Here is a 57,671-nt window from a genome sequence, read left to right on the forward strand (position 1 = left end):
TATAACAGGTGGTGTTTCAAACGACACCTTAACCTGCGCCTATAATGATTTAACAGCTGTTGAATCACTGGTAGCTGCACATAAAAATGAAATAGCTGCTATCATTATTGAACCCGTAGCTGGTAATATGGGCTGTATCTTACCGCAGCCTGGTTTTATAGAAGGCATCCGTAAAATTTGTAATGAGGAAGGTATTGTTTTCATTTTTGATGAGGTAATGACAGGTTTTCGTTTGGCAGCAGGAGGGGCACAGGAAGTATTACAGGTTGATGCCGATCTGGTAACTTATGGAAAAGTAATTGGTGCAGGTATGCCTGTAGGTGCATTTGGTGGTAAGCGTGCCATTATGGAAAAAATTGCTCCGCTGGGTAATGTGTACCAGGCTGGAACATTAAGCGGCAACCCGATTGCCATGATCGCTGGTTACACCCTACTCAATGAACTGAAAAATAATCCCTCTCTCTATCAGGAATTAAACGATAAAACAGCTTATCTGCATGAAGGACTGAATCAAGTACTGGCAGCATCAGAAATACCATATGTAATAAACAGGAAGGGATCCATGATCAGTATCCATTTCAGCGAACAACCCGTAACCGATTTTGCTTCTGCAGCAGCAGCCAATAACAGCTTATTCAACAAATATTTTCATGCCATGCTGAAACGTGGTATTTACTTGCCGCCATCTGCATTCGAAAGCTGGTTCCTGAACAATGCCCTTAGCTATGCCGATCTGGATGCCACTATTCAGGCTACAGCAGAGAGCCTTGCGGAAGTGGTGGGGTGATTCGGGATTAGTGCATGGTCAATGGTGAGTAGTAAGTAGTCAGTAGTGAGTATGGATAAAATTTGCGGGAAATACGTAGGTTGAAGCGATGTAATGTGTTTACTTTTCGGAAAGTACACAGTTATGTTTTTACAACTCGCCCATACCCGATTGATTGTTTTTGCCAGATCCAGAGACTTAATTCTTGAATCATACAGCCTAACAAGATATTTTCCTGAATCTGAGAATTTTGGTCTGACACAACAAATCCGAAGAGCGGCTTGTTCTATCCATTTAAATCTGGCTGAAGGCTGTTCAAGAAAATCTACAGCTGAGAGAAATAGATTTTTTGAAATTGCCAGAGGGTCTCTAATAGAAGTTGATACTGCTGTGGGGATTGCAATTGCATTAAAATACATACCCGATGAGCAATTAGAGAATATTAAAGTATTAATCATTGAGAATTTCAAACTATTGTCCGCAATGATTCATTAATCTTACTCACTACTGACTACTCACTACTCACTATATTTACATTATGAAACTCACCTTCTTCTCATCACAACCTTATGATCGTATTTTCTTTGAAAGATACAATGACAGTTTGGGGTTTGAGTTGAGCTTTCTCGATGTGGCATTGGATGAAACCACCGCATCGCTGGCAAAAGGATCCGATGCTGTTTGTGTATTTGTAAACGATAAGGTAACAGCCCCTGTCATTGCTTCATTAAAAGATAATGGCACTAAGGTAATTGCCCTGCGTTGTGCCGGGTTCAATAATGTGGATATAGAAGCCTGCCGTCAAAATGAAATACACGTTTGCAGAGTACCCGCTTATTCACCTGAAGCTGTTGCAGAGCATGCAGTGGCCATGATATTAACCCTGAACAGGAAAACCCATAAAGCCTATAACCGTGTAAGAGAACAGAATTTTTCTTTGAATGGACTACTTGGTTTTAACCTGCATGGTAAAACCGTAGGTGTTATCGGTACCGGTAATATAGGTAAGGCTTTTTGCCGGATCATGCTGGGATTTGGTTGTACCGTGAAAGCTTTTGATCTGGTTGCCAATAAAGAAATGGAAGCCATCGGGGTTACCTATCATCCTTTGATGGAGGTTTTACAGTCGGACATTATTTCATTACACTGCCCATTAAATGAACAAACCCGACACCTGATTGGACCGGAAACCATCGGTTATGTAAAAAAGGGGGCCATGCTGATCAATACCGGTCGTGGGGCACTGATAGATACCAAAACCATGATTGAAGCATTGAAGAAAGGATATATCAGCGCACTGGGGCTGGATGTATATGAACAGGAAGAGAAGCTGTTCTTCAGGGATTTGTCTACGAAAATCATTCAGGACGACGATATTCAGCGCCTGATGAGCTTCCCGAATGTCCTGATCACCGCTCACCAGGCCTTTTTCACCGATGAGGCCCTCTCCCAGATTGCTATGACTACGTTAAATAATGTGTCGCAATTGCTAAAAAATAGTAATTTGAAGGATCAGGCTGCGTTATTGGTCTGATTTTAGTCTATAAAGTGTATACCAAAGAAAAGGCATTATGAATAAGTTCACTTCGAGATGGGTACTGTTACTAGCAGCAGTTTTGGTATTCTGGGCCTGCCAGAAAGAAGTCAGCAAAGAAGGTACCGGACTTGGCGGTATCGCACAGGGTTCATTAACCGATAGTTCCGGTTCCTGTAAGGATGCTATTGTAAAAGGTGATTATGTAATTGACCAGGCGCTTACAGATAGTAACTATGTTATCATCAAAGTTAATTTCACCCTGCAGGGTAAATACAAAATATATACAGATACCCTGAATGGTATGTGGTTTATTGATTCCGGTTTTGCACTCACTACCGGACCAGCCACCATCAAATTAAAAGGATATGGCAAGCCTATCCTTCCCAACCGTGCTGACTTTGTACTTACATTCAACAGTAGCTTTTGCGCGTTTTCAGTAGTAGCCACTACTACCGGCGGATCGTCGGGTGGTGGAACCGGTACCGATTATTTCCCCAATACGTTAAACTCTAACTGGACGTATGAATACCTGCCTAAACTTGGCACCCTTGATACTTTCAGGGCCACGGTAACCAGTCAGACTGTTCTGTTTGATAATAAAGTCTTCAAACAATACGATACCAATCCACTGGGGGAAGCTTATTATTTTTCAAAAGACAATGCTGGTAACTATTATGCACTGAGCACAACAGATTTTGATTACCTGTTTATCTGGGACTCTATCCCAAGTTCTTTTATATCATACCCTTTCCTTAAAGATAATGTAGCAGTGGGTACTACCTGGGAAAGTGCTGAGTATGGCAAGGTAAAATTTGGTACGGAAGTAGGTGTGAGTAAAGCTGTTTTTACCATCATGGGTAAAGGCATTACCTATTCGGTACTGGGTACTACCTATTCTGATGTAATCAGTGTGAAAAGAGAAATCAGGTTTAAACCCGATGGCGGTAGTTACAGATCGCTGATAGAAGGCACTTCTTACTATGCCAAAGGGGTAGGTATGGTAGATCAGGTAATTCCTGCTGCCAACCAATCGGTTTCTTTGAAGAAGAAGCAGATATTTTAATACATAGATAAGTAACTGCATAAAAAAGCCGCTGTTGAAAATCAACAGCGGCTTTTTATTAGGTCCATTATTTTAGAATATCTGCGTCTTATCATCTACCACAGACTTGGTTTCTACTGTTGAATGTTTTTCTTCTTTCACCTGTTTGAAAAACTTATTCTGAAAAATCAGGATCGCAATCACACCGGCTGAAATAGCAGCATCTGCCAGGTTGAATACAGGGCGGAAGAACTCAAAATCATCTCCTCCAAAGAAAGGTACCCAGGAAGGATATTTTGCATCGGTAATGATGGGGAAGTAAAACATATCTACCACTTTACCATGCAACAAGCCTGCATATCCACCACCAGAAGGAAACAAAGTGGCTACATTCTGTGTAAAGGGATTGCTTTGTTCGAAAATCAGTCCGTAGAATAAGCTATCAATCAGGTTACCCAGTGCACCGGCATAAATAAGACCTGCACAGATCATGAAACCTTTGTGGTAATTTTTCCTGATAAAATCACGTAAAAGAAAAGTACCCCATACCACTGCTACCAATCTGAAAAGGGTGAGTGCGATTTTACCAAAACCACCACCGAATTTCCAGCCCCAGGCCATGCCTTCATTCTCTACAAAATGCAGTCTGAACCAGCTACCCAGTACTTTATGCTCTTCTCCGGCATAATAATTCAGTTTAATATAGAATTTCAATGCCTGGTCGGCCACAATGATGATGAGAATCAATAAAAACAGATGTTTTCCTTTCACTTCCTGATAGTTTATACTGGGCAAAGATAGGGGCTGAACCAACAACTATGGTACTCTGGTAGCCAGATGGCTATGTTAAAAGAGAGGCTTATTCTTCTACATAGATTCTTTTCACCCGCTGGCTGATGCCCGTCATGATTTCGTAGGCAATGGTACCGGTGGCTTTGGCCAGTTCCTGTACAGGTATATGTTTACCGAATACTTCCACTTCATCTCCCTCTTTTGCCTCCGGAATATCGGTAACATCTACCATCGTCATATCCATGCACACATTGCCAATTACCGGGGCCTTTCTTCCCCTTACCCACATATAGCCATTCCGGTTGCCCAGCGAACGACTAAAGCCATCTGCATAACCTATGCGAACCGTGGCAATGCGGCTATCCCTTTCTAGTACGCCTTTCCGGTTATAGCCCACCGTTTCATGTTGGGACACATTTCTGATCTGGGCAATAGTTGACTTCAGGGTCACCACTGTTTGTAAAGCAAGCTGGTTTTCATGGGCACTGTCTACACCATACAATCCAATACCCAATCTAACCATATCAAACTGGTATTCGGGATGGCGGAATATCCCGGCTGAATTGGCTATATGTTTGATAAATGGATAACCCAGTAATTGCTGCATAGTAGCTGCAGCCCTTTCAAAACGACTCACTTGTTCTGCAGTAAATTCATCGAGGGAAATGGTTTCACTTGCCACCAGATGGCTGAGTAATGATTTTACGACCATGGTACCCTGCTGATTGATCAGCGAAGCCAATTCATCTGCTTCACTTATTTCAAATCCCAGCCTGTTCATACCTGTATTGAATTTGATATGCACAGGATATTGTCTGATCGCCTGTTTATCGAGGAACTGATGAAACTGTCGGTAAATTCCAAAAGAATAAATCTCAGGTTCCAGGTTATATTGAATCATGGCATCAAAACCTGCTTCATCAACATTCATCACCATGATAGGTAAACTAATGCCTGCTTTACGCAGCTCAACACCTTCGTCGGCATAGGCTACTGCGAGGTAATCTATTTTTTGAAACTGCAGTAAGCGGGCCACTTCAGCAGAACCACTTCCATAGCTAAATGCTTTTACCATGGCCATCAGCTTTGTACTGGGTCGCAAATGCTGCTGATAGGCTTTCAGGTTATGCGCCATGGCCGTGAGGTTTACTTCCATTACGGTTTGATGGACTTTCTGTTCCAGCCACTGACTGATTCTTTCAAAAGAAAAAATACGTGCCCCTTTCAATAAAATATATTCATCCCTGAACTGATTCAGGGAAGCATGTTGCAGAAAAAAGGCCGTTGATTCATAGCATTCTACCAGCATTCCTGCTGCCTTCTTCTGCAATAGTGATTGCTGCGATACCAGTGTTGTACCAATTCCAATCAGCCTGCTTATACCTCTTGTTGCAGCCTGTTTTACAATACCCGCGTATAACTCATCAGCATGCTGACCACTTTGCAATACATCTGAAAGTATCAATGTTGTTTTGTTCTTACCAGCCTGTTGTACCAGAAAATCAAGTGCAAGCTCCAACGATGCTGTATCATTACTATAACTGTCGTTGAGCAGGTAGCAGTTATTCACTGCCTTTTTCAGTTGCATACGCATATCTACTGCTTCGAGTAATAGCATGCGTTGCTGTATCCAATCCTTACTGAATCTTTTTAATAATAAAACACACCAGCAGGTAATCGCATTATCAACCGATATACGATCTGTAAAGGGGATGGCAACCTGTAACTGTTTTCCCTCATATAAGGCGGTTACCCATGTTTGCTGTGTATTCTGTTCTTCAGAGAGTATCTGCAATTCAGCCTTACCCGTTCTGCTCCAGGAAAAAAGATGAACATCTTTCTTAAGCATTGTATGACCGGCATTGGCAGGATCAAAAGAATTAATAATAGAATCTTTACAATAAACCAGACTCTCGACTGCTGAAAAAAGGTTTGCCTTTTCAGCGGCTTTTTCCGCATCACTTAAAAATCCTTCTGCATGTGCCGCCCCGATATTGGTCCATATGCCAATGGTAGGTTGAATGATTTTTTGTAGTGCTGTCATTTCTCCTTTCTGAGAAATACCGGCTTCAAATATTCCAAGTGTGTGTGTATGGTTCAACTGCCATACACTTAATGGCACGCCGATTTGCGAATTATAACTGCGCGGACTACGAACAATTTGCTCCTCCGTATGCAATAACTGATATAGCCATTCTTTTACGATGGTTTTACCATTACTACCTGTAATACCTATTACCGGAATATTAAATTGTGTTCTGTGGTAGGCTGCCAGCTTTTGTAAGGCTGCCAACACATGACTTACTTCCAGAAATACCGCTTCGGGAAACAGAGCAGACGACAGTTTCCCTTTCTGAACTACAAAAAAACGAAGTCCCCGATCATATAATTCACCAATAAAATCATGCCCATCTCTTCTCGGCCCTTCTATAGCAAAGAATAAAGTACTTTCTGCAAAAATCAGTTTCCGACTATCCGTTAACAGTTGCGAGATAACCGCTTCACCCGACGGAATCCTGTCAGCTTCAATAATGCCGGCTATATGTTTCAGCGAATAAGACAAATCGACAAAAGATCATTTATAGTTAAATAGAACCGTCGTGTACATCTTCCGGTGCTCCTTTTTTACTCGCAAACATGGAGTAAAAGATAGAACCTGAAATACAAAGAACAATGAGTCCGAGTGAAATAAACACCTGCGTACTTTTATCAATCCACATATTGATATAGTGTTCACCCAACATTTTGATACCGATGATGACCAGAACAATGGCTATTCCCTGTTGCAGGTAATCGAATTTGGAAACAGCTCCTCTCAACAGGAAAAACAGTGAACGGAGACCAAGTACCGCAAAAATATTAGACGTATAAATTACCAGTTTATCTCTTGATATGCCCATTACCGCCGGAATAGAATCAAGTGCGAAAACAAGATCAATAGAGGCGAGTAATACTACTACCACAAAAAGTGTTGTGTATAGTGGTTTACCATTTTCTCTTACCACATATTTACCATCTCCATCATGCGGTGCAAGGGGCAGGTATTTTTTCAGGAAGCGGTAGATTTTTGTATCGTGTGGTTCAAATTCTTTATCCTCATTGGCGGTGAACATGGTGTATCCTGTATATACCAGAAACACACCAAATATGTATAATACCCAATGAAACTGTTCTACCAGCGCCACGCCTATAGTAATAAACAATACCCTGAATACAATTGCCATCAGAATACCAATCAATAGTACCCTTGAGTAATATTTCTCTTTTACTTTAAAGGAATTGAAGATGAGAATGAATACAAAAATATTATCTATGCTGAGGCTCCATTCCATCAGATAAGCACTGAGGTATTCGAGGGCCAGTTTCTGCCCCTCCTCTACCCACATAAAAACAAAAAAACCGAGTGCCAGTGTTACCCAGAAAAAGGTTTGCTTGAGTGCCTGTTTAATCGTAATCTGAGCATTTTTTTTGCTCAGTAAGCCGAGGTCAAAAACAAGTGCCAGTACCAGTACAATGCCAAAAACCAGGTAAACAATCTGATGGGTTGTCATGCATATTAATTATGGCATAAAGATAGCGCTCTGCTCAATGGCAGGCACTCAAATACCATATTTCTTTTTTCGCCGCCATTGCAATATGGCTCCTGCTACTGCCAGGAATAAAAGTGGACCAGCAATATTGATGATTTGCCAGCTGCTTTTCTGTGTGGCAATTTTTTCTTTATCCAGCAACCTTAATACAATTGTTTTGTTTCTGCTTTCAAATAAGCCATTATTGCTTACCAGATAATCTACACAGTTCAGGAAGAATTCCCTGTTGGCAAAACGATAACCCTCAAAAGGCAGCTCACCCATCGGCAAAGGGCCGGTTGTATTACTAATGGCATTGGTTACGATATCAGCATCTGATACCACAATCTGTTTACCCGGTTTAGCAGCCTGTTTCAAAAAAGGGCGGCCAGTTGCTCTTTGCACCGAGTCGATTACCGTTGCACTGACCCTGTTGGCAAACAATGAATGAAAAGCCCCTTCCAATAAAACGGCTACCGGCACAAAACTGCTGGTAAAACTGCGAAGGTCCTCTTCATTTTTTACGCTGTTGATCGATACAATAGCAGGTGACGCAATACGACGGCTATTGGTATCGGAAGCCAGCAATATGGTTTTTTGTATACCCGGTGCTTTTACCGTATCGATACTGGATGGAAAAACAGGTAATACCCTGTCTATATTTTTTGAAATGGGATTCTCTGCGTGAGAAGAAAGAAATGGATAATAAGGCCAGGGTACTCTCTGCATATTGGGAGAGCCATCGGGGTTTCTACCCACTACTATGGGTATTTTAGAACAATTCAGATCCTGCACCAGATCGCCATTAATACGAACACCATATTTAAACAGGAGGTCATCTATATCCAGTCCGCGGTCAAAGGCAGTGTATTCAGCCTGGCTCCGCATCAGACTATCCAGTTCTGCATGCAGTTTATCAATAAACCAAAGTAGTTTACCTCCATTCATTACGTACTGATCCAGTTTCAGTTTGTCTTCTTCCGTAAATGTCTGTGTAGGTTTTACAATAATCATGGCATCGATTACTGCGGGATCAGGATATCCTTGTTTGAGATCGAAAACAGCCAACCTGTATTCATTACGCAGGCTTTCTCCCAAATCATTCACTTTTAAATCAACAGGCTCTCCGTTTCCTACGAGGTAGGCAATAGTGGGTATGGTTTTCCGGGTAAGCTTTTCAATAGCATTGGCAAATTTGTATTCCAGTAATGCTTCTGCTGCATTTCGGGTGGCTTCTTTATCTTCCTGGGGCTCTACATCGTTCATTACATTGTACTGCCGGAATATTTTCCTGCTACTTCGCAAATCAACAGCAAGCGGTTTTCTGTTTCCATATACCACCAAGGCAGATGGCACAATCAGTTGTGCGGTTGACTTATCAGTACTGGTAACTTCACTGCGTTCAAATACCACACCCAGTCGCGCGAGGCTGTCGTATAAAATGGCTTTTGCCGTATCGTTCACAATATCCTCACCGGGCTTTTCAAATGATACACGAACAAGATTGCCTGATATGGAGGTAAACTCGTCCAGCAGTTCTGCAGTTGCCACAGATAGTTTCTTATAATCGGCAGGCAGTTCACCCGTAAGAAATACTTTTATTTCAATAACCGAATCGAGGTTAGTAAGGAGTTGTTTGGTAGGATTGGTAAGACTGTATCTTTTATCGGCAGTAAGATCGGCCCTGAAGCCAATATCTGCTGAAAGAAATATCACCACTAATAATAAAGTGAGTAAACCTAACCAGCCATATTTATGCTGCAATAATTTCTGCATGGTTTATCGTTTCAACAGGTTTCTTTGGGTAAGAAATAAGAAGAAGCTGATCAGTCCTCCAAAATATACCAGATCACTGATGCGTATTACACCTCTGCTGATGCTGCGGTAATGAAAATTAATACCCATCATTTCAAGGTAATAATCTACTCCGCCACTGAAAAAGGATAGCTTACTTATCGCATCAAAACCATTGTACAAAAGAAAGCAAACAAATGCGCCGGCTATAAATGCAACTACCGTATTATTGGTATAGCTGCTGGCACAAATGCCGATGGCAGTAAAAACAGCGCCTAATAACAGTAATCCGATATAGCTGCCAATAGTGGCGCCAATATCAATACCACCTGTTACACTAAGCGCCTGAACCGAAAAAGCATAGATAACTGTTGGTAGTATGGCACAGAAAACAATGATAAGGCAGCCGAGAAACTTACCCGAAACAAGCTGTGCAGGTGTAAGCGGCAGTGTTCTCAATATTTCAAAATTACCCAGTCTGTATTCGTCGGCAAAGCTCCTCATGGTAATGGTGGGTACAATGAATAAAAGTATCCATGGTGTAAGGCTAAAAAAACCACCAAGGCTGGCATAGCCAAACTCGAGTATGCTGGTATCGGGGAAAACAAATAACATGAGTCCGTTGATCAGCAGAAATACTGCCAGAGCAATATAACCTGTAAGGCTGCTGAAAAACTGTTGCCATTCTTTTTTACAGATGATCCACATAAGTATCAAAACTAAATGTTCTGGGCCATACGATTACCGTTCCTGTATATTTTATGTGTTCTTTATGGAATCATCCGCCGGATGCATCCTATTAAAAACAGCTGTATGAAATTAAAATTAACACTCCTGCTCATATGCTTATTAGGTGTAGGCTTATTAACAAGGGCGCAGAAGAAACCGGCAAAGCCAAATAGTACCGAAAAAGTAATGGTAGCAGAGGGCAAGGATGCTATCCCTGTTACGGTAAAAAGTAATAAAAAATCTAAAGTACCACCACCTCCCCCACCGCCGAAGGTTCAGGAACCGCCAGTTGTTGTTCATAAGCCGGAACAACCTGCGCCACCGCCACCCCCGGAAAAAATGAAAATTAAAGTGAATAAATATATTCCGCCACCACCCCCACCGCCAGCAAAACCAAGGGTACCGGCCAAAGCAACTGTACCGGATGCACCAGCTGTACCCGACAGCGTTTAGGCATTTGTTTCTACAAGTGCTGTTGGTTTTTGGAAAAAAGCCCGGATGGACCGGGCTTTTTTGATGCCTATTAAGTCCCTTCCAGGCGAAAAAGCATGCCTGATAATTTTTGATACTCCTGTTCAAAAGATTGATCCGCATGGTGTGCTTCCTGATTAGCGATATACCGTTTCAAACTTTCCACTGCCGATTTACCAACCGAGGCCACAAAATAATCCGACTGCCAAACAAGGTATACATACTTGTATTTTAGGTTAAACCATCGTGCCGATTCACCTTTAATCAATTTAATCACTCCATCTATCGTTTGTCCTGCTCTCAGCTTCACCAGGCAATGCAAATGATCCATATGCCCATCAATACAGACTATATGAATATTTTGACTGTATGCATAATGTCTGATATGATTGATCAATGACTGTTTAACAGGTGGTGTTAATATGGGATTTCTGTATTTGGTACTCCACACATAATGCAGGAAAACAATTGAATAAGGCATGGCAAAAATTTGCCAACAAAATCGGGGTTTCTGGCTAAGTATTTCTACGGAATCTTGTGGCGGTGTGCTTGATTCGCTTTGTGTTCTGAAGAATGAATATGCTTAAGAGTTTCATACATATCATAAAACACTCTTGCCAATGGGTCGCCGGACTGAAGTCCGGCGCTGGGTTTCTTTCTCCTGATTTCCAACAGCTCCCATTTTATCCGACTACCGAAAACATAAAACATAAATTCCTTGCTCCGGACTTTAGTCCGGAGAATAAAAAGCAATCCGACACCTTATTTCTTTTCGCCGGACTGAAGTCCGGCGCTGGGTTTCTTTTCCTGATTTCCAACAGCTCCCATTTTATCCGACTACCGAAAACATAAAACATAAATTCCTTGCTCCGGACTTCAGTCCGGAGAATAAAAAGCCGGAGCCTGCATTCTACTAATACACGCTATAAATAAAGAAAGCCCGGTATTATTCCCGGGCTTTCTGCATATAATCTGTTTTATCAGCAAAAATTCTATACCGCAAAACTCTCCCCACATCCGCAACTTCTGCTGGCATTAGGGTTATTGAAATAAAACCCTTTACCATTCAATCCATCGGAGAAATCGAGTTCCGTATTAACCAGGTATAAAAAGCTTTTCAGATCGGTTACCACTTTTACTCCATTGTCTTCAAAAACCTGATCCATGGGTTTGATTTCATTATCGAAATCAAGCTTATAGCTTAATCCGGAACAACCTCCTCCTACAACACCTACACGTAGAAAATAAGAAGTATCTCCTGATACGCCTGCTTCCTCCATCAGTTGCTGCACTTTCTTCTTAGCCTTGTCGCTTACGTATATGCTGTTCTCTGTTGCTACCATTTCGCTAATAGTTAATGGTTTATCACTAATGGAAATACCATTCGTTTTTTAAATACTAGTGTACTCCCTTCTCTTCAAAAACCAACTCTTCCAATCCGTTCTTTTTACGGTAGTCGTTGATAGCGGCTTTGATAGCATCTTCAGCCAATACAGAGCAGTGAATTTTCACCGGTGGAAGATTCAGTTCTTCCACCAGATCCATATTGTCAATCTGTACAGCCTGATCAACAGTCTTACCTTTCAGCCATTCTGTTGCCAGTGATGATGATGCGATTGCTGAACCGCAACCAAAGGTTTTGAATTTAGCATCGGTAATAACACCGGTAGCATCGTCTACCTCAATCTGAAGACGCATAACGTCTCCACACTCAGGTGCACCTACGAGACCAGTGCCTACATTTGTTTTTGCCTTATCGAGCGTACCCACATTCTTGGGGTTATTGTAATGATCGATTACTTTTTCTGAATATGCCATGGTTGAATTAATTTGGAAATTTGTGAATTTGGAAATTTGGAAATGGTAGAATCTTATAATCAGAAAGACCACTTTAGTATTTGGTCACTCTCATTTTCAAATTTCCAAATTTTCAAATTGTTTAATTATTAATGGTGTGCCCACTCTATACTGTTCAGGTCTATACCTTCTTTGAACATTTCCCAGAGCGGACTCATTTCTCTTAGTTTTAAAACAGTTTCACTTACCGCTTTAATGGTATAGTCAATCTGTTCTTCGGTAGTAAACCTGCCCAATCCGAAACGCAGCGAACTGTGTGCCAGATCATCACCCAGACCCAATGCTTTTAACACATAGCTGGGTTCGAGTGAAGCAGATGTACAGGCTGATCCTGATGAAAGTGCGATGCTTTTATTAAAGCCCATCATCAATCCCTCACCTTCCACATATTTAAAAGAAATATTGCTTACATGTGGTAAACGGTGCTCACGGCTTCCGTTTACATAGGCTTCTTCCAGCTGTAACAGTGCCGTTTCCAGCTTGTCGCGGAGCTTGCTGAGTCTGGCAGCATCATCAGCCATTTCCAGTCTTGCCAGTTCACAGGCTTTACCAAAACCAACAATACCCGGTACATTCAAAGTACCACTACGCATACCTCTTTCATGTCCGCCACCGTCCATCTGCGCAGTTACTTTTACCCTCGGATTTTTTCTGCGTACATATAATGCACCTACGCCTTTGGGACCGTACATTTTGTGTCCGGTAAATGCCATGATATCGATACCATCTTTATTAACGTCTACAGGTATTTTACCTACTGCCTGTGTACCATCTGTAAAGAACAGTACACCATGCTTGCGGGCAATGGCACTGATTTCTTTTACCGGTTGCACAACCCCTATTTCATTATTGGCATACATGATGGCAATCAGAATGGTGGTTGGCTTAATGGCAGCTTCGAGTTCTTTCAGGTCAATCAGACCTTCCGGATTTACTTCCAGGTAAGTTACCTCACCACCCAGGCGCTCAATATGTTTACAGGTATCCAGTACTGCTTTATGTTCTGTAGTACAGGTAATGATATGGTTACCTTTGCTGGCATACATTTCATACACACCTTTAATACCCAGGTTATCCCCTTCTGTAGCACCTGAGGTAAAGATGATTTCCTTAGGATCGGCGCCAATCAGTTTGGCTACCTGCTCACGTGCATAATCAACGGCTTCTTCCGCCTGCCATCCAAAAGGGTGGTTACGGCTTGCGGCATTGCCAAAATGCTCGGTAAAATAAGGTATCATCGCTTCCAGCACACGGGGATCCATGGGTGTGGTGGCATTGTTGTCGAGGTAAATTGGTAATTTCAACATAGTGCACAGAAATTTGCTTGCTTCTAAATACAAAAATACGTTAATCGGTTTATACTTGCGGAACCGAAAACCGCTTCCGACGGCTTTTTTTCACAAATCGAAAGCCTGAATATTAAACAAAGAATTATGCTAAAAGTTGAACATATTGGTCTGGCCGTTAAAAATTTTGCAGACGCCATCCCCTTATATGAGAAATTATTGTCAACCACCTGCTATAAAACCGAAATGGTAGCCTCAGAAAAGGTGAATACTGCCTTTTTTCAGGTGGGGGAAACCAAAATTGAATTGCTCGAAAGCACTGATTCTGATGGCGTTATCGCCAAATTTATTGAGAAAAAGGGCGAAGGCATGCACCATATTGCCTTCGAAGTAGCTGATATTGAAGCTGAAATGGCCCGTTTAAAAGCAGAAGGCTTCCAATTACTCAACGAAACCCCCAAAAAAGGAGCCGATAACAAACTGGTCTGCTTTCTCCACCCCAAAGGAACCGGTGGGGTGTTGATTGAACTTTGTCAGGAAGCAATAGAAACAGAGAAATAAGGAATAAGGAACATGAAATAAGAAAGTAATTATCCTTCCTGATTTCTTATTTCATGTTCCTTATTTCTCTGTTTCTATTGCAGCCCCAGCTTTTCTACCGCGGCCTGTGCGGCTACCTGGGAAGCGTCTTTTTTGTTGTAGCCTTTGCCGATAGACAGTAGCTGTCCGTCGAGCATAATGTGGATGGTGAAGAGACGGCGTGAGCCCTCCATTTTTTCATCAGCGAGATCAAAGGAAAGTGTACGGCCATTTTTACTGGCCCAGCCAATCAGTTTGTTTTTCAGGTTAATATCAATGGCTTCCAGATCGTCCACAAACATATGTGGTATCACAATCTGCTTCAGTACCCAGTGTTGGGTTTTGGCATAACCTTTATCAAGATAAACAGCACCTACTACAGCTTCCAGTGTATTTCCAAAAATCTGGCTGCCTTTGAGTGAACTGTCGAATTTGTTGTAAAAAGTAAGTTTACGCAAACCCATTTTCAGGGCTATATCATTGAGTTGCTGGCGGTTTACCATCTTACTGCGCATTTCGGTAAGAAAGCCTTCGCCTTTGTAGGGGTAGCGTTTAAAAAGATAGTCGGCCACTACCGCACTCAATACGGCATCGCCCAGGTATTCGAGGCGCTCATTGTTTTCTTCGGGTGTATCTTTTACAGAGCGGTGGCTGAGGGCTGTTCGGTAGATAAGCAGGTTGCCGGGTTTTAAACCCAGTACATTTTTCAACTGTGCCTCAAAAGAAGCATCGGGTGATTTAGATGAAAAAAGTCGCTTTAAAAACTGCACAAGCTTAGGCTGAATATTTTTTCACAATAACGCAGGCATTATGTCCGCCGAAACCGAATGTATTGCTCAAAGCAGCACGTACGGTTCTTTTCTGTGCCTTGTTAAAAGTGAAGTTTAATTTGGGATCCAGTTCAGGATCATCGGTGAAATGGTTAATGGTGGGCGGCACAATATCATGTATCACGCTCTGTATACAAGCGATGGCCTCAATAACACCGGCAGCACCCAGACAGTGACCTGTCATAGACTTGGTAGCACTGATATTAAGGTTGTAGGCATGCTCACCAAATACTTCTGTAATGGCTTTGGCTTCTGCGCCATCGCCCAGTGGTGTTGAGGTTCCGTGGGTATTGATATAATCAATTTCATCCGGACGCATACCTGCATCTTTCAATGCGGCCAGCATTACATTACGGGCACCCAACCCTTCGGGATGGGGGGCCGTAAGATGATAAGCATCGGCAGTAGCACCGCCACCTGCTATCTCACAATAAATTTTGGCACCACGCTTAATAGCATGTTCATATTCTTCCAGTACCAGTACACCGGCAGCTTCTCCCATTACAAAACCATCACGGTCTTTATCGTAAGGGCGGCTGGCGGTTTTAGGATCGTCGTTGCGTTCGCTCATGGCTTTCATGGCATTGAAACCACCCAGGCCAGCTTCGCTGATAACGGCTTCTGATCCACCGGATAAAACGATATCGGCCTTACCTAAACGGATGGTGTCCAGTGCACTGATAATACCATTGGTACTCGATGCGCAGGCACTTACCACTGCGTAGTTAGGACCGCGGAAACCATGACGCATCGATATCTGACCTGCGGCGATATCGAGGATCATTTTGGGAATAAAGAAGGGATTGAAACGGGGCGTACCGTCACCTTTTGCAAAGTTGATCACTTCCTCCTGAAAAGTGGTAAGTCCACCAATACCACTGGCGAAGATGACCCCTACACGGTCAATGTCTACGTTTTCTTTGGAGATGCCTGCGTCGGCCACGGCCATATCACTGGCTACGAGGGCCAGCTGCGCAAAGCGGTCCATTTTACGGGCTTCTTTGCGGTCCATAAACTGGGTAGGATCGAATCCTTTGATTTCGCAGGCAAAACGGGTTTTGAATTTAGAGGCATCAAATAAAGTAATGTTATCTGCGCCGGATACACCATTGAGTAACGCCGTCCAGTAGTCTTCTAAATTATTACCTAACGGAGTGAGGGTGCCAATGCCGGTTACAACAACGCGCTTTAATTCCATGTTCAAAACCTGTTTAAGTGAGCATCCGCCTTTTGTGGCCGAAGCCGCAGAAAGGCGGATGCATAAATTATTCCTTCAATAAAATTAATTCTTACTTGGCATGTTCTTCCAGGTAAGCAACAGCCTGACCAACTGTAGTGATGGTTTCTGCCTGCTCATCAGGAATAGAGATGTTGAATTCTTTTTCGAATTCCATAATCAACTCAACGGTATCCAGTGAATCGGCACCGAGGTCGTTAGTGAAAGAAGCCTCATTGGTAACCTCAGCTTCATCTACCCCTAACTTGTCAACTATGATTTTCTTAACTCTTGTTGCGATGTCTGACATTGTAAAAAGTTTTTGTTACAGCCGCAAAAATATACTTTTTGTTAAATAAGCAATCTTTTCGGCCATATTTGTTTCCACAGGCTACAATAGGCCAATGATGCCCAAAGCAGATAGGCTCAGGAAGTGCGGAAGACGGGAAGTCAGAAAGTCCGGAAGTATTGTTATGGAAAGTGGATTTTTCCTGTTTTCAGGCTATGAAAAGTACTTTTTCATCTTCCGGACTTCGGACTATCCGACTTCCGGACTTAAGGCCAAATATTAAAAATGATTCCTATCTTGTACGTCCTATTCCCCCGACTATGGCATTAAAACTCATCGACCACGGATCCAAAGAGTACCAGCAGATGGTAGAATTGCGCTATCAGATACTCCGTAAACCCCTCGGACTCAGTTTTACCATGGAGGAACTGGAAAAAGAGAAAAATGATATCCTGATCGGCTGTTTTGATGAGGAAAAGCTGGAAGGCTGCTGTATGCTGATGGAAGAAGGAGAAAAAACCGTTCGTCTGAGGCAAATGGCCGTTTTATCGGGTTTGCAGGGAAAAGGTATTGGCCGGGTATTGATGATGTTTGCCGAAAATATTGCCCGTGACCGTGGTTACAAGCGCCTCACCATGCACGCCCGCGGCACCGCCGTTGGCTTCTACGAAAAACAGGGCTATAATATCTGCAGCGAAGAATTCTTCGAAGTAACCATACCGCATTATGTAATGGAGAAACAGCTTTGAGAACAGAGGAATAAGGAATATGAAATATGAAATCAGGAAGTAAACTCCCTTTCTTATTCCCTTTCTCATTCCTTATTTCTTATTCCTTATTTCTTATTCCTTATTTTTCATCGGTCTCCAATCTTCTTCCTCAACAACCCCCGCAGATCGTGGCGGAATTCGTCGCCCATGTTTTCTTTGGGTACAAGGAAGAAGGATTTACTGTCGAAATAGAGATGGAAAAAATGCGGGCTCTCAAAAAAGCGGGAAAATTTGTTCCAGTCCCAGTCTACATAACCCCGTTCATTTTCAAGGCGTATGGCCGATTCATTAAAATCGATGATAAAACTGTCTTGAAAAGTGGCCGCTTTACGGTAAATATTATTGGGAAGAAAATACCAGAAAGATGCCATCAGCATGATCCAGATAAAAGAGCCCAGCAAAAAAGGTTCTGGCCGGATCTTCTTCATATAAAAAAGTACAGCCGCCGCAATGGCAAATACATTTACCAGCACCATTAATACCCTGATCTCAGGTTTCTGTACAAAGTGATACCGAAGTGCCTGAATGACTTTCTTTTTATCGTAGGAAAAACTGACTTGCATGGAACAAAGATAGGAAGCAATAGCTGATGTCAGATGGCTGATGTCTGATTTGATCAAGTCGACCCTGGATGAAAATCAGGTATAAATACGGTAAAAAAAGTCGGTTTGAATTTGCATCTTGCCTGATTGATTTTTTAATCAGGTTTATGGTTTTATACCGTGCTGTTTCCACTGCTGAAAAAGATGATATACAAATCCATAAACAATTCCGCACCCAAATCAATACGCTTGAGGCAAAGCAATTCTTTAGCAGTGAAGTAGCTGTATCAGAGTACGTTGCAGCTTCTGTTAAGCGCAATTTCATCCCTCCTTATACATATATACTCACTGTATCGATTAACGAGCAGTGTTTTCTGCACGTAACACATAACCGACAGGAATTAGACGGCCATGATGCCATTAGCATTGACCAGCAACATTTATCCCTTTTCAACAAATTTGTTATCTTTATAGAACCAAATGTTATCGAAGACAGCCTATAATATCAAAGCAAAAATTTCTCTTTTGCCTACCCGTCTGGGCGGAAGACAAAATCCTGTTGCTACAGGTTACAGACCTGCTTTGGCATTTAATACAGCGCAACATTATTCTGGCGAGATAGAATTACTTGACCAGCCACAATTAAAACCCGGAGATTCGGGTACTGTATTTATTCGTCTAATTCCAGCCAAACATATTCGCAAAAACCTGAAATCCAATGATGCCTTTACTTTACATGAAGGAAGCAAAGCCATTGGATCGGGTATAATTGTGAGCGCGGAGATAGTGAGTAGTGAGTAGTGAGTAAGCATGTTTCAATTCATCATTATTCGCCGTAGATCAAACGCCCCCATTGATTAAGCGGTATTATGTAAAATATTTCCATGACTTCCGAAGAGAGAAAAACAGCCCTTGAGAAGGAATACAATATTGTACAGGCTACCCTTACTTACCTCATAGGTTTGCATGGCCGTACTATTGTGTATGATGGTGATGATATGATTGGACATTATTACCGGCAGGAAAAACAAAAAGCGGAGAAATATTACCAGGAACGTAAACGCAGCAGGTTGCAGGTACAACTGAAAAAACTCACAAAATCATTGGAATCTTCCATGGATTTCAACTACGCCATTTTTATTAAAGAACAAACCGGTTACGCCATTGATATATTCGAAGAACTTACAAAAGATATTCAGCAGCTAATCAGTCAGGATGAAATACTGAGCCGTGAACAATGGCGCAAAGCGGGTAGTATGCTGGAGTTTTGCAAAAGAACCCATGCAGACAACACTACCATAGAAAAAATCAGCCAACTCCTGCAGGCTTATACACAAAAACACCTGGAAGAACTTACCTCTAAAACAAAAAATCAACGAACAGAAGTCATCAACCGATCATCGCTAAGCGAGAATATTGAATTATTTGAAGTTCGGATATCCACCGGACCAAAACCAAAGCATGATAAAGAATGGGTAATACCATCGCCGGATCAAACACTCAAAATCCATATCAACCAACTGGCTTATGGTAAGTCTGCCAACACTTATGTAAATATTCGTTTTCCGAAAGCAGACGGAACCTTGTACGCCACCAGGGGTATTCATGAAATTGAAGCCTACTGGAAAGACAATACAACGGTTGTAATCCGTACCACCTCGAACCATGAAACCTTATACGCCTACAAAAAAGTAGAAAGCTTCGACAACATCATTCACATCGAATACCACCCTCTTAACCCTATTCACCATTGACCATTCACCATTGACCATTCACTACTCCCTACACTTTCACCATCTCCCTTCTCTTCCCAATCAGGAAATGCATCACCAGCCAGCCGGCGAGGTAGGCAAAACCGCAGATAAAGAACATGATGTAGTAGGCAATTTCAATTTTATCGATACTGCGGTAGTACACAAACATATTTTTCTGTACAAAGAGCGACAACAATATACCACCCAGTGAACCAAACATACCACCGATACCTGTGATAGAGGCAATGGCTTTTTTGGGAAACACATCACTCACCGTGGTAAAAATATTGGCACTCCATGCCTGGTGGGCTGCTGCTGCTAAACCAATGATCAGTACTGCCAGCCACATGTTGATGCTACCTAACAATTGTGCGAATACAATCGGCAATACACAGAATGCAAAAATGAGCATCGATGTTTTTCTGGCTTTGTGGACGGTCCATCCGTTTTTAATGAAACGCAGTGGTATCCATCCACCCAATATACTTCCTACGGTAGATATGGTGTATACCAGTGCAACCGGTATGGCAATCTGCGTTTTGGTTAAGCCATACTCGCCTTCCAGAAAATCAGGTAACCAGAACAGATAGAACCACCAGATAGGATCGGTTAACAATTTACCAATAGCAAAGGCCCAGGTTTGTCTGAAGCCCAGCAGTTTGAACCAGGATACTTTTTCGGCAGGTTCATCAGTTACTTCCTGTACTTCATCTTTATCGCTATGGATATATTCAAATTCAGCCTGTGATAATTTTTTGTGCTTGCGAGGTACTTCATATAGGAGGAACCAGAATATTAGCCAGATAAATCCAATAAGACCGGTAAGAATAAAGGCCCATTTCCAACCCCACTCTGCCGCAATAAAAGGAACAGTTAAGGGTGCAATGATAGCACCAAAATTGGCGCCTGAATTAAAGATACCTGTTGCCAGTGCCCTTTCTTTTTTAGGAAACCATTCTGCCACACTTTTAATGGCCGCAGGAAAATTTCCGGCTTCGGTTACACCAAGAAAAGAACGTACCACCGCAAAACTGAATACACTGGAGGCGAATGCATGGCATACCGCAGCCAGGCTCCACAAACCAGTAGCCAGTGCATAACCGAGTTTGGTGCCGAGTTTATCAATAAGTCTGCCGGCCCCCAGCATACCAAATGCATAAAACAGTTTAAACGCTATTTCAATATTGGCATAGTCTGCATCGTTCCAGTTTAACTCTGCGGAGAGTGTCGATTTCAACAGACTGATTACCTGCCGATCGAGATAGTTAATCGTTGTGGCGAAAAAAATCAGTGAACAGATGGTCCACCTGTATTTTCCTATGGCTGCATTCATGGCTATCGTTTAATTCGTTGAAGTGTATCGAGTACCTTTTTGGTTTGCCCGCTAATGGTTGTATAGTCTTTTTGATCGAGTAATGTTCTGGTGATCAGTTTGCTACCCATACCCACCGCTTTTACACCGGCACTAAACCATGCCTGTATATTGGCTTCCTCCAACTCAACCCCACCCGTAGGCATAAAAGCAATACCCGGAAACAATTCTTTAATAGCCGATACAAAGCCAGGTCCTAATAAATTACCCGGAAACAGTTTTATAAACTTTGCACCCAGCTGTTCTGCCACCATAATTTCAGAAGACGTCATACAACCTGGCACCCACAATTTACCTTTTTCATGTACATAGTTGGCCACTTCGGGTATCATGCCCGGACAAATTATAAAGTCAGCACCTGCATCTATAAATGCTTTGGCATGATCAACCGTTTTTATGGTACCGATACCCAGTAGCATATCCGGCATATCAACCGCTCTTTGTGCAAGCAGGTGTTTGAAATTCGTCAGTGCATTTTCACCACGGTTGGTATATTCAATTACACGAATACCTGCCTGGTATAAAGCTTTGGCTACTTCGAGCGTAACCGTTGCATCATCGTGATAATATAGAGGCAGCATACCCTGTGATGTAATGGCCCGTATAATTTGCTGGTTATCCATTTTGTGCAATGATATTTTTAACTGTGGTTACTGAATTCGATGTAGTGTCGCCCTTCTCCTGCAATTTACCAAATGCGGCAGCAGCAGCATAATTAATCGTCTCTTCATCTGTATAATTACGCAAGGCCGAGTGAATAAGCCCTGCCATAAAACAATCGCCACTACCCACTTTATCTATCACCGTATCGGTAAGAAATGTTTTAGAAACCGTTTGTACCATGCCTTTATTGAGTACGGCAAAATACCGGATACCTGCATCTTTATCAAAACGAAATGTATTGGCTACGGTGATGCAGGAAGGATATTGCTGCATAATAGCTTCCGCTGTTTTGGCCGCGTGTTCCGCATAGGCTTCCGCATCAATCAGATCCGGATGCAATGGAATACCCAATAAAGTATTGGCTGCCCAGATATTGCCCATCACCAGGTTGCAATAAGGTAATAATGTCTTCATCACTTCCTGTGGATTTTTTCCATACTTCCACAACAGGGCACGATAATTAAGGTCTACCGAGACAGGAATCTTTTTTGCCTGTGCCGCTTTCAACACTTCCAGACAAAGTTCTGCAGCTGATGCGCTCACCGCTGGTGCAATGGCACTGAAATGCAGCCACTGTACATCCGCTAATACTTCATCCCAGTTTACCAGGCCTGTTCCCAGTGTGGCAAAAGAAGAACCGGCACGGTCGAAAACCGTACCTGCATTTTTCATATCAGTTCCCTGCTGCAGGTAATACAAACCAATGCGGTTACCGGAATAATGTACGGCTGATGTATCAATATTCTTTTTAGCGAGATAGTTGGCGATATCTTTCGATAATGCATTGTCGGGCATGGCGGTAAAATATTTTACCGGATGGCCCCATACTGCCAGTGCCGTTGCCGCATTCAATTCTGCACCCCCCATAAAAACAGGCATTTGGTTTTGTTCCAGCCATTGCCCGTTGGCTGCTGGTGACAGCCGCAATAATATCTCTCCGAAACACAATACTTTTTTCATAGTTGCTTCTTACCTGATTTCAGCAATGGCCACTGGGTCCATATCCGTAAATGTATAATTCTCTCCTGCCATTCCCCAAATAAATCCATAGTTGGATGAACCCGCTCCAAAATGCATGGACCATGGTGGCGATATCACAGCTTCCTGATTGGCCATCAGTATATGTCTGGTTTCAGTAGGCTGACCCATAAAATGAAATACCCTGTGCTGTTCGGGTACATCAAAATAAAAATACACTTCCATTCTGCGGGTATGGGTATGTGGAGGAACGGAGTTCCATACACTGCCCTCATTCAGCACCGTAAGCCCCATCACCAGCTGGCAGCTTTGTATGCCTTCCTGATGAATGTATTTGTAGATGGTTCTTTGATTAGACGTAGCCACTTCCCCCATCTTCACCGGCGAAGCTTCTTCCTTGGTCATACTTCTGTTTGGGTAAGTATGGTGTGCCGGTGCCGATAATAAAAAGAAAACAGCAGGACTTGACAGATCAGCCGTTTGAAAGCTTACTTCTTTTGTACCCTTACCCAGATATAATGCATCCAGTTTATTCAATGTATAAGTAATACCATCTGCTACCACCGTACCAGCACCACCAGTATTGATAATACCCAGCTCTCTTCTCTCCAGAAAATAATCTGCACGCAATTCTGCTTCATTCGGTAATACCAGCGATTTTGCAACTGGCTTCGCACCACCAATAATCACACGGTCGTAATGCGAGTATACCAGCTTCAGCTGATCATCCTGCATCAGTTCACCCACATGAAAATTTTCACGAAGCGACGCAGTATCCATACCCTTCACTTCATTCGGACTGTTTTGAAAACGTATTTCCATCATTTATGATTTATTCATTTGGTTATTGTGAGAAGCTGTGAGTAGTGAGTAGTCAGTAGTGAGTAAAACGCTCCACTCACTACTGACTACTCACTACTCACTTCCCCTCAAATCCTACATCAAAAATCTGACATCTGCCATCTGAGATCTACCATCACCGCCCCATCCATCCGCCATCTACAGTAACAATGGTTCCGTTTACATAGTCTGATGCTGCGGAGGCGAGAAACACGGTGGGTCCCTTGAAATCTTCAGGCTGCCCCCATCTTCCTGCCGGTATTCTGGCAAGTATCGATGCACTTCTTTCTGCATCTTCTCTTAATGCTGCTGTATTGTCAGTGGCAATATAACCCGGCGCAATTCCATTTACCTGTATCCCTTTTCCTGCCCATTCATTGGCCAGCGCTTTTATTAAACTACTAAGCGCACCTTTACTGGCCGCATAACCCGGTACATTGATACCGCCCTGAAAACTTAACAAAGAGCAGGTGAAAATAATTTTTCCCGTTCCCCTTGTCAGCATCTGCTTGCCGATTTCTCTTGACAATATAAATGGTGCATCCAGGTTAATCGACATTACCTTGTCCCAGTATTCATCCGGGTGCTCTGCTGCGGGTTTGCGCATGATGGTACCCGCATTATTGACTAAGATGTCCGGAATCGGATGAATAGACTGGATAGTTTTGAGGAATTGATAGATGCTATCGCGATTTGACAGATCGGCCTGGTAGGCGTTGAATTTTCTGCCGAGTGACCTTACTTCTTTTTCTATCTCACTCCCTTCCGGTTCAATAGAACCGGATACACCGATGATATCGGCACCAGCTTCAGCGAGACCCAGGGCCATTCCTTTACCAATGCCTTTATTACAGCCTGTAACCAATGCCAGCTTACCTGTAAGATCAAATGACTGCATATCAGAAAATATATTTGGTGCTCAGGAAATTAGATTCGTGTGTGGTTACGATATCATTGATGAGTCGTCTGTTTTCATCCGTAAGTTTTGCAGCTACCAGTGAACGGATAGAGAATGAACGAAGGGCATCTACTACCGATAAAGTACCTTCTGCACTATCTTTTCTACCCGTAAACGGAAATACATCCGGTCCGCGCTGACACTGACAATTGATATTTACCCTGCTCACCTGATTCACCAACGGATCAATCAGCGAAGCCAGTTCTGTTGTATCATTACTAAATAAACTCACTTGCTGCCCATGCGTAGAATCGATCAGGTATTGAATAGGTTCATCAATATCATCAAAAGGCACAACAGGAATCAATGGACCAAACTGTTCTTCCCTGTACAATTTCATTTTATCATTAACAGGGTAAAGTACAGCAGGGTACACAAATGACTCATACTGTTTACCACCATTTTCATTCATCACTTTAGCACCATGCTGTAATGCATCATCAATACACTCCTGCAGGTAAGCTGGCTTATGCGGTTCAGGCAATGGTGTAAGCATGACACCACTCTCCCAGGGCATACCAAATTTCAAAGTACCCACTGCTTCACTCAGTTGCTGCGTAAATTGTTCGGCCAGACTGCGGTGCACAAATACAATTTTCAGTGCCGTACATCGCTGACCATTAAAACTTAAACTACCCAATACCGTTTCCTGTACCGCTAGTTTGAGATCTGCATTTTTAGTGATAACCGCTGCATTCTTTGCATCCAGTCCGAGTATGGCCCTTAACCTGTTTACTTTGGGATGCAGCTTTTTTAGTTCATTGGCTACTTTACTGGAACCAATCAGTGTAAGCACATTTACTTTGCCCGATTGCATAAGACTCGGCACAATCGTATGTCCACGACCATAAATGGTATTCACCACGCCTTTCGGAAAACATTCCCTGAAAGCTTCCAGTAAAGGATAATGCAGGAGCGTGCCGTGTTTGGGAGGTTTGAACAATAAAGTATTACCCATGATAATCGCAGGTATCAGTGTGGTAAAGGTTTCATTCAATGGATAATTGAAGGGTCCCATACACAATACTACACCCAAGGGTGAGCGGCGTATCTGTGCTGCAATGCCCTGCTCAATCGTAAATCTTGAAGAGTCTCTGTCCAAATCTTTTAAAGCATCAATGGTAGCATAGATATACTCCACCGTGCGGTCAAATTCTTTTACTGAATCACTCCACGACTTACCGATTTCCCACATAATCAGTTTGGCCACCATCTCTTTCTGCTCGAGCATCCGTTTCACGAATTTCTCTACACATTCAATACGCTGTGCCACACTCATGGTGGGCCATTGACCGCGACCATTATTATAAGCCTTCACTGCGGCTTCGAGTGCTTCATTGGCTTCCTTTTCTGTACATACAGGATAAGTACCAATCAGTTTTCGTTTCAGTCCATCGGCTGTTTGTATACAGATGGGTGAATACACTTCATGGATACTACCGTTCCATGTTTTCATTTCTCCGTCTGATAAATAAGAACGCTGGTGCAGCTCTTCAGGGAGCTGGTATTGCTGAGGAATCGCTGTTTCCTCAACAAATAGTTGATTCAATTTTGTTTGAAAGTCCATTCGGTTGTTGCTTGCTTTAAGGAAAAAATTCTGTGTGTTTCTGTGTCTTCTGTGACAATAAATAAAAATTTATATAGCCACTGAAGACACAGAGGAACACAGAAAAAATTATGATGTTTGCGGGATAATACCCTGCCAGCCAAAATATTGTTGTGCGTTACGATAGCAAATATCTTTTACCACTTTACCCACCCATTCCATATCGGCAGGTATTTCACCTCTTTCTATTTCTTCACCAAATAAATTACAGAGCAATCTTCTGAAATACTCATGTCTCGGAAAAGAAAGAAAACTACGTGAGTCAGTTAGCATACCCACAAAACGGCTCAGCAGACCCATGTTTGATAAGGCGTTCATCTGTTTCACCATACCATCTTTCTGATCAAGGAACCACCAGGCTGCACCAAACTGCACTTTACCTGCTGCTGACCCATCATTGAAATTACCAATCATAGTAGCCATCAGTTCGTTATCGGCTGGGTTTAGGTTATAGATAATGGTTTTGGCCAGTTTGTTATCACTATCCAGTTTATTCAGAAAAGAAGCCAATGGTCGGCCCTGTGAAAAATCTCCGATCGAGTCCCAACCAGTATCGGGACCTAATTGCTGCAACATCCTGGAATTATTATTGCGCAATGCACCCAGGTGAAACTGTTGTACCCAACCCTTTTCCCAGTCCCACTCCGCAAAATGCACCAGCATAGCAGATTTAAATTTGCGTTGTTCTGATTCGTTCAGTGGTTTACCGGAATGAATTTTATTAAAAATGCTGTTGATCTCCGAGCCCGTAAAATCGTCTGCATAAATTTCTTCCAGTCCATGGTCAGAAACACTGCAACCTGCCGCCGCAAAAAAATCATGTCGGTTTTGCAAGGCATAGAGGAAATCATCAAAAGAAGAAACAGAAATACCAGTTACCGCTTCCAGTTGTCGGATATAACCATTGAATTTTGCCGCATCGCTCACATTCATGGCCTGGTCGGGACGGAAAGCAGGCAGGATAGGAATTTCAAATCCATCTGCTTTTATTTTGGCATGGTACTCCAGCGAATCCACAGGATCATCCGTAGTACAAACCACCGCTACATTCATTTTACGTAAAAGATTGCGTACGGTATATTCTTTTGTCTGCAGCATAGCCGTACACTGATCATATATGGCATCGGCTGTTTTTTCATTGAGAATATCTGTTATGCCGAAATAACGCTGTAATTCCAGGTGTGTCCAATGATACAAAGGGTTACGTAATGTATAAGGAACCGTAGCGGCCCATTGTTGAAATTTTTCCCTGTCGCTGGCATCACCGGTACAGAATCTTTCTTCCACACCATTGGTACGCATTGCGCGCCATTTATAGTGATCACCATATAACCATACTTCTGTAAGACTCTTAAACTGTTTGTCTTCTGCTATCTGTTGTGGCGGTAAGTGACAATGATAATCGATGATGGGCATATGCTTTGCATAGCCATGGTATAATTCCTGTGCCGTTTTATTACTCAGCAAAAAGTTTTCGTCTAAAAACTGTTTCATACGCTAATTTACTTATTTGAGACAGATCAGAGGCTCACTCCTCTTTTCCAGGGTATAAAATCGTCCTGCCCGTTTCTAACGGCGCTTACCTGTATTCTTCCGCTTGCTACTTCAATTACATAATTGAGTATGCGTTCACCTGCAGCTTCAATGGTTTCTTTTCCTTCAATAATAGTTCCTGTATTGATGTCGATGATATCGGGCATACGCTCATACAAAGCTGTATTGCTCGATAATTTTACAACAGGCGCAATCGGGTTACCTGTAGGTGTACCCAAACCGGTGGTGAATAAAACTACCGTAGCACCTGAGCCCACTTCTGCTGTGGTAGATTCTACATCATTACCCGGCGTACACAATAAATTAAGTCCGGCCTTGTTTATTTTCTCCGGGTAGTCCAACACATCGGCTACCGGAGAAGTGCCTCCTTTTTTGGCGGCACCGGCCGATTTAATGGCATCTGTTATCAACCCGTCTTTGATATTCCCTGGTGAGGGGTTCATATAAAATCCACTTCCGGCTGCTTCAGCCTGCCGGTTATAGGTTTGCATCAGCTGCATAAACCGTTGGGCAATATTCTCATTCACACAGCGATCGCTCAGTTCCTGCTCCACACCGCAGAGTTCAGGAAATTCAGAAAGTATAACACTGCCACCGAGTGCCACCAGTAAATCAGAAGTATACCCGATAGCAGGATTGGCCGAAATGCCCGAAAAACCATCAGAGCCACCACATTCCAACCCAATACAAAGCTTATTGAGTGGTGCGGGTTTTCTGGTGTTTTTGTTGGCTTCTACCAAACCGGCAAAAGTTTGTTTGATGGCTGTTGATACGAGCCTGGTTTCAGTACCCAGCTTTTGCTGTTCCAGTATAAAGAGTGGCTTTTTAAAATCTGCATCACGTTTCTGTATCTCGTCCTGCAGCATGGCTACCTGTGCATTCTGGCAACCCAGACTGAGAATGGTGGCACCTGCCACATTGGGGTGTGTGATATAACCAGCCAGTAATCCACAGAGTGTTTGTGCATCCTGTCTGATGCCACCACAACCACCATCATGTGTTAGAAACTTAATACCATCCACATTCGGAAACAAAGGCGATTTGTTATTGCCGGTTTCGACTTCTACATAATCTGTTTCCAGAATGGCCGAAGTATCTGCACCCGACTGATAAAGTTTAGTAAGATGCTGTGTAAACTGGTTGTATTTTTTTACCCTCGCATAACCCAGTTCCTCCAATAAGGCTTCACGGATCACTTCTATATTTCTGTTTTCACAAAATACCAGTGGTATTACCAGCCAGTAATTAGCCGTACCCACAGAGCCATCTGCACGATGATAACCATCAAAGGTTTTTTGCTGCCATTTAGTAATATCAGGAATATGCCATCCGGTTCTTCTTTCATGAAGACTATAAGAACCTGATGCATGGGTTATATTCTCTGTACTGATTCTCACACCTACAGGTAAATCGGTCTTTGCTTTTCCAACCAATACACCATACATGGTAATAGCATCTCCGGCTGCTATAGTCGATATTGTAAATTTATGTTTGGCAGGTATGGGTTCAAGTAAAGTATATGCCTTTTCTTTCCAAACCAGGGTTTCACCAGCTGCCAGATCCTGTAATGCTACCAACACATTATCAGCAGGATGCACCTGTATTATTTTCCCAATCTCACTCATGCTACTGATTTTTGATTTTTACTCATTACTGTCAACGAAAGAGCATAATTCTTTTCTAATTGAAAATAGTATGCTGCTACAGCAGTCATAAAATTAGAGTAACTGCTAAGATCTGCGCCCCAGATTGTTTGATCTGCGAGTATTTGCTGAATAATATCTTCGGTAGCCAATTGCTGTTTCCAGTGTTTGTATAACAGCTCCATCTTATCATCATTCAACATCATACCCTTTGCATTGCTAAAAGTGTGGTGCTGTTCCTGCTGAATGGGTTTCATAAAATGTAGATAAGCCGCAAAACCCAGTGCCATAATACTGTCACGCTGCTCTTCCGATGCATACAAAGCCTGTATTAAAGGCACATTACGCATGGCCATTTTTGAAGTGTATTGCACCGCAATATGTTCCCACTGATGATCGATATATGGATTACGAAAACGATCAAGTACCTGTTCGGCAAAAGCTTTTGCATCTTCCTTACTGATATCACCTTTTGCAACTACAGGTACAATTTCTTCCAGCATTAATAATTGAATCAGGTTAAGAAAAGCCGGATCCTGCATTGCATCTTTTACCAGTCTGAAACCCGATAAACAGGCGAGGGCACAGGTGAATGTGTGGGTACCATTCAGTAAGCGCAACTTGAGTTCCCTGAAACGGTTGATATTTTTCGCAAGTACAACACCTGCATCAACTGCAGCAAAAGATAAAAGCTGCTTCGATCTTTCCCTGTCTGTTTCTATGGCCCAGAGGCGATAGGTTTCAGACATAATCATAAGTTCATCTTTATACCCCAGTTCATTTTCTACCTGTTCCTGATCGGCTTTGGAGGGTTTACCCGGTACAATTCTATCAACCAGTGAATTACAGAAATCATTGGCACGATGCAACCAATCTATAAATGCATCTTCTGCGCCACCTAATCTCGCCAGTTCTGTAACAATGGCTTTTAGTTTAGCACCATTATCTGTAATAAGTTCTGTTGGAATAATTACCATACCCGCATCGTCGGCCCCTTTAAAATGATGGTATCGTCTCAGCAGAAAAGCCAGCAACTTACCCGGAAATGAAACCGGTACAGCAGCGCTGGCATCGGCAGTAAGGAGGGTAATACCTACTTCGGTAGTATTGGAAATAACAATCTGCATGGCAGGATTCTCAGCACATTGCAATACCGATTCCCATTGATGCGCCGCAGACAATACCCGGCTGATGGCAGCATTCACAATTATTTTTTCTTTCTTTTCACCCAACACATATCCTCTCTCCAATAAAGTATATAAACCATTTTGTGTATCAAAGGCATCCGTGCCTCCCTTATCTGTTGACTTTACCACTACTACGCGGCCATTGAATAGCCCCTGCTTATTGGCTTTGTCAATAAAATAATCCGGCAGTCCTCTTAACAATACACCGGTACCAAACTGTAATACTTTTTCCGGCAGTTGTAACAAAGACTGATCCGGCCATTCGGCTTTTCCGGATTGTAATTTTTCTATACTGGCTGCGCTCAGTTGCATGCTCACTGTTTCTTTTATTGATTAAAATATTTTTTCTTCCAGGCCGGGTATTCCTTTTGTAAAATCTTTTCTGGCCAGGTACCGTACCATGCATAACCTACCCTGCGTTCATGTTCTATTTCTGTAAGCTTATATTTTCTTACACTATCTCTGCCGGTGAAAAAGGGTTTATTATTCGGTATCTCATAAAACCTTGCCCATAACACTGCATTTGTCTGCGGCAGTATTACCCGGTCTTTTCCATTGGGCATATTGGCATCTGCAATATCCTGGTACACGTAGCCCGTAATCTTTACTGCTTCAAACCATTGAATGGCATTATCTACCGCATTTTTGATGGCTGGTGTAGGATTTGGCAAACGAATAAGAAAGGATACAATACCAGCAGACTCCATACCACTGAGCGATACGAGTTCAAATTTTCTCGCCATCTCCGGTTGCAGTGTTTTAGGATTGTACTGTGCACACCAGGCTGTGGGTTTTCCGTTTTCCAGTATCTGTGTTTTTAAAATGCAGTCAACGCCTTTTTCCACGGCCATGGATGCCTGCGGTATCAAAGAAGCATCTACTACATCAAAACCATTTTTCTTCTCTACAATATCCTGCAACACATTCAGCACATTAACCATCGCATTATCGTTATAGGTAATCTGCGCTCTGTATAAACTGGAATCGGGATAATACTGCGGCCAGCCACCCTTTGCATTTTGCGCCTTTATACAATAACGGATTCCTTTCTCCGCAGCTTTCAGGTAACGCTGATTGCCCGTTTGTTTGTAAGCATTTACCAGAAACCTGATTTCTTTGGTGGTAGCACTGTTATCAATGGTGGCATCTTTGTGGAGAGAATCTGCAAGAATCCTTTTCTTCTCTGCTTCCGATAATTGCTTTGTATAATCCACTTTCACATTATCCACCGCCTTGGGCCAACCACCCACTGCACGCTGATATACCAACATGTTCTCAGCTTGTAATACCAGGATATCCAATTGCCCCTTTCCTTTACTTCCTGATTCCTTATTCCCTTCGACTACGCTCAGGGCAGGCTTTATTTGCTTATTGCTTATTACATCTCCCACCGGCAATATTGCCAGGGGATTCCATTTTCCGGCAAATGTCCATGCTACTGTAATCATAGCAGGTGTAGGTGCGTTTTTAGCTTGCTGCAGATTGTCTTTGTGCCAGCTATAATCGCCACCTTCTCTATGGCTGTTAAAAAAGTATACGCGATGCCCCCATAAAATGGTATTCTGCGGGTTACTGGCATTCAGGTATACTGGTGCATCTGCCATATTCGATGCAAAGCGGCAATTCAGCAGATAAAACTGCGCATCACGATGGTAACGTCCCAATTTAAAACCATCATCTCCCCGGAAAGTACAGTTTACCAATACCGTTTTTGAATCTTCGTATTTAGAACCATCATGCCAGATAGCAGCAACATTGCCATGTGCCACAAACTCACAATTTTCTGCCCATGCCCATCCGCGCGGACAATAAAAATCCACCCCACCTTCCATCAAACAGTCCTTAAAATAATACATGCCCTCTTCCACGTTCCAGGGGCTCACAGTATCGCCTCCATAGGCACGGAGAATACAATTTCGCACAATCAACCGCGTAGTAGTAAAACTGCGCAATGCCATCTGGTGACTCGATCTTTTGATGGGTTTGGTGATAATACCGGTATCTGTTTTACAATCGATATAAGTATCGTTCAGGTTATCAAACCCATAACTGTTAATGATGCTCATGTTTTCGAGTACAATATCATTACCCCGCAGGTTCAATGCCGCCACTCCCCAGTCGTCCGGACTTTCGCAACGCCATACATCTCTTGAAAGAGAAATGCTGAGTATGGTTTTGTGTTTGTCTTCGCCGGCCAGTGTTATTTTATGTTTGCTGATGAATACTTTCTCTTTATAATTTCCATTCCTGATATAAATAATCCTTTGCTCATTGGCCGTATCAGGCAAACTGTTGATAGCATCCTGAATGCTCCGGTAATCACCCCCACCTTTGGCATCTACTACCAACAATACCTGTTCTGCATGCAGAACATTTGCCAGCAGCAGCAGCCATATAAGACCCATGGTTTGTATCACTGATTTTCGCAGACTCATTTCTTAGGAAGCGCATTTTGTAATAACCAGGCAGCCAATTCTCTGGCAGCGGTATAATTTTCAAAATCAGCAGGTAGTTTTCTACCATCTACATATTCATTGTACAACCAGGGATCACCCACGGCAAATACTTTTCCTTTACCATAATGCGCAGTAGCCATAATAATATAGCCCTGATCGCTTACCAGTGCCTGAGCAGGTGTTTTCAGACTCAGCGTGGCAATTTCTTTGATAAATAATCTTTCCGCTTTTTTGAAAACCGGGTTCCCTTTCGCCACCTTAATCAATCCGGTTTCATATGCATTATTCTTAACTGCATTGCGGTTGTCTTTATTGAATTGTATACCGAATGATGCAGCAAGCTCATTGAAATGATCCAGTTCGGTATTGGCAGAATCATTGGCCATCAATACCAATACACCACCCGCTTTTACCCAATCGCTGATGACTTTGGTATGTGCTGGTTTTATAAACTGCGGGTTCTCTGTTTCTTTTTGGGTGTCGGGATCCACGATAATATATACTGATGCTTTTTTCAACACATCAGCTGTGGGTGCGGTTAACAGAGAACCGGTTACGGCACCCTGGTTCCTGAACAATTGACCCCATAATGCAAAACCACTATTCATCCTGTCTTCCCAGGTATAATGAAAGGGCACTGTGTTACCCAGTTTATTTTTGCGTGTTTCATGGTTAAAGAACTGATCGAGCAACACTGTTTTACCGGCACCCGGTTTGGGTTCGGTAAGGGTTTCCATTTCAGTTGCTGCGAGTATAAAAGCACCCAATCCTTTCGGATCATCCGTAACAATGGGTTCACTGATATAATATTCAAAACTGCCATCACGGTAAGGGTTACCACCCAGACCAGCCACCTGACAAACCTTATTCAGGTGCGCTTTACCATTTTCTTCACTAACAAATGTCTTCAGTAATCCTGCATAGGCTTTTTTAGCAGTTGCCATTTCAGCAGCCGGAAGGTATCCGAGTCGGATACCTTTTGCCAGTGCATATACAAACATAGATGAGGCCGATGCTTCGAGATAATTTCCCTTAACATTACCTTTATCCAGTATCTGCCACCAAACACCTGTTTGTGGATCCTGTACTTTTTTTACCGCCGTGATATAACGTTTGAAAATATCAATCAGCACTTTTCTTTGTGGATGTGAGGCAGGAAATATTTCCAGTACATCTGCCAATGCCATTCCATACCAACCCATGGCCCTGCCCCAGAAATGGGGCGACTGTCCAGTGGTTTTATTGGCCCAGCGTTGCTCCTTACTTTCATCCCATGCATGGTATAACAAACCCGTTTTCGCATCCCGTGCATGTTGTTCCATCCAGATAAACTGGTTGGCGATATCATCAAAAGCTTCGGGCTCATTGAAACGGCTAGCATATTCTGCATAGAATGGTTCACCCATATACAATCCATCTAACCACATTTGCCAGGGGTAAATTTTCTTGTGCCAGAAACCGCCTTCTTTGGTACGTGGATGGTTCTTTAACTGTTCGCGTAATGTGACAGCTGCTTTTCGGTATTTTTCATCTTCCAGTACATCATACAGCAATAAGAGATTTCTGCCGGGCGTGATATTGTCAATATTATAATCGGTTTGCTTATAGGTTCTGATGGCTCCATCTTTGTTAACAAAAAAGTCCATACTTTTTTTAATGTAGTCGAAATAAGCACCATTACCCGTACGCAACCATACTTTTTCAATGCCTTTTAAGATCAGTCCCTGATCATATATCCATTTCGCAGGCTGTCCTGCTTTCAATGCCATACTATCGGGCCATAACTGCATTACGGTTTCTGTCATGCGTTCAGACCATGGTTTCTGTGCAGTGACGCCAGTGGTCGTCACCAGTAACAGCAGCATCGCTATGTAAACAATTCTTTTCATTTGCTTATTTCAATTCCAGTAAAGAAGCATTGGCCCCATAACGGAACTCTGTTTTGTTTTTGAAAGAAGCAGCATCCGCACCGGTAACTTTTATTTTACCATTACGGTCGCCATTAATACTCATGATCATTACCGGATTGGGCGCATAACGCAATTGGTTAAAACTGATATCGGCACTGTTCTGTAAATGTACCAGCGGTTTGGTATCGGCCGATTCAAGATACACATTGTTAAAACTGATGCCCTGTGCTTCTGTACATTCAATACCCTTATCGGTTTTCATGGTCAGGTTATTGAAGATCACATTACTCACCCGCATTTCAGGTATACCCCTTACAAATACGGCTTTAGCCGCGCCATTGCAAACAATATTGTTGATATAAAAATTTCTGAATATAGGGGTTGCTTCTGTTACAGGCAATATCTCCACTTTGGGCAACGCTCTTTCTTCACCAGCCAAAGGAACGGGGTCCTTGGCTGCATAATACATATCGAATGAGATGGCTTCACCCGGAATATCTTTCATATTGATATTGGTAGCATAAATATTCTCTACAACACCACCACGGCCCCTAACAGTTTTAAAACGAAGGCCGATATCTGTTCCTATAAAATTGCAGTCAGATACAAACAGGTTTTTTGCACCACCACTCATTTCGCTGCCAATCACAAAACCACCATGTGCATGGTATACGGTTGTATTTTTAGCAATTACATTTTCTGTAGCAATGCCTCTTTTCCTGCCCTCTTCATCCCTGCCCGATTTAATACAGATACCATCGTCACCGGTATCAAATTTGCAACCATCAACCAAAACATTGGCACAGGCTTCCAGATCAAGTGCATCGGTATTCTGACCATACCATGGGTTTTTAACCGATACGTTTTTAATACTGATGTGCTGACTGGTAATGAGGTGCATGGTCCAGGCAGGTGAGTTTTCAAAAGTTACACCTTCGAGTACTACATTCTTACAATCCAGTATACGCAGCATATTCGGGCGGAGGAAATCTCTTATTTCTTCAAAATCTTTCAACTCCATACCGGGTAATAACTTGCCGATATTATTGGTGAGTGAACCTTTCAAAGCGCCTTCAGATGAGTACCATGTAGTTTTATCTTCTGTTACCACGCCACCACGTGCAATATGCTTTTTCCATTCCGACTCAGTAAGCTTGTTTCTTTTCAAAGGACGCCATACATCTCCCGAACCATGAAAAATACCATAGCCGGTAATAGCAATATTTTCCAGACCCTCTGCTGTAATAGGCGACTGACAACGGGCTGCATATACCCCTTCAAAAGAAGACTTTACGAGTGGATAGGCTTTTCTGTCGGCCGTAAACAAGATCAACGCATTTTTAGCCGTATAAAGTTCTACATGACTTTTGAGTGTAATAGGACCTGTAAGCCAGAGACCTGCCGGAATTAATACCGTACCACCACCATTGGCACTACAGGCTTCTATAGCTTTATTAATCGCTACTGTATTGAGCGTGATGCCGTCGTTTTTGGCACCGTATTGCACAATAGAAAAAGTATCCTTTTTGAAATGTGGCGCATAAATTTTCGGAAGCTCGTATTCATATTTCTCCTTATGCACAGAAGGTTTCAGGTACTGTGCGCCAATATTTTTCGCTTTCATTTCGGCACATACCAGTGAGGCTACAGAGATGGCACCATATTCAGAAAAATGGGTATCATCTTTTTTACCTTCCCACATAGCGCCATAATGTCGCGGATCGATCCATAAAAACATTTTTTTAGATCCTTCCACACCATGCTGCTCAATCAGTTGCTGACTGCTCCTGTGTAAATCGATCAGCTGTACATTCATTTGTTGTGCAATCTCTCTTACCACACCGGGGTATTCGCCATGCTGATCCACAAATGCACCTTTGCTATCAAATTTTCTGCGCATCACCGGTGTTACCAGAATGGGATTGGCGCCTTTTGATCTGGCATCGTTTACAAAACGAATCAAGGTATTTCTGTAAAGGGTTTGTGGTGCCGCATAACGGTTGCTATCGGTAATTTTTGAATCGTTATGTCCGAACTGGATAAAAACATAATCACCTGCACGCAGTTGTTTCATCACAGAATCCCACCTGCCCTCTTTTACAAAACTTTTGGTACTGCGTCCATTTACGGCATGGTTATGCACTTCCACCTCATTACTGAGCAGTTGCGGAAACAGCTGACCCCAGCCCCGTTCAGGATTATTGGCCAGTGGTTTATCTGCCATAGTAGAATCGCCCACCATAAAGAAGCGCACTTTTTTCTCCGGCAATTCAAAACCGAACAGGGCAAGCAATAAGGTGAAATAAACAATCCGTTTCATATTTTTCATTTGATACTGCACCCATAGGTGCATATAAAAAAAGCTATACAGGATAACCCGTATAGCTAATAAGCCTGGCTTTCGCCAATATACCAATAAACAAAACAAGTGTTCGTATTTGCAGCCTGCCACCATTGCACCCGATACCCATTACAGACATGGCATTTTTTGTACAATGATGATATGTTCGGTTGATGAACCCCATGGCAAGCACCTGATTCTATAAAAGCTGCGCAGGCCGCTATGAATCAGGTAACAAGTCTACTCAGATATTCAGTAGCAGGGAAGTTCTGAGGGTAGTTTTTTTACGCAATCGTTCCCGGCAACGAAGGGCATTTCCGGAAATGCTAAATAGTATCAAAATCAGGCAGTTAGTCAGGCTCAGCAGCATGTATCCTGTCCGGATTATGAAAGCCCCGATTACATTTCATTCCACTACTTATTCTTTTGCTTTTTTCGCTTCTGATTTGGATTTTACTGAAAAAAAGATTGAAGTGTACCACCCAGGTCCACACTGGTATTTTTGAAAAAAGATTTTAACCCTTTGTACTGTTTTACAGGAAATAAACGCGAATGACCCTGATCATCAAAAGAGAGAAAATACACTTTACTGGTCATGGCCAGATGCTGTGGCACCTGGCAGGAAGGGAGCCATTTCATCAGTTGCATCCTGAATAACTCATATGCTTCCGGATTTCCCTGGAAATGAATTAAATTTATGAGTATCCTCGAGGATGGCATTTGTTGAATGATTGTTTCAAAACCCGGGGCATACCCTTTCTCCCGGTAATAAGGCTGAAGAATTGCATGAGAATAAGTTCCGCTTTCCAATTTTGTCAACCAGCTTACATCATCATTAGCAGATTTTGATTGAAAAAAATATTCTTTTGGCGTAACAGGTGTATCCAAAGCACCTATCGAAGCTGCATAAACACGTATCTGCTGGTAAGTTGTATCCTGAGGTCTACCTAAAATGATGCGAATAATTCGCATAGGGTGAAAATGATAAAAATACCGGATCGAGAACAATGCCACTAAATAGGCAAGACTACCAGGTTCTTTTGTTTGTAAGGATGGAAAAGGATTTTGAATACCCATCCATTTGGCCCATCTGCCCCCCTTACCATTCAGGGAGTGGGCCCCGTAATCGGATGCGGCCGGAACATATAAAACTGATACGTTCGTATTTTTCGGTGAAGAAAGTCTGGGTGGTAAGAGAAAATAAGCAAAACAGGCAAGATTACCTGCGATGGCAAAAGTGATTAAACCATCCTTATAATTCAGTTTCTCATAAGGAACGAGTAACCAGGCAGGTACCGGAAAGAAATCTGTTCCGAAAAAAACCATTTTTTCATCGAGGAAACCAATCAACCACAACAATACAGTGATACTAACCAGTATTTTACCGGCAATACCCAACCATTTCAAACGGGTAATATCAACAGATGGTAATTTGATTTGCTTTACCATTAACTGCTCATAAAAACGCAGTCGCATAAAAATGAAAAGATTATTACCCAGATGATACAGTAAAGCTACAGCTGTAAAAATTCTAAATAAATAAGGCTCAGCTGGCTTTGGCGGCCCCTGAACTATTGCAATCAGGAATGCAAATAAACATAGTGAGATGAATCCCGCCACTTCCTTACCATATTCCCGAAAAATACCAGTCTGGTAACGATTAGCCAGTGATGTATAAAGTGCATCCTGACAAAGTCCGGATTGCAATTCGGGTAAATGAAATATGGTACTTGCATTACCGCTTTTCAGGGTATATTTAACTTCCTGCTTTATTGCATTCTTACTTACAGAAAGAGAGCTGATGTCAGTATAAGCAATCGACTTTTTCTTTCGTAAAAAAACTGCCTGTTGCCATTGATCTGTCCAGGGAATTGTATAAAGTTTTTCCAATGAAGCGTCTTCCGGAACAGCTGCTAATGTTATACCCTCAGGCGTTAGCAACAATAATCTTTTTTTCTTTTTGAAACCTTTTATAAATACGTGTCGAATGATTGGATATGGAAATTGTTGTTGTTTAGCGTCATCAGATATTGGTAAACCCATTCTTTGCCGGTCATGAAAAATACGATAATGAAAAAAGCGGATGACGAGAAGGAAAACTGCCACCACCAGAAAGAAAATAAAATCTGTCTGCCAAAAATCATCCCTTAAGCGAAAAGTATTGCCACGATCTTCCACCTGTACCGGCTGTTCCTGTGCACCGTTGGCAATATATTCGCGCAACTGATCCATGATATCCACTGATGAAAAACGAAGAGACAATCCTTCAACTTCCAGTTCAGGAATATCGAGTACACCTGTTAGCCATTCATTTTCCGGCGGCAGGTTCAGTAACAAAGAAAAGGATTTATATGGGTTATCACCCGGCAGTGCCTGATCGGTAAACCGGGCCTGGCCTTTACCCGGCACTGTTTGTTCAACGAATGATTCATAAACGCCTTCAAGCGCCTTCCATTGCGCATCAAACAGCATAATTTCAAACCTATTAAAACGTACCTGATTGGGATCTTCAGAAGGTCTTAATTGAAAACTAATGGCGTATGTTTGCCCATTCTGATGTATCAGTGTGCTCCATGTCTTCCATTCTGTCTGAGCAGCCAGTTTCCCACTGAACAACAATAAAAACAATACAAAAGAATGAATCAGCCGTGAGGGTTGAATAGAAGACATAACAGTTGGGGTTAGCTTGATTCCGTTAAAATAGATGAAAACAAGCACCTTTCCAAACCAATATAGGTAACACCTGATTGTTATAGAAATACCGAATTTAACTTCGATAGTAAGGAAAAACCGTACATTTATCTCCCTGCGTAACCTCTGCATTATCATCTTCTCTGCGTTGGGATTCCTCACGTCATCCTGACGGTGGAAGAAACCGCATAGAACATGAAGACGCAGGGAAAGCGTAAAGAGCTTTGAGAATATGAAATACGAAGCCGTCACCATCAAAGACATAGCCAGAGAACTGGGCCTTTCTACCTCAACGGTGTCGAGGGCTTTGCGTGATAGTTATGAGATTAGCCCCGAGACCAAAAAACTGGTGTTGGAATACGCGGAGAAAATCAACTATCGCCCCAACCCCATTGCACTGAGCCTCAAAGAAAAAAGAACCCGCTCTATTGGTATTGTGGTAGCAGAAATTGCCAACAGTTTTTTTTCACAGATCATCAACGGTATTGAATCCATTGCTTATGACAAAGGATACAATGTAATCATTACCCAAAGTCATGAGTCTTTTGAAAGAGAACTCATCAACGTGCAATACCTGGCTTCACGCTCCATCGACGGACTGCTGATTTCACTGGCTTCAGAAACCCGCGACCTGAGTCACCTGAAACATTTACATGAAAGAGGTTATCCCATTGTTTTCTTCGACCGTATTGTAGATGAGATCAACACACACAAAGTAATCGTTGATAATACAAAAGGCGGTTACGATGCTACGACCCATCTCATCAAAAGCGGTTTTAAAAATATTGCCGCACTGGCCAATGCAGCATACCTCTCTATTACCCGCGACCGTATTGGGGGCTATCAAGCTGCATTGGAAGAACATAAAATGAAGCAGGACCCCTCACTCATTAAATACTGTTTGCATGGCGGACTCGTGTATGAAGAAGTGGAACAGGCACTCGATAGTTTATTCAAACAGAAAAAGAAACCCGATGCCATATTTGCAGCAGCCGATAAATTAACCACCAACTGTCTGCGTTATTTCAAAGCAAAAGGCATTCGTGTGCCGGAAGACATTGCCGTGATCGGTTTCTCCAATATTGACCTTACTGAATTGTTATCGCCCTCTTTATCAGTGGTACGACAGCCGGCATTTGAAATGGGACAGGTAGCTACTGAACTTTTGCTGAACCTTATCGAAAGCAAAAGACCCGTGAAAGACTTCGACACCAGAATGCTGCAACCCGATCTCTTTATCAGAGAATCTACCTCAAGAAAAAACAGCTCACTTTAGATCAACTTTTTTATCTGAGGTTACAGGTAAGCAAACCCAGAGATTTATTCAGTAACCCGAAACCAATCTGCATCGAGGAAACCCGCATCATTGGTAGTAGTGGCCCTTGTACAGAACAAACCCAGTTTGGCGCCTACCCACTTACCGGGCTGTGCCGTAAATGAAATGCCTGCATCATTAAAACGGATGTTATCTATGCTATAACTAAAGCCACAAACAGCACCGGCAGTAACTTTCACCCGCAGGTATACCCAATCGTGAGGAACTGTTGTTATTATTTTTTCTGTTGCAACAGTACCCTTATCTGCTGCTTTAGCCTCTACATAGATGAGTTGTAACTGTTCTTTCTCTTGTTTTAACATAAGCCCTGCATAATCTAGCCCCATAACAACCAATCCGGCACGCTCTAATGCTATTTTAGGGTTAGGTGAAAATTTCAGCTTTACGGTTGCTGTAAAAGTTGCTGCCGGAAATTTTTGCAGGAGCAGGTTGGGTACATCCCATAAATTCTTTGCCGCATCGGGCTGCTTGTCAGAAAACAAACGAAGTGTACCATTGGCGGGCTGCATAAAATGCCAGGTAGCTTTTGCATTAGCCTGCCATTGCCATTGCAAACCCAGTACCTCTGCATTAAACTCATCACTATCCGGTGGTGTTTGCACAGGATAGGTTTTGCCGATATTGGGTTTCTTATAAGTAGTAACCGGCTCTCCTTTCCCATCACCATCAGCATCTACACCTATTATGGGCCAATCATTTTTCCATTGCATGGGCTGCAGGTGTACCACCCTACCATAAGCTTCCTTATCCTGAAAATGCAGGAACCAGTCTTCACCTGTTGTGGTATTTACCCATGCACCCTGGTGCGGGCCATTGATATTCGTATTGCCCTGATCCATCACTACTTTTCTTTCGTAAGGACCATAAATATTTTTAGCACGTAATACCAGTTGCCATCCGGTTGATACGCCACCTGCCGGTGCAAAAATGTAATAGTAACCATTACGCTGATACAACTTCGGACCTTCAATGGTGGGGTCGGTTGCATGACCATCATACACCAGTCTGCCGGCACCTGTTGTTGCTGTGCCGGCTGCATTCATTGGTTTGATCACAATGATACTTTTGATACCTGCCCTGCTACCGGCATAGGCATGCACGAGATAAGCTTTACCGTCTTTGTCCCAAAGCGGACAGGGATCAATCAATCCCTTTCCTGCTTCCACCAATACGGATATTGACCATGGGCCTTGTATATTTTTTGCTTTGGTGAGATAAATACCAAAATCAGGATCGGGATAGTAGATGTAAAATTCACCCTTATGGTAACGGATTGAAGGCGCCCACACACCATTGCCATGCTGTACAGCTGAAAAATGATCAGCAGGTAATTGTTGTGGCAATGCATAGGCAATCAGGTTCCAGTTTACAAGATCTTTGGAATGAAGAATAGGTAAACCGGGAGCAGCATGAAAAGAAGATGCCGTCATATAAAAATCATCTCCCACCCTAATAACATCCGGATCGGAATAATCGGCGTGCAGAATGGGGTTTTTGTATGTACCGTTTTTTTGATCAGCTACCCATGCTTTTGAAACATGAGGTTGCTGAGCATACACTTGTAGTGTAATGAACAGAAGTGAAAAAAAAATTGGTTGAAGTTTTATCATTTTACTGTACTCCTTTTATGCTTGATTGTGGTTAACCACTGCGTTACACGGAGTGAGGCACAGAGTTTCACAGAGGTAGGCCTATACAATGTATACCAGCAGCTGATTTATTCAAAAACCTCCGTGACACTTCGTGTTATGCTCCGTGCAACGCTGTGGTTCCTTCCTTCATCAGTAGACTATCAAAATCTTACAGAAGAAACAATTACCTTTCTTTAGAGAGGTTTCCAATCGCCGAAGATATTTTTGAGCGTATATTTTTTCACCTCCTCATCATTCAGTTGTTTGATCCATGCGGGTCGGGAGGCCGGTTGTGCACCGGGACCGGTATTTTTATATTCCGCATAACGCACAGTTGCTTCATTGGCAGGGTTGCGCCAGTTGTTCCAACCCTCGGGAATAATATGGTCACCTATTTCACAACGTATATAGGTTACACTGGCATGCGGTTGCCAGGGGCGCCCCAGACTTACTTTCTTAAAAGCTGAATCTGCCGTAAGCTTACAATCAAAAAACACAAAACCATAAGGTACTTCACGGGGTGTGGATGCCGCGGTTACGTGTGAATTCTTTTTGCTGTGGATCAAACAGTTTTGAAATACAGCTGTGGCCGCACCAAAAATAAAATCGGTACTGCCTTCTATGTAACAGTCTTTATAATACTGCCTGCTACCTGCTCCACTACAAAACAATACATCCTGAAAACCCAGAAAGCGACAGTTATTGAAACTGAGTCTGTCGCCATTCGCAAACACTGCTACGGCCTGCCCTGCAGTAAAACCTGCATTGTTTTCGAAGCTGATATTCTCTGCATAAAAATCATTCGCATACAAAAAGAAACTGGCCGACGACCAGGTGTTGATGGTATCGCCATTGGGTAGTTTTTTACCCGCATGGTTATCGTAAGTGAGAATGGTATTCATTTTATCTTCTCCGATGAGACGGATAAAATCTTTTCTTGTATCGAGCACCAGTCTTTCTTTGTAAATACCCTTCTTTACAAAAATGGTAACAGGTTTTGTGTTGCCGGAAGCTATGGCATCAAAAGCTGCCTGTACAGTTGTGTACTGTCCTGAGCCGTCTTTGGCAACCACCATTCTTTGTTGCGCATGTACTCCTACACAACAAAGCAAAAAAGCAATCAAACAAATCTTTTTCATACACTAAACTTAACAAAGAAGGCCGATACACATCGGCCTTCTTATATCATATACTCAGGGGGTTAGTAGCCAGGGTTTTGGGTTAGGTTCGGATTGGCATCTCTTGCGGGTTGTGGTATGGGTAAAAGTTCTGATTTACCCGTAACAAAACCTGTTGCATAACGAGCCAGTGCCGTTGTATTTACTGCTGCCTGTGCCCAGTTTACCCTTGTGGTATTGGCTGGTGCAGTAGTTGGTGCCGGTGCATAAAATGAATTGGCCCATAAAGTAGCATCATCTGCTACCGAATTATTACGGTAATACATAAACTCAGGTAAAGTACTGAAAGCTCCCGACCTGGTTGACATAGCCAGCAATGCTGTTTTGGTTTCTGCAATTTTGGTAGCCAGTAAGTTCCAGCGAATGAGGTCGAATTTACGTACACCTTCACCACCCAGTTCTAATGATCTTTCTCTTACCACTGCATCAAAAAAAGTAGCTTTTGAAAGACCCGCAGGCAGATCAACCGTAACATCGGGAGTACTGATGGGTTTTCCGAAACCTCTTCTTCTCACCTGGTTCACCGCATTGTAAGCAGCAGCTGTAGGACCACTGATTTCATTTTCTGCTTCTGCAAACATCAGCAACACATCTGAATAACGGAGTATCTGCCATTTCAAACCAAAATATTGTACCGCATCAGTGGGTGATACTGCCGGACCTGTGATCCAGTCTCTTCTGTATTTACCATCGCACATAGCTGTGAGTGCCTGACCAATTTTAGTGGTACCATTGGCTGCTACATTATAGGGTGCACAGGTAACATCTCTTCTCAAGTCATTCTGATCGAACAGATAGAAATAAGTAGGTAATACGTTGATACTTTTATTACCGAGGTTATTTACCGTAGGTCCGTTATAATAAGCAAGCTTGGTATCTGCTGTTGCATTTCTGCCGATACCACTTGCCTGAAACATCAGCTCCCCTTGCGGATCGGCCACTACCCTTGCATTCACCTGATCTTTCCACAAAGCCCTGAAACTGGGGTTCATGGAATGTTGATTAGAGGCAATGATTTCACTGCACTCATCTCTCGCAATCTGGTAATAGGTAAGGTAATCGGTAGGTCTTTTCATAGACGCATCACTGCGCAAAGCAAAGCCACCGCGGAACAAAGCTATTCTCGCACGCAAACCTTTTACCGTGCCTTTGGTAATACGCTCATCTAACTGATCACCGATCGTAGTAATCTCATTTCTCCACGGAACGAGATCAGCTGCTACTTTTAAATCGGCCAGTAAACGATTGTAAAGGGTATCTCTGTCTGTACGCGTAGGAAAAGGATTGGCAGAAGCCAGTGAAGCTGCGGGTTGAAAATGCGAAGGCACATCACCCCAGTTTACAATGGCCTGAAAATAAAACTGTGCACGCAGGGTAAGCGCTTCACCATACAATCTGCGCAATTGTTTTTTCTCCTGCTCACTGCCATTGTTGTACATATCCATTTTAGGAATATTGGAAATACAGATATTGGCATATTCAATACCGGTAAACAACTGGTTAAACGGATTGGTAATTTGTGCATTACCGGATGTAGCATTGTAACGAGCAATATCTCTACGGTCATTATCGGCATTACCGGTTGGGCCCTGCATTTCATCGGTATCTACGGTGTAGTAAAGACTTAAACGGATACCGAAACCGGCATCACCTACCAGCCTGCTGTACACACCCGCCAATGCTTTGCGCGTGCTGGCTACATCCTGGAAAACCATTTCAGCACCCACATCGGTAATGGGTTGCTGATCGAGGTATTTTTTACAGCCGGCAGTCAGAAACAATATCCCCGCTGCTGCGATCACTGTGAGTTTGTTAAAAAATGTATTGTTCATATAGCAATATTTGATCGGTTAAAAAGTTGCGTTTACACCAAAGATGAAGGTTCTGCTTTTTGGATAGGCTGAGTAATCAAGACCCTGTGTAAGCGGACTGTTACGTACACTCACTTCCGGATCGTAACCGGTGTATTTGGTAAAGATGGCCAGGTTGTTTCCGGTAAAGTAGAAACGCAGCTTACTCATTTTCAGTCCGGCCAGTTGTTTCACCGGCAGGCTATAACCAATGGTTACGTTGTTGATGCGCAGGAAAGAACCATCTTCAATGGCCCATGAATGCGGATAGAAAGCACCTGCACTCTTCAGCGGCTGCCAGATGGTTGCATTGGCATTCAATGCCGCCAGCTGATCGGGTGCAATACCCACCACCTGGTTACTACCATTTACATACTGCGCGGTTTGACCCGTTGCCGTTACCACTTTCCAACGATTGGTCATGATATCGAGCATATTGGAATTGGCGGTATAACCATTGGTAAACTCAATCTTGTTGGCATTGTACACATCATTGCCATAAGAGAAGTTCATGAACACACTCATGTCCCAGTTCTTATAAGTGAACTGCTGGTTGAGACCACCGGTGAATTTGGGTAAGGGGTTACCAATCACCTGTCTGTCTTTATCGAGTGTAATGGTACCATCACCATCCAGATCCTTGAATCGGATAGAGCCGGGCTGTACCGGACCAATGATACCTGCATTGCTTACCACACCTGCTTTCAGTGTGTACACACCTGTTGACGTGTTGTAATCGAAATCACTCACTTTATAAAAACCATCTGTTACCAGACCCCAGATAGCACTGGTGGGGCTGCCTATGCGGATGATATAATCGGTAGGCTGACCGGAAACACCCCAGCTCGCAGCGGGGAAGAACGATTTCTGGTTCAGACCCAATTGCTCCACATTGTTGTTGTTGAAGGACATGTTATAAGAAACCGTCCAGCTGAAATTTTTATTACGTACCGGTGTAGCGCTGATCTGGAACTCCACCCCTTTGTTGGTGGTTTTACCCACGTTCTGTAATTGCGTGGTATAACCATAGGTAGGTGCAATGGGTACGTTCAGCAGCAGATCCTTAGAGCTGTTGTTGTAAATATCAACACTCAGGTTAACCCTGTTTTTGAAGAGGCCGATATCTACACCAAAGTTTTTGTTAACGGTAGATTCCCAACGCAGACTTTCATTAACCAGACCTGCAGAATAGAAAGCATTTACAATTTCATTGTTCATACCATAATACAAACCACCATCGTTTCTGAAAGTAGTGAGGAAGAGGTAGTCGGCAATACGGTTATTACCCACGGTACCAAAACCGGCACGGAACTTCAGGTCGCTGAGGAAGTTTACATTTTTCAGGAACTTTTCATTCTTCGCTCTCCAGGCAACAGAACCTGAAGGGAAATAACCCCACTGACGACCCGGTGCAAATTTAGAAGCACCATCGGCACGGAGGTTGAATGAGAAATAGTATTTATCCTCGTAAGCATAACTCAGTGCACTGAAGAAAGACAGGCTGGTATACCTTGTTTTGTTGACACGCGGAAAACCTGCAAACTTATTGGCCAGCGATGTATTGGTTAATGCATCATTTACCGAAGTAAAAGTTGGGTAATCGCGGAACTGACTGGTATAACGTTCTGTACGCAGGTCATAGGTTTCCTGACCCACGAGGATGGTGAAATCGTGTTTGTCTTTATAACCGTTTACCGAATAGGTTAAGGTATTGGTATTGGTGATGGTAGTACGATCGAGTGTATCGAGTGTAACAATCGCTTTTCTACCACCTTGTATAATAGCGAAAGGTGTAATGGTATCGCTGAACTGGCGGTCGATGGCTTTCTGTTGATCGTAACCAATGGTTGATTTGAAACTCAGGTTTTTTACAATGGTATAAGTAGCTGCAGCGGTAACGTTGAATACATCGGTGGTTTTACGTCTGTATTCTGCATTGGCCAGTGAAATAGGATTCACAAGATTCAAACCATTGCCCACATTGGGGTCTGCCAATGGATCGGCATCATCAATATCCTGCGCTGCAGAAAGAAAGGGTCTGTACTTCACCGCATTACGCAAACGGTTATACGATGTACCCTGGTCTGATGAAGTACCTGCACCCAATACATCGGTATTGGTATAACGGGCAGTAACAGCCAGTTTCAGGTTGTTGAGAATTTTATAATCTGTTTTCAGGTTTAAGAGGTGACGGCGATAGTTGGAATTGAGTACAATCGCTTTATCATCGTTATACGTATAACCGAAATTGTAGGTGATTTTTTTGTTACCACCCATGGCAGCAATATTATGCGTTTGCATGATGCCGGTGCGGCCCATCACTTCTTCCTGCCAGTCTACCGGACTTACATTTCTGTAATTAGACAGTGTATCCCAGGTAGTACCAAAGTTTCTGGCAAAAGTAGCGCTGTCGGTAGAACTACCTCTTGCTCTTTCAGACTGATAGATCACATAGTCATATGGTGTTTGCACTTTCAATCTTTTGGCGAGTGATTTCACACCCACAAAACCATTATAGCTAACTACCATTCTGCCGGGCTTACCGCTTTTGGTGGTAATAACGATTACACCATTGGCACCACGCGCACCATAGATGGCGGTAGCAGCGGCATCTTTCAGCACATCGATGCTTTCAATATTCTGTGGTGAGAGGGCCGATAAACCATTTTCTACCTGCACACCATCTACTATATATAAGGGAGAGTTATCGCCGGTGATCGACATACCACCACGTACCCTGATACGGATATCAGCATCGGGCGAACCTTCAGCTGTAGTAGCCGTAACACCTGCCAGGCGGCCGCTCAGTGCTTCTGCAGCTGAGTTGATGGGAATATCTTTCAGGTCCTTGGCGCCTACGCTGGCAACAGAAGCCAGGAGGTTTTTTCTTTTCACGGTCTGGTAACCGATCACCACCACATCATCCAGTGATTCTGCTGCTGCAGCTGAGAGAGAAGTGTTGATATTGTTTCTGCCGTTTACCGCTTCTTCTTTGGCAGTAAAACCAACAGAGCTGAATACCAGTGTAACACGACCATTGGCGGCGAGTAAACGGTAGCTACCATCTTTGGCGGTAACGGTACCATTCTGTGTACCTTTTACTTTCACGCTCACACCCTCGAGCGGCTGGTTATCGGCACCTGTAACACGGCCCTTGATTTCAAAGCTGTTCTGGGCCAGTGCAGAGATACACATGAACAACAAGGCTAGAGCGGTTACACAATAGCGTTTCAATTTTTGTGGCATAAGCAAACAATTTAAGGCGGTGGCGTTCCGTCTTTTGATGGGTTGATAAACAATAGATGATAATGAATAGGTGCCACGAAGCGTGGTCAAAACAGAAGTATGTTTCTGGTAGCAATTCATAGCAAGCTCGTTTTCCGCTGCCCCCCGGCCCCCTGAAAGGGGTTTTGAGAGGCAGAATCGTTACCAATTCTACGCTTAACTACAGAAACCCCGAAGGATAACAGATGTCTTTTTTTACGCAAACGTTCCCGGCAACGATCTCACAGCAGCCCATGTTGGATCGCGGAGGGCAGATGGCTGATGTAGGATCGCGGATGTCGGATTTTTGATTTTTTGATGTTTGATTTTTTGATTTCCTTTTTCTTGCTAATGGCTAAAGGCTCACAGCTCATATCTTCATCCCTATGTTATACCTAATGCCTAACACCTAATGCCTAACGCCTATTTCTAATTCTCCCTTTTGAATTTTGCATTTGCTCGCAGCTCGCAGCTCATAGCTCATAGCTTTTTCCTATCCACCCTGGCTAATGGCTAATAGCTAACAGCTAAAGGCTCTGTCATTTCTTGAATTTTGCATTTGCTCGCAGCTCGCAGCTCATAGCTCATAGCTTTCTCCTACCCACCCTGGCTAATGGCTAATAGCTAACAGCTAAAAGCTCTCTCCAATTTTGAATTTCTAAGCAATTCCCTCTACTACAGAACCCTCCGTGGTACTCCGTGCATTACTCCGTGCAACTCTGTGGTTTAACCTCACGGACTTTTTTAACCACAGAGTTGCACAGAGTGGAACACGGAGTTACACGGAGGGGTAAGAAGGAAATGTAGTGGGTTTTTCTCTTTCTGAAAGCTAATAGCTTCTGCACCTCCCCAAAAAATTCTCCAGCCTAACTATGCAACCGATTGCGTAACTTGGGCACAGCCATATACCTAACTTATGAAAAAAATACTATCTACGTTGTTTGCAGGGCTCACTGTACTGCTATTACAGGCCCAGGAACTCAAACTCAATGAACTGGAATATTTCGAAAAACAAGGGGTGAATTACCTCATATACAGCAACCTCTTTACCGGTGGTTTTAATGATGAAAAAAATGCTGGTATCGAACTCATACACCATGGCGTGAGAACCGCACAGGGCGGCGCCGTAAGACTCTCCAGCACGCCCGAACAGTGGGACCTCGTGCCACAGATCTCGAACCGTAAAATAGACCGTATGCTAAAAACCATCGAAGCTTCGCTACGGTATGCAGCATACGATTTCGACTCGCGCATTGTAGTAACTGCCAAGGGCAAGGGTATTGAAATAGCCGTGTACCTCGATAAACCCCTGCCCAAAGCTCTCGAGGGCAGTGCCGGTTTTAACCTCGAGTTCCTGCCCTCACAATACTGGAACAAAGCCTACCTGGTAGATGGCCGTTACAACCGCTTTCCCCGCTATGTGGTGGGCAATACCCTGGCCAGACCCAATAGCGATAAACCCAAACAGTTTAAAGGTTACAATACTTCAGACGACAGGGGCTCCGGAAAATTCATCGACCCCCTGCCCTTAGAAACCGGTCGAAATTTTCTACTGGCTCCCGATGATCCATCCCGTATGGTGAAAATAAGTTCGCCCGATGCCGACCTCGCACTCTTTGATGGCCGCATACTAGCCCAGAACGGCTGGTTTGTGGTGCGCAGCAAACTGCCCGCCGGCAAAACCGGTAAAGTACTGAGTTGGACGGTTGAGGCCCATGCCATTGATGGCTGGATCAGGGAACCCAATATCGGTTTCTCACAAGTAGGTTACCTGCCCTCTCAACCCAAGGTATCGGTGATTGAACTCGATAAAAAAGACCAACCCGAAACCACCGCTTCACTCTATAAACTGGGTGATGATGGTAAAGCCACCAAAGTTTACAGCGGCAAAATTGTGCCCTGGGGCGATTACTACAAGTACCACTATGTAAAATTCGATTTCTCTTCAGTTACCGAACCCGGCATTTATTATATACAGTATGGTGCGGTGAAGACGAATAATTTTTTAATAGAGAAAAATGTCTACGACAAAATTACCGAAGCCACCAGCGATGTATGGATTCCCATTCATATGAACCATATGACCGTGAACGAAGGCTACCGCATTTGGCATGGAGAGCCCTTTAAAGAAGGGTATTTACAGGCACCACCCAATACCGATCATTTCGATCTGCACCGGCAGGGTCCCACCACCGATACCAAATACAAAGCACTGGAACTGATACCCGGCCTGAACACCGGCGGCTTTTTTGACGCCGGCGATTTTGATATTGAAACCGGTGCCAATATCGGCGTGGTGCAGAACTTTGTAAAAACCTGGGAATATTTTAAACCCCAACGCGACCAGACTTTTGTAAACCAAAAACAACGGTATGTTGATCTGCACCGTCCCGATGGCACACCCGATATACTGCAGTATATTGAACATGGTACTTTGAACCTGCTGGCACAGGCTGAGATCATCGGGCATATGGCGCAGACACTCTCCAATTCGGTGCTCGATAATTATCACCACCTGGGCGATGCGGCATCCATTACTGATGGTCTTACCTATAACCCCAAACTCGGTGCCTATGAAATTGCGGCCGATGGAAAATCGAGCGGGGTGAAAGATGATATGTGGGCCTTTACCAGCCGTAACCCACGCCTCGACCTGCGCGCCGCCACCATGTTTGCCGCTGCCAGTCGTGCACTGAAGGGTTACAATGATGACCTCGCCAACAGGGCCCTGGTACAATCGAAAAGACTGCTGAAAGAAGCCACTGATTTAATCGGCAACCAGCCACAGGACAATGCGGGCCCCGGCGGTGCCGCCAATATGGGTACTTACCTGCAACTCTTTATTGCCACCGGTGAGCAAAACTATGCCGATAAATTTCTCGAACTCTTATGGCCCGCACTCGAACGCAATGTGAGCTTTACCCTTTCTACTGCATTGGATGCAGTGCCGTATATGAAAGAAGGTTTTATAGAAAAGCTACGTCCTTATGTTGTGAAGTACAAAGCCTATATAGATGATCTGGAAAAAAACAATCCCTACGGTGTACCCATTGGCCTGGCCAACTGGGCAGGCAGTGGCGATGTGGTGAACTTTGGCACCACAGTTTGTTTTGCGCATAAATTTTTCCCCGACATTATAGACAGCAAACAACTATACAAAGCCGGCAATTATTTATTTGGTTGTCACCCTTACCACAATTATTCACTGGTAGCTACATTAGGAGCCACGCGCCCCAAAAATGTTTTCTATGGAAACAACCGCGCCGATTTCTCATTCATTCCCGGCAATGTGGCCCCCGGTATTCTCTTCCGCAAACCTGATCATTTTGAGAACTACGATGACTGGCCCTTTTTATGGGGACAGAATGAAGGAACCATTGGAGGGAACACCGCATACCTAATTTTTGGGGAGGCGTTTAGGAGAGGCGTGAAGTAGACTGCTGCCTTTAGTGCGAGAAACCTTTTGGAGAGTGATGAGCTTTTCAGAAGGTTTTTGGGGAAATGGGTAGAATTTTAACAGTGAAAAAAAATTATATATGTAGTGATGAATTGAGTATATTTATAAGTTAACAGTAAGGCTAAAGCAACATAATGCTTCGAAAAAAATACCTAATTGTAAACTATGCAAGCAAAAGAAACTAAACTGCAAGACATAATTGAGGGCACAAAACAATATCTAATACCTCTATTTCAAAGAACATATAGTTGGACAACTAAAGAATGGGAAGTTCTGTGGAAAGACCTTGTTGAATTAAATAATATGGAAAACCCAAGGACACATTTTATTGGTTCAATAGTGAATATGCCTACTATTTCTGTTCCAGAGGGTGTAGCGAAATATCTCTTAATTGATGGACAACAGCGTTTAACAACAATTTTTGTTCTACTTACATTGTTACGTAACAGAGCAAGAGAAATACAGAATCAAGAATTTGCAGAGGAAATAAATAATACCCTTCTTGTAAACCCTTACAAAAAAGACGGGGACTTTTTTAAATTGATGCCAACCCAAGTTGACCGTGAAACGTATCAAAACTTAATAAACGGCACCCCAAATGATGAAGAAAATCAACTAACAAGGGCCTACACTTTCTTTGATAAAAAACTGAAACAAGTTGAAATCGAACCTGAAAAACTTAAAAAAATCATCACAAGTTATTTTTCTGTTGTGAGTATCGTACTTGACGCAGATGATAATCCGTATTTAGTTTTTGAAAGCCTAAATGCTAAAGGTAGACCACTTACACAGGCCGATTTAATTCGGAATTACTTCTTTATGAGGATTCACGTTGACAAGCAAGAGGAAGTATACAAAACTTTATGGCTCCCAATGCAATCCGCTTTAAATGAAGATTTGACAGAATATATTCGACATTATTTAATGAAGGGTGGTAACATAATAAAACAAGGAGATATTTATTACGCCCTAAAAGAAAATGTGTCTACAACTAATGCCATTGAATATTTAAAAGAGTTAAAGAAATATTCTGTTTACTATCAACGCTTAAAGTATCCTGAATTTGAGCCGGAGTCCGACTTACAAAAAGAATTTACGAGGCTTAATAGAATTGAAGTAACAACAGCGTACCCGCTTTTACTAAATTTTTATAGCAACTACGCCGAAAATAAAATAGCCAAACCTCAATTTATTACAATCTTAAAAACTCTCGAAAACTATCTTATTCGAAGATTTGTTTGCAATGTGGCTACAAATCAACTCAACAAAATATTTCCCACAGTTTACCCCGCAATTGAGGCAAAATATTCAGACAACATAGTCGAGGGTTTTAAAAGTATTCTACAAGGAAAGGGCTACCCGAAAGACAATGAGTTTTACTTACGCTTTAGAGAAACTAAATTTTATGGTGGCGGCGATAGAGTTGTTAAAACCAAATTGATACTTGAAACACTTGAAGAAAGTTTTGCTCATAAAGAGATTGTTCCTTTCGATAACCTAACAGTTGAGCATATAATGCCTCAAACACTTTCTGAATGGTGGCAAATAGAACTCGGAGAAGATTGGGAAGAAACTCATGACTTGTTTTTACATACAATTGGCAATTTGAGTTTGACGGCGTATAATACAGAACTGTCTAATGACGATTTCCCCACAAAACAGAAGACACTCAAAGAAAGTCATTTGGAACTTAATAAATATTTCTCCACTATTTCTAATTGGACAAGGAATGAAATTGAACATAGGTCTGAAATATTGGCAAAAAAAGCATTAGAAATCTGGAGCTATTTCGGACAAGAAAATTCTTCACCTACAGATTTACAAGAAGTAACCGGAACGACGCCAAATGGTTTAAAAATATTGGGGCAGCATATAGATGTTAAGTCGTGGCGAGATGTGATGGAACAAACATTAAATATTGTAGCTGACTTAGAACCAGAAAAGTTTGAAATAATTGCTCACAACTTTCATCGGTACGTGGGTAAAGATAAAAATAAGTTTAGGGCGATCAGACAACTTCAAAATGGCTATTATATCGAAGTTCATTTATCAGCCCAAAGCATTCAGAAAATTTGTTATCAAGCAATGGAGACTATTGAATTGACATCTGATGAATGGGAAGTATCTGTTCTATAGAAACTGCTATGGCTAAAGTTCGTTTTCTGCAGAGTCTACTCTTCTTCTGTCTAGTCCTAAAATAGGTTTCATTTTCCGCAGGGTGTTCCCCGTGATGTCTTCCTCTATAACCGCATGTGAAAGATTGGGGTCGTTTCGGCAGAGGTTACATTGCCAGGGTTTCCATTTACTTTAGGTTTAAGCCATTCGTTAAAGAAAATATGGGGATAATAATTAATGAGTAACTTACTTATTTGTGAGTGCTCGCAAAGTACTCTAGTAAACACATTTGTGTGAAATATTCAAAAAGCCTCTTCAGAGAGCAAGAATAGTATATGCAGTTACAAAAATCAGAAACTCATTTATCAGGTCAATGGATATTTGAAGCCGGCGTTATGAAAGAGGATGAGGTGGCAATCCGAATAAAATGGCTTATTAATAATTCGCTCAAAATGATTTGTAATGATAGCACAGGTTGGAAAACCTTATACCAGGATCTTAGTGATGGAAGATATTGGGAACATACTTACGGACAAAGCGAGATGCACGGCGGTGGTCCGTCAGAGCTTATTCATTTAACAGACCAGGAAGCCCAACTGAAGTACCGATTGGTGTAAACAACTACATAATCACCAAACTTGTTATATATGCTAAGCGGAGTAGTGTGAACTAATAATTTGATTTAAATTATGTATAAGCACCTTTCCATACTTTCATTTTCCGCAGGGTCTTCGCCGCAGACGTCTCCCGAGGCACGAGGGGACTCTGCGGAGAACGAAAAATATTCAGGCTAGCGCTTTTAGCGTGTCCATAAATTTCGAGTTTCCGTTGATAACGGTAAAAGCGCTACTGATGATTTTGCATCTAATGGTATTGCGTCTATTACAAAACACTGACAACCACGACTCAAACGTTCCGCCTAAACCTTAGTAGTATTTTATGAATCTGAATCGCTAAATTTGATCCTTAATGCGAACAGAGGTTAATATAAATGCGGATATGTATACCTGGGCCATAGCCCGGGCTGGGTATAATTTATCTGATTTCGCTGTTAAATTTCCAAAAATTCAAGACTGGGTAGACCAAAAGAAAAAGCCAACCGTAAAACAATTGGAAGCATTTTCCAAAAAAGTGCACTTACCATTTGGCTATTTATTCCTGCCCGAACCACCAAAAGAAAGCCTTCCAATACCTTTTTTCAGAACAACGAATGGATCTCAAAATAATGTTAGCGTAAATGTTTACGACACGATATTATTGATGCAACAACGTCAAGACTGGTTAAAAGAATATTTAAAAGAAAATGAATTTCAACCACTGCCATTTGTAGGCAAATTTCATAACAGTCAAAACTATAAGGAGATAGTCGCTGATATTAGAAATACACTTGGGTTGAATAATGAATGGGCGAGTTCTTTTAAAACCTGGCAGGATGCCTTAGACCATTTAGCCCAAAAAATAGAAGACATTGGCATAACAATAGTATTCAATGGTATTGTAGAAAACAATACCAGCAGACCGATAACTGTTGATGAGTGCAGGGGTTTTGTACTTGTAGATCCTATTGCTCCATTCATGTTCATTAATAATGCTGACGGGAAAGCAGCTCAATTATTTACTATTATACATGAACTTGCACATATCTGGACTGGTCATAGTGCCGGCTTTGATTTCAGGCAACTGCTTCCGGCTAATGACCCTATCGAATTACTTTGTGATAAAGTATCTGCCGAATTTTTAGTTCCTGCTGAATCTTTTACCAAAGTCTGGAATAGCAAACCAGGCATTGCACCTACAGCAAAATATTTTAAAGTAAGTGAAATCGTAATTGCAAGAAGAGCACTGGATTTGGGCTATTTGACTAAAAAGGAATTTTTCGCTTTCTACAATGACTATTCTAAACGTGAGTTTCTGAAAAAAGAAAATCAGGGTGAGGGTGGCAATTTTTACGCTACCACAAAGAAAAGAATTGGTCTCAGTTTTGCTGCACATGTTAACCAGGCTGTAAAATCTGGTAAACTTTTATATAGAGATGCTTATAAATTAACCAGCCTGAAAGGTGATACTTATGAAACATTCTTCACTAAACACTTTTAACAATAATGAGTGTTTATGTTGTAGATAGCAACTTTTTTATACAAGCACATCGAGTAAGCTATCCTTTTGATGTTGCCACAAGTTTTTGGAATAAAGTTATTGAACTCGCAGAAGCCGGTAAAATTACAAGCATTGATAAAGTAAAGAATGAGATATTCAAAAATGATGACGAGTTAAAGCAGTGGTGCGAAATTAATTTACCAGACAATTTTTTTAAAGACACTTCTTCAATTATACCGCAATACTCTCAAGTTGCTGCATGGGCAGCATCAAAAGCTGCACATTATTTACCAAATGCATTAGCAGAATTTTTAGATGCAGATGAGGCTGACGCTTGGCTGGTAGCCCATGCTTTAACAGATCCCGCCGAGATTATTTTAGTAACTTATGAAGTAAGTGATCCAAATAGAAAGAATAAAGTAAAAATTCCTGATGTATGTCTTGCAAATGGAGTGAAATATTGCAGCACGATTGAAATGCTACGCCAATTAGGTGAAAGATTTTAAAAGTATATTATTTTTTCTTTGACTACAGCGTGTACACATCTATAAAAGCTCAACATAACATAGCAAAGACATGGGTTACTATGCATTGCTCATACATCAGCTAATTACCTATTAGTTGAGCAAGCCCCAATAGCTCAGTTCCTAACCCCGGAGACTTTACTGGAATTACCTAATACTTCCTTCATTCTCCGCAGGGTGTTTCCCGCTATGTCTTC

The 57,671-nt window shown here is 42.5% G+C and carries 46 protein-coding genes (1 of these 46 cut by a window edge); 16 read left to right on the forward strand and 30 right to left on the reverse strand.

Annotated elements, in window-relative coordinates; genetic code table 11:
• The 4 genes from hemL to BC659_RS04025 form a co-directional block, all read left to right on the forward strand.
• A protein-coding gene (gene hemL / locus BC659_RS04010; RefSeq protein ID WP_211340694.1) for a glutamate-1-semialdehyde 2,1-aminomutase crosses the window boundary here: on the forward strand, positions 1-787 show its 3' portion. It extends 503 nt beyond the left edge of the window; only the last 787 of its 1,290 coding nucleotides appear in the window; its start codon lies beyond the left edge, outside the window; its stop codon occupies positions 785-787.
• A gap of 123 nt (positions 788-910) precedes the next feature.
• Positions 911-1,261, forward strand: coding sequence for a four helix bundle protein (locus BC659_RS04015; protein WP_133473383.1), 351 nt, complete (start codon positions 911-913; stop codon positions 1,259-1,261).
• A 43-nt stretch (positions 1,262-1,304) separates the two neighbouring features.
• Entirely contained in the window at positions 1,305-2,300 is a 996-nt protein-coding gene (locus BC659_RS04020) for a 2-hydroxyacid dehydrogenase (protein ID WP_133473384.1), read from the forward strand.
• 37 nt (positions 2,301-2,337) lie between these two features.
• Positions 2,338-3,366, forward strand: a complete 1,029-nt coding sequence (locus BC659_RS04025; protein WP_133473385.1) for a hypothetical protein — start codon at positions 2,338-2,340, stop codon at positions 3,364-3,366.
• Positions 3,367-3,438: 72 nt separating this feature from the next.
• On the opposite strand, the gene BC659_RS04030 is transcribed toward BC659_RS04025, so the two are convergent.
• From BC659_RS04030 to BC659_RS04050, 5 genes are all read right to left on the reverse strand, one after another.
• Positions 3,439-4,140 (reverse strand): lipoprotein signal peptidase, encoded by a 702-nt coding sequence (locus tag BC659_RS04030; RefSeq protein WP_246027076.1) that lies wholly within the window; start codon positions 4,138-4,140, stop codon positions 3,439-3,441.
• Positions 4,141-4,204: 64 nt separating this feature from the next.
• Positions 4,205-6,700 (reverse strand): bifunctional UDP-N-acetylmuramoyl-tripeptide:D-alanyl-D-alanine ligase/alanine racemase, encoded by a 2,496-nt coding sequence (locus tag BC659_RS04035; protein WP_133473386.1) that lies wholly within the window; start codon positions 6,698-6,700, stop codon positions 4,205-4,207.
• 22 nt (positions 6,701-6,722) lie between these two features.
• The gene (locus BC659_RS04040; RefSeq protein WP_133473387.1) at positions 6,723-7,688 is read right to left on the reverse strand and encodes a TerC/Alx family metal homeostasis membrane protein; all 966 of its coding nucleotides are present in this window, start codon (positions 7,686-7,688) and stop codon (positions 6,723-6,725) included.
• A gap of 48 nt (positions 7,689-7,736) precedes the next feature.
• The gene (gene gldG, locus BC659_RS04045; protein ID WP_133473388.1) at positions 7,737-9,482 is read right to left on the reverse strand and encodes a gliding motility-associated ABC transporter substrate-binding protein GldG; all 1,746 of its coding nucleotides are present in this window, start codon (positions 9,480-9,482) and stop codon (positions 7,737-7,739) included.
• Between the two features lie 3 nt (positions 9,483-9,485).
• Positions 9,486-10,208, reverse strand: coding sequence for an ABC transporter permease subunit (locus BC659_RS04050; protein ID WP_133473389.1), 723 nt, complete (start codon positions 10,206-10,208; stop codon positions 9,486-9,488).
• A 105-nt stretch (positions 10,209-10,313) separates the two neighbouring features.
• Between BC659_RS04050 and BC659_RS16810 the strand changes: the two genes are divergently transcribed.
• Positions 10,314-10,682, forward strand: coding sequence for a hypothetical protein (locus BC659_RS16810; RefSeq protein WP_162847346.1), 369 nt, complete (start codon positions 10,314-10,316; stop codon positions 10,680-10,682).
• Positions 10,683-10,752: 70 nt separating this feature from the next.
• Here the strand turns inward: BC659_RS16810 and tnpA are convergent, their stop codons facing one another.
• From tnpA to BC659_RS04070, 4 genes are all read right to left on the reverse strand, one after another.
• Entirely contained in the window at positions 10,753-11,181 is a 429-nt protein-coding gene (gene tnpA, locus BC659_RS04055) for an IS200/IS605 family transposase (protein ID WP_133473390.1), read from the reverse strand.
• A gap of 511 nt (positions 11,182-11,692) precedes the next feature.
• On the reverse strand, positions 11,693-12,043 hold the full coding sequence (locus tag BC659_RS04060) for a HesB/IscA family protein (protein ID WP_133473391.1): 351 nt from the start codon (positions 12,041-12,043) through the stop codon (positions 11,693-11,695).
• A gap of 55 nt (positions 12,044-12,098) precedes the next feature.
• A complete protein-coding gene (gene iscU, locus BC659_RS04065) occupies positions 12,099-12,518 on the reverse strand; it encodes a Fe-S cluster assembly scaffold IscU (protein ID WP_133473392.1) in 420 nt (139 codons plus the stop codon).
• A 128-nt stretch (positions 12,519-12,646) separates the two neighbouring features.
• The gene (locus BC659_RS04070; RefSeq protein WP_281277228.1) at positions 12,647-13,864 is read right to left on the reverse strand and encodes an IscS subfamily cysteine desulfurase; all 1,218 of its coding nucleotides are present in this window, start codon (positions 13,862-13,864) and stop codon (positions 12,647-12,649) included.
• Positions 13,865-13,990: 126 nt separating this feature from the next.
• Between BC659_RS04070 and mce the strand changes: the two genes are divergently transcribed.
• Positions 13,991-14,404, forward strand: coding sequence for a methylmalonyl-CoA epimerase (gene mce / locus BC659_RS04075; RefSeq protein ID WP_133473393.1), 414 nt, complete (start codon positions 13,991-13,993; stop codon positions 14,402-14,404).
• Between the two features lie 74 nt (positions 14,405-14,478).
• Here the strand turns inward: mce and rnc are convergent, their stop codons facing one another.
• From rnc to BC659_RS04090, 3 genes are all read right to left on the reverse strand, one after another.
• Positions 14,479-15,192 carry a ribonuclease III gene (rnc, locus tag BC659_RS04080; protein ID WP_133473394.1) on the reverse strand — a complete coding sequence of 238 codons (714 nt, stop codon included), beginning with the start codon at positions 15,190-15,192 and terminating at the stop codon, positions 14,479-14,481.
• Positions 15,193-15,196: 4 nt separating this feature from the next.
• On the reverse strand, positions 15,197-16,450 hold the full coding sequence (gene fabF / locus BC659_RS04085) for a beta-ketoacyl-ACP synthase II (protein WP_133473395.1): 1,254 nt from the start codon (positions 16,448-16,450) through the stop codon (positions 15,197-15,199).
• Between the two features lie 91 nt (positions 16,451-16,541).
• Positions 16,542-16,778, reverse strand: a complete 237-nt coding sequence (locus BC659_RS04090) for an acyl carrier protein (protein WP_026751146.1) — start codon at positions 16,776-16,778, stop codon at positions 16,542-16,544.
• Positions 16,779-17,077: 299 nt separating this feature from the next.
• On the opposite strand from BC659_RS04090, the gene BC659_RS04095 reads away from it, so the two are divergent.
• The gene (locus tag BC659_RS04095; protein WP_133473396.1) at positions 17,078-17,506 is read left to right on the forward strand and encodes a GNAT family N-acetyltransferase; all 429 of its coding nucleotides are present in this window, start codon (positions 17,078-17,080) and stop codon (positions 17,504-17,506) included.
• A 107-nt stretch (positions 17,507-17,613) separates the two neighbouring features.
• Here the strand turns inward: BC659_RS04095 and BC659_RS04100 are convergent, their stop codons facing one another.
• On the reverse strand, positions 17,614-18,090 hold the full coding sequence (locus tag BC659_RS04100; protein WP_133473397.1) for a YcxB family protein: 477 nt from the start codon (positions 18,088-18,090) through the stop codon (positions 17,614-17,616).
• 146 nt (positions 18,091-18,236) lie between these two features.
• On the opposite strand from BC659_RS04100, the gene BC659_RS04105 reads away from it, so the two are divergent.
• The 3 genes from BC659_RS04105 (at position 18,237) to BC659_RS04115 (ending at position 19,823) form a co-directional block, all read left to right on the forward strand.
• Positions 18,237-18,572 (forward strand): hypothetical protein, encoded by a 336-nt coding sequence (locus BC659_RS04105; RefSeq protein WP_162847347.1) that lies wholly within the window; start codon positions 18,237-18,239, stop codon positions 18,570-18,572.
• Positions 18,550-18,870, forward strand: a complete 321-nt coding sequence (locus tag BC659_RS04110) for an EF-Tu C-terminal domain-related protein (protein ID WP_133473399.1) — start codon at positions 18,550-18,552, stop codon at positions 18,868-18,870. Before BC659_RS04105 ends, BC659_RS04110 begins: the two co-directional genes overlap by 23 nt.
• 83 nt (positions 18,871-18,953) lie before the next feature.
• Complete coding sequence (locus BC659_RS04115) at positions 18,954-19,823, forward strand: hypothetical protein (protein ID WP_133473400.1); 870 nt, start codon at positions 18,954-18,956, stop codon at positions 19,821-19,823.
• A gap of 28 nt (positions 19,824-19,851) precedes the next feature.
• Here BC659_RS04115 and BC659_RS04120 read toward each other — a convergent pair whose 3' ends face one another.
• From BC659_RS04120 to BC659_RS04180, 13 genes are all read right to left on the reverse strand, one after another.
• Positions 19,852-21,156 carry an MFS transporter gene (locus BC659_RS04120; RefSeq protein ID WP_133473401.1) on the reverse strand — a complete coding sequence of 435 codons (1,305 nt, stop codon included), beginning with the start codon at positions 21,154-21,156 and terminating at the stop codon, positions 19,852-19,854.
• Between the two features lie 2 nt (positions 21,157-21,158).
• Entirely contained in the window at positions 21,159-21,818 is a 660-nt protein-coding gene (locus BC659_RS04125) for a bifunctional 4-hydroxy-2-oxoglutarate aldolase/2-dehydro-3-deoxy-phosphogluconate aldolase (protein ID WP_133473402.1), read from the reverse strand.
• Complete coding sequence (locus BC659_RS04130; RefSeq protein ID WP_133473403.1) at positions 21,811-22,818, reverse strand: sugar kinase; 1,008 nt, start codon at positions 22,816-22,818, stop codon at positions 21,811-21,813. Before BC659_RS04130 ends, BC659_RS04125 begins: the two co-directional genes overlap by 8 nt.
• Positions 22,819-22,827: 9 nt before the next feature.
• Positions 22,828-23,658, reverse strand: a complete 831-nt coding sequence (gene kduI, locus BC659_RS04135; RefSeq protein WP_133473404.1) for a 5-dehydro-4-deoxy-D-glucuronate isomerase — start codon at positions 23,656-23,658, stop codon at positions 22,828-22,830.
• Between the two features lie 154 nt (positions 23,659-23,812).
• Positions 23,813-24,574 carry an SDR family oxidoreductase gene (locus tag BC659_RS04140; RefSeq protein WP_133473405.1) on the reverse strand — a complete coding sequence of 254 codons (762 nt, stop codon included), beginning with the start codon at positions 24,572-24,574 and terminating at the stop codon, positions 23,813-23,815.
• Position 24,575: 1 nt separating this feature from the next.
• Positions 24,576-26,201, reverse strand: coding sequence for an NADP-dependent glyceraldehyde-3-phosphate dehydrogenase (locus BC659_RS04145; RefSeq protein ID WP_133473406.1), 1,626 nt, complete (start codon positions 26,199-26,201; stop codon positions 24,576-24,578).
• Positions 26,202-26,309: 108 nt separating this feature from the next.
• On the reverse strand, positions 26,310-27,734 hold the full coding sequence (uxaC, locus tag BC659_RS04150) for a glucuronate isomerase (RefSeq protein WP_133473407.1): 1,425 nt from the start codon (positions 27,732-27,734) through the stop codon (positions 26,310-26,312).
• Between the two features lie 26 nt (positions 27,735-27,760).
• On the reverse strand, positions 27,761-29,419 hold the full coding sequence (locus BC659_RS04155; RefSeq protein ID WP_133473408.1) for a UxaA family hydrolase: 1,659 nt from the start codon (positions 29,417-29,419) through the stop codon (positions 27,761-27,763).
• The gene (locus tag BC659_RS04160) at positions 29,416-30,936 is read right to left on the reverse strand and encodes a tagaturonate reductase (protein WP_133473409.1); all 1,521 of its coding nucleotides are present in this window, start codon (positions 30,934-30,936) and stop codon (positions 29,416-29,418) included. The genes BC659_RS04155 and BC659_RS04160 overlap by 4 nt, the downstream gene beginning before the upstream one ends.
• A gap of 14 nt (positions 30,937-30,950) precedes the next feature.
• Complete coding sequence (gene pelA / locus BC659_RS04165; protein ID WP_133473410.1) at positions 30,951-33,059, reverse strand: pectate lyase; 2,109 nt, start codon at positions 33,057-33,059, stop codon at positions 30,951-30,953.
• Positions 33,056-34,969: a DUF4350 domain-containing protein gene (locus tag BC659_RS04170; RefSeq protein WP_133473411.1), complete on the reverse strand. Its 1,914-nt coding sequence runs from the start codon at positions 34,967-34,969 to the stop codon at positions 33,056-33,058. Before BC659_RS04170 ends, pelA begins: the two co-directional genes overlap by 4 nt.
• Positions 34,970-34,973: 4 nt before the next feature.
• Positions 34,974-37,310 (reverse strand): glycosyl hydrolase family 28 protein, encoded by a 2,337-nt coding sequence (locus BC659_RS04175; RefSeq protein ID WP_133473412.1) that lies wholly within the window; start codon positions 37,308-37,310, stop codon positions 34,974-34,976.
• A 474-nt stretch (positions 37,311-37,784) separates the two neighbouring features.
• A complete protein-coding gene (locus BC659_RS04180) occupies positions 37,785-40,001 on the reverse strand; it encodes a hypothetical protein (protein WP_133473413.1) in 2,217 nt (738 codons plus the stop codon).
• 253 nt (positions 40,002-40,254) lie between these two features.
• Between BC659_RS04180 and BC659_RS04185 the strand changes: the two genes are divergently transcribed.
• Entirely contained in the window at positions 40,255-41,298 is a 1,044-nt protein-coding gene (locus BC659_RS04185; protein ID WP_133473414.1) for a LacI family DNA-binding transcriptional regulator, read from the forward strand.
• A 44-nt stretch (positions 41,299-41,342) separates the two neighbouring features.
• Here the strand turns inward: BC659_RS04185 and BC659_RS04190 are convergent, their stop codons facing one another.
• The 4 genes from BC659_RS04190 to BC659_RS04205 form a co-directional block, all read right to left on the reverse strand.
• Complete coding sequence (locus BC659_RS04190) at positions 41,343-42,968, reverse strand: glycoside hydrolase family 43 protein (protein ID WP_133473415.1); 1,626 nt, start codon at positions 42,966-42,968, stop codon at positions 41,343-41,345.
• A gap of 215 nt (positions 42,969-43,183) precedes the next feature.
• Positions 43,184-44,128: a pectinesterase family protein gene (locus BC659_RS04195; RefSeq protein ID WP_133473416.1), complete on the reverse strand. Its 945-nt coding sequence runs from the start codon at positions 44,126-44,128 to the stop codon at positions 43,184-43,186.
• A 62-nt stretch (positions 44,129-44,190) separates the two neighbouring features.
• A complete protein-coding gene (locus tag BC659_RS04200; protein ID WP_133473417.1) occupies positions 44,191-45,999 on the reverse strand; it encodes a RagB/SusD family nutrient uptake outer membrane protein in 1,809 nt (602 codons plus the stop codon).
• Between the two features lie 18 nt (positions 46,000-46,017).
• Complete coding sequence (locus BC659_RS04205) at positions 46,018-49,263, reverse strand: SusC/RagA family TonB-linked outer membrane protein (protein WP_133473418.1); 3,246 nt, start codon at positions 49,261-49,263, stop codon at positions 46,018-46,020.
• A gap of 934 nt (positions 49,264-50,197) precedes the next feature.
• Between BC659_RS04205 and BC659_RS04210 the strand changes: the two genes are divergently transcribed.
• The 5 genes from BC659_RS04210 (at position 50,198) to BC659_RS04230 (ending at position 57,456) form a co-directional block, all read left to right on the forward strand.
• Positions 50,198-52,717, forward strand: coding sequence for a cellulase N-terminal Ig-like domain-containing protein (locus BC659_RS04210; protein WP_133473419.1), 2,520 nt, complete (start codon positions 50,198-50,200; stop codon positions 52,715-52,717).
• Between the two features lie 186 nt (positions 52,718-52,903).
• Positions 52,904-54,874 (forward strand): DUF262 domain-containing protein, encoded by a 1,971-nt coding sequence (locus BC659_RS04215; protein WP_133473420.1) that lies wholly within the window; start codon positions 52,904-52,906, stop codon positions 54,872-54,874.
• 314 nt (positions 54,875-55,188) lie between these two features.
• Positions 55,189-55,470, forward strand: coding sequence for an Imm27 family immunity protein (locus BC659_RS04220; RefSeq protein WP_133473421.1), 282 nt, complete (start codon positions 55,189-55,191; stop codon positions 55,468-55,470).
• A 352-nt stretch (positions 55,471-55,822) separates the two neighbouring features.
• Positions 55,823-56,950, forward strand: coding sequence for an ImmA/IrrE family metallo-endopeptidase (locus tag BC659_RS04225; RefSeq protein WP_133473422.1), 1,128 nt, complete (start codon positions 55,823-55,825; stop codon positions 56,948-56,950).
• 5 nt (positions 56,951-56,955) lie between these two features.
• The gene (locus BC659_RS04230; RefSeq protein ID WP_133473423.1) at positions 56,956-57,456 is read left to right on the forward strand and encodes a DUF4411 family protein; all 501 of its coding nucleotides are present in this window, start codon (positions 56,956-56,958) and stop codon (positions 57,454-57,456) included.
• Positions 57,457-57,671 lie beyond the last annotated feature (215 nt).

Origin of the sequence: Sediminibacterium goheungense (genome assembly GCF_004361915.1) — a bacterium.
Classification (GTDB): domain Bacteria; phylum Bacteroidota; class Bacteroidia; order Chitinophagales; family Chitinophagaceae; genus Sediminibacterium; species Sediminibacterium goheungense.

Bases quoted from the DNA above. Each gene is read 5' to 3' on its own strand.
- BC659_RS04015 (WP_133473383.1), top strand. From the start codon at position 911: ATGTTTTTACAACTCGCCCATACCCGATTGATTGTTTTTGCCAGATCC.
- BC659_RS04020 (WP_133473384.1), top strand. From the start codon at position 1,305: ATGAAACTCACCTTCTTCTCATCACAACCTTATGATCGTATTTTCTTT.
- BC659_RS04025 (WP_133473385.1), top strand. From the start codon at position 2,338: ATGAATAAGTTCACTTCGAGATGGGTACTGTTACTAGCAGCAGTTTTG.
- BC659_RS04040 (WP_133473387.1), bottom strand. From the start codon at position 7,688: ATGACAACCCATCAGATTGTTTACCTGGTTTTTGGCATTGTACTGGTA.
- gldG (WP_133473388.1), bottom strand. From the start codon at position 9,482: ATGCAGAAATTATTGCAGCATAAATATGGCTGGTTAGGTTTACTCACT.
- BC659_RS04050 (WP_133473389.1), bottom strand. From the start codon at position 10,208: ATGTGGATCATCTGTAAAAAAGAATGGCAACAGTTTTTCAGCAGCCTT.
- BC659_RS16810 (WP_162847346.1), top strand. From the start codon at position 10,314: ATGAAATTAAAATTAACACTCCTGCTCATATGCTTATTAGGTGTAGGC.
- tnpA (WP_133473390.1), bottom strand. From the start codon at position 11,181: ATGCCTTATTCAATTGTTTTCCTGCATTATGTGTGGAGTACCAAATAC.
- BC659_RS04060 (WP_133473391.1), bottom strand. From the start codon at position 12,043: ATGGTAGCAACAGAGAACAGCATATACGTAAGCGACAAGGCTAAGAAG.
- iscU (WP_133473392.1), bottom strand. From the start codon at position 12,518: ATGGCATATTCAGAAAAAGTAATCGATCATTACAATAACCCCAAGAAT.
- BC659_RS04070 (WP_281277228.1), bottom strand. From the start codon at position 13,864: ATGTTGAAATTACCAATTTACCTCGACAACAATGCCACCACACCCATG.
- mce (WP_133473393.1), top strand. From the start codon at position 13,991: ATGCTAAAAGTTGAACATATTGGTCTGGCCGTTAAAAATTTTGCAGAC.
- fabF (WP_133473395.1), bottom strand. From the start codon at position 16,450: ATGGAATTAAAGCGCGTTGTTGTAACCGGCATTGGCACCCTCACTCCG.
- BC659_RS04090 (WP_026751146.1), bottom strand. From the start codon at position 16,778: ATGTCAGACATCGCAACAAGAGTTAAGAAAATCATAGTTGACAAGTTA.
- BC659_RS04095 (WP_133473396.1), top strand. From the start codon at position 17,078: ATGGCATTAAAACTCATCGACCACGGATCCAAAGAGTACCAGCAGATG.
- BC659_RS04100 (WP_133473397.1), bottom strand. From the start codon at position 18,090: ATGCAAGTCAGTTTTTCCTACGATAAAAAGAAAGTCATTCAGGCACTT.
- BC659_RS04105 (WP_162847347.1), top strand. From the start codon at position 18,237: ATGGTTTTATACCGTGCTGTTTCCACTGCTGAAAAAGATGATATACAA.
- BC659_RS04110 (WP_133473399.1), top strand. From the start codon at position 18,550: ATGTTATCGAAGACAGCCTATAATATCAAAGCAAAAATTTCTCTTTTG.
- BC659_RS04115 (WP_133473400.1), top strand. From the start codon at position 18,954: ATGACTTCCGAAGAGAGAAAAACAGCCCTTGAGAAGGAATACAATATT.
- BC659_RS04120 (WP_133473401.1), bottom strand. From the start codon at position 21,156: ATGAATGCAGCCATAGGAAAATACAGGTGGACCATCTGTTCACTGATT.
- BC659_RS04125 (WP_133473402.1), bottom strand. From the start codon at position 21,818: ATGGATAACCAGCAAATTATACGGGCCATTACATCACAGGGTATGCTG.
- BC659_RS04130 (WP_133473403.1), bottom strand. From the start codon at position 22,818: ATGAAAAAAGTATTGTGTTTCGGAGAGATATTATTGCGGCTGTCACCA.
- kduI (WP_133473404.1), bottom strand. From the start codon at position 23,658: ATGGAAATACGTTTTCAAAACAGTCCGAATGAAGTGAAGGGTATGGAT.
- BC659_RS04140 (WP_133473405.1), bottom strand. From the start codon at position 24,574: ATGCAGTCATTTGATCTTACAGGTAAGCTGGCATTGGTTACAGGCTGT.
- BC659_RS04145 (WP_133473406.1), bottom strand. From the start codon at position 26,201: ATGGACTTTCAAACAAAATTGAATCAACTATTTGTTGAGGAAACAGCG.
- uxaC (WP_133473407.1), bottom strand. From the start codon at position 27,734: ATGAAACAGTTTTTAGACGAAAACTTTTTGCTGAGTAATAAAACGGCA.
- BC659_RS04155 (WP_133473408.1), bottom strand. From the start codon at position 29,419: ATGAGTGAGATTGGGAAAATAATACAGGTGCATCCTGCTGATAATGTG.
- BC659_RS04160 (WP_133473409.1), bottom strand. From the start codon at position 30,936: ATGCAACTGAGCGCAGCCAGTATAGAAAAATTACAATCCGGAAAAGCC.
- pelA (WP_133473410.1), bottom strand. From the start codon at position 33,059: ATGAGTCTGCGAAAATCAGTGATACAAACCATGGGTCTTATATGGCTG.
- BC659_RS04170 (WP_133473411.1), bottom strand. From the start codon at position 34,969: ATGAAAAGAATTGTTTACATAGCGATGCTGCTGTTACTGGTGACGACC.
- BC659_RS04175 (WP_133473412.1), bottom strand. From the start codon at position 37,310: ATGAAACGGATTGTTTATTTCACCTTATTGCTTGCCCTGTTCGGTTTT.
- BC659_RS04180 (WP_133473413.1), bottom strand. From the start codon at position 40,001: ATGTCTTCTATTCAACCCTCACGGCTGATTCATTCTTTTGTATTGTTT.
- BC659_RS04185 (WP_133473414.1), top strand. From the start codon at position 40,255: ATGAAATACGAAGCCGTCACCATCAAAGACATAGCCAGAGAACTGGGC.
- BC659_RS04190 (WP_133473415.1), bottom strand. From the start codon at position 42,968: ATGATAAAACTTCAACCAATTTTTTTTTCACTTCTGTTCATTACACTA.
- BC659_RS04195 (WP_133473416.1), bottom strand. From the start codon at position 44,128: ATGAAAAAGATTTGTTTGATTGCTTTTTTGCTTTGTTGTGTAGGAGTA.
- BC659_RS04200 (WP_133473417.1), bottom strand. From the start codon at position 45,999: ATGAACAATACATTTTTTAACAAACTCACAGTGATCGCAGCAGCGGGG.
- BC659_RS04205 (WP_133473418.1), bottom strand. From the start codon at position 49,263: ATGCCACAAAAATTGAAACGCTATTGTGTAACCGCTCTAGCCTTGTTG.
- BC659_RS04210 (WP_133473419.1), top strand. From the start codon at position 50,198: ATGAAAAAAATACTATCTACGTTGTTTGCAGGGCTCACTGTACTGCTA.
- BC659_RS04215 (WP_133473420.1), top strand. From the start codon at position 52,904: ATGCAAGCAAAAGAAACTAAACTGCAAGACATAATTGAGGGCACAAAA.
- BC659_RS04220 (WP_133473421.1), top strand. From the start codon at position 55,189: ATGCAGTTACAAAAATCAGAAACTCATTTATCAGGTCAATGGATATTT.
- BC659_RS04225 (WP_133473422.1), top strand. From the start codon at position 55,823: ATGCGAACAGAGGTTAATATAAATGCGGATATGTATACCTGGGCCATA.
- BC659_RS04230 (WP_133473423.1), top strand. From the start codon at position 56,956: ATGAGTGTTTATGTTGTAGATAGCAACTTTTTTATACAAGCACATCGA.